The sequence below is a fragment of the Polynucleobacter finlandensis genome, assembly GCF_018881755.1.
Taxonomy (GTDB): domain Bacteria; phylum Pseudomonadota; class Gammaproteobacteria; order Burkholderiales; family Burkholderiaceae; genus Polynucleobacter; species Polynucleobacter finlandensis.
This window is the reverse complement of the sequence record NZ_JACVPS010000003.1, coordinates 172,423-228,397: the sequence shown is the minus strand read 5'-3', so window position 1 is coordinate 228,397 and position 55,975 is coordinate 172,423. Positions and strand designations below refer to the sequence as shown.

At 46.5% G+C, this 55,975-nt stretch carries 54 protein-coding genes and 1 tRNA gene; 18 read left to right on the top strand and 37 right to left on the bottom strand.

The genetic code is table 11. From position 1 onward, the window contains the following. On the top strand, positions 1-577 hold a 577-nt coding region (locus ICN49_RS03375; RefSeq protein WP_216165771.1), incomplete at its 5' end, for a YggT family protein. Positions 578-622: 45 nt separating this feature from the next. Here the strand turns inward: ICN49_RS03375 and ICN49_RS03370 are convergent. The 16 genes from ICN49_RS03370 to rpsB all read right to left on the bottom strand — a co-directional run bounded on the left by ICN49_RS03370 (position 623) and on the right by rpsB (position 15,602). Next, positions 623-1,447, bottom strand: coding sequence for a TrmH family RNA methyltransferase (locus ICN49_RS03370; protein ID WP_216165769.1), 825 nt, complete (start codon positions 1,445-1,447; stop codon positions 623-625). Then, on the bottom strand, positions 1,448-2,041 hold the full coding sequence (rnhB, locus tag ICN49_RS03365; RefSeq protein WP_216165767.1) for a ribonuclease HII: 594 nt from the start codon (positions 2,039-2,041) through the stop codon (positions 1,448-1,450). It lies immediately after the preceding gene. Next, a complete protein-coding gene (gene lpxB, locus ICN49_RS03360; RefSeq protein WP_255535378.1) occupies positions 2,038-3,240 on the bottom strand; it encodes a lipid-A-disaccharide synthase in 1,203 nt (400 codons plus the stop codon). The genes rnhB and lpxB overlap by 4 nt, the downstream gene beginning before the upstream one ends. 13 nt (positions 3,241-3,253) lie before the next feature. After that, entirely contained in the window at positions 3,254-4,051 is a 798-nt protein-coding gene (lpxA, locus tag ICN49_RS03355) for an acyl-ACP--UDP-N-acetylglucosamine O-acyltransferase (RefSeq protein ID WP_216165763.1), read from the bottom strand. Continuing rightward, positions 4,051-4,500: a 3-hydroxyacyl-ACP dehydratase FabZ gene (gene fabZ, locus ICN49_RS03350; RefSeq protein ID WP_216165761.1), complete on the bottom strand. Its 450-nt coding sequence runs from the start codon at positions 4,498-4,500 to the stop codon at positions 4,051-4,053. Before fabZ ends, lpxA begins: the two co-directional genes overlap by 1 nt. Before the next feature lie 49 nt (positions 4,501-4,549). Then, complete coding sequence (gene lpxD, locus ICN49_RS03345) at positions 4,550-5,617, bottom strand: UDP-3-O-(3-hydroxymyristoyl)glucosamine N-acyltransferase (protein ID WP_216165759.1); 1,068 nt, start codon at positions 5,615-5,617, stop codon at positions 4,550-4,552. A gap of 5 nt (positions 5,618-5,622) precedes the next feature. Then, positions 5,623-6,150, bottom strand: a complete 528-nt coding sequence (locus tag ICN49_RS03340; protein WP_216165757.1) for an OmpH/Skp family outer membrane protein — start codon at positions 6,148-6,150, stop codon at positions 5,623-5,625. A gap of 18 nt (positions 6,151-6,168) precedes the next feature. Beyond that, positions 6,169-8,463 carry an outer membrane protein assembly factor BamA gene (bamA, locus tag ICN49_RS03335; RefSeq protein ID WP_216165807.1) on the bottom strand — a complete coding sequence of 765 codons (2,295 nt, stop codon included), beginning with the start codon at positions 8,461-8,463 and terminating at the stop codon, positions 6,169-6,171. 50 nt (positions 8,464-8,513) lie between these two features. Continuing rightward, positions 8,514-9,647 carry a M50 family metallopeptidase gene (locus tag ICN49_RS03330; RefSeq protein ID WP_216165755.1) on the bottom strand — a complete coding sequence of 378 codons (1,134 nt, stop codon included), beginning with the start codon at positions 9,645-9,647 and terminating at the stop codon, positions 8,514-8,516. 13 nt (positions 9,648-9,660) lie between these two features. Continuing rightward, positions 9,661-10,851, bottom strand: coding sequence for a 1-deoxy-D-xylulose-5-phosphate reductoisomerase (gene ispC, locus ICN49_RS03325; protein WP_216165753.1), 1,191 nt, complete (start codon positions 10,849-10,851; stop codon positions 9,661-9,663). After that, positions 10,851-11,708, bottom strand: a complete 858-nt coding sequence (locus ICN49_RS03320; protein ID WP_255535377.1) for a phosphatidate cytidylyltransferase — start codon at positions 11,706-11,708, stop codon at positions 10,851-10,853. Before ICN49_RS03320 ends, ispC begins: the two co-directional genes overlap by 1 nt. After that, complete coding sequence (gene uppS / locus ICN49_RS03315; RefSeq protein ID WP_216165751.1) at positions 11,698-12,471, bottom strand: polyprenyl diphosphate synthase; 774 nt, start codon at positions 12,469-12,471, stop codon at positions 11,698-11,700. Before uppS ends, ICN49_RS03320 begins: the two co-directional genes overlap by 11 nt. A 34-nt stretch (positions 12,472-12,505) precedes the next feature. Continuing rightward, positions 12,506-13,066, bottom strand: a complete 561-nt coding sequence (gene frr / locus ICN49_RS03310; RefSeq protein WP_216165749.1) for a ribosome recycling factor — start codon at positions 13,064-13,066, stop codon at positions 12,506-12,508. An 11-nt stretch (positions 13,067-13,077) separates the two neighbouring features. Then, the gene (pyrH, locus tag ICN49_RS03305; RefSeq protein ID WP_216165747.1) at positions 13,078-13,788 is read right to left on the bottom strand and encodes a UMP kinase; all 711 of its coding nucleotides are present in this window, start codon (positions 13,786-13,788) and stop codon (positions 13,078-13,080) included. Positions 13,789-13,971: 183 nt separating this feature from the next. Next, the gene (tsf, locus tag ICN49_RS03300; RefSeq protein WP_216165745.1) at positions 13,972-14,853 is read right to left on the bottom strand and encodes a translation elongation factor Ts; all 882 of its coding nucleotides are present in this window, start codon (positions 14,851-14,853) and stop codon (positions 13,972-13,974) included. Continuing rightward, complete coding sequence (gene rpsB / locus ICN49_RS03295; RefSeq protein ID WP_216165743.1) at positions 14,853-15,602, bottom strand: 30S ribosomal protein S2; 750 nt, start codon at positions 15,600-15,602, stop codon at positions 14,853-14,855. The genes tsf and rpsB overlap by 1 nt, the downstream gene beginning before the upstream one ends. Positions 15,603-15,860: 258 nt before the next feature. Between rpsB and map the strand changes: the two genes are divergently transcribed. Together map and ICN49_RS03285 are read left to right on the top strand one after the other, a co-directional pair. Next, positions 15,861-16,697, top strand: a complete 837-nt coding sequence (map, locus tag ICN49_RS03290) for a type I methionyl aminopeptidase (protein WP_216165803.1) — start codon at positions 15,861-15,863, stop codon at positions 16,695-16,697. Between the two features lie 4 nt (positions 16,698-16,701). Then, positions 16,702-19,299 (top strand): [protein-PII] uridylyltransferase, encoded by a 2,598-nt coding sequence (locus tag ICN49_RS03285; RefSeq protein ID WP_216165741.1) that lies wholly within the window; start codon positions 16,702-16,704, stop codon positions 19,297-19,299. Here ICN49_RS03285 and ICN49_RS03280 read toward each other — a convergent pair. The 6 genes from ICN49_RS03280 to smc all read right to left on the bottom strand — a co-directional run bounded on the left by ICN49_RS03280 (position 19,296) and on the right by smc (position 28,561). After that, entirely contained in the window at positions 19,296-19,802 is a 507-nt protein-coding gene (locus ICN49_RS03280; protein WP_072583041.1) for an NUDIX hydrolase, read from the bottom strand. The two genes, ICN49_RS03285 and ICN49_RS03280, sit on opposite strands and share 4 nt — an antisense overlap. Then, on the bottom strand, positions 19,795-20,688 hold the full coding sequence (locus ICN49_RS03275) for a hypothetical protein (protein ID WP_216165739.1): 894 nt from the start codon (positions 20,686-20,688) through the stop codon (positions 19,795-19,797). Before ICN49_RS03275 ends, ICN49_RS03280 begins: the two co-directional genes overlap by 8 nt. 15 nt (positions 20,689-20,703) lie before the next feature. Continuing rightward, on the bottom strand, positions 20,704-21,831 hold the full coding sequence (locus ICN49_RS03270; RefSeq protein WP_072583043.1) for an NAD(P)-dependent oxidoreductase: 1,128 nt from the start codon (positions 21,829-21,831) through the stop codon (positions 20,704-20,706). 109 nt (positions 21,832-21,940) lie between these two features. Continuing rightward, complete coding sequence (gene ligA / locus ICN49_RS03265; RefSeq protein ID WP_216165737.1) at positions 21,941-23,956, bottom strand: NAD-dependent DNA ligase LigA; 2,016 nt, start codon at positions 23,954-23,956, stop codon at positions 21,941-21,943. Positions 23,957-23,965: 9 nt separating this feature from the next. Continuing rightward, the gene (locus ICN49_RS03260; RefSeq protein WP_216165735.1) at positions 23,966-25,021 is read right to left on the bottom strand and encodes a cell division protein ZipA C-terminal FtsZ-binding domain-containing protein; all 1,056 of its coding nucleotides are present in this window, start codon (positions 25,019-25,021) and stop codon (positions 23,966-23,968) included. An 18-nt stretch (positions 25,022-25,039) separates the two neighbouring features. Further along, complete coding sequence (smc, locus tag ICN49_RS03255; protein WP_216165734.1) at positions 25,040-28,561, bottom strand: chromosome segregation protein SMC; 3,522 nt, start codon at positions 28,559-28,561, stop codon at positions 25,040-25,042. Positions 28,562-28,736: 175 nt separating this feature from the next. On the opposite strand from smc, the gene dapD reads away from it, so the two are divergent. Genes dapD through prmB form a run of 3 tightly spaced genes read left to right on the top strand, consistent with a single transcriptional unit; the run spans position 28,737 to position 31,656 of the window. After that, on the top strand, positions 28,737-29,564 hold the full coding sequence (gene dapD, locus ICN49_RS03250) for a 2,3,4,5-tetrahydropyridine-2,6-dicarboxylate N-succinyltransferase (protein ID WP_216165733.1): 828 nt from the start codon (positions 28,737-28,739) through the stop codon (positions 29,562-29,564). 20 nt (positions 29,565-29,584) lie between these two features. Then, on the top strand, positions 29,585-30,736 hold the full coding sequence (gene dapE / locus ICN49_RS03245; RefSeq protein WP_216165732.1) for a succinyl-diaminopimelate desuccinylase: 1,152 nt from the start codon (positions 29,585-29,587) through the stop codon (positions 30,734-30,736). 23 nt (positions 30,737-30,759) lie between these two features. After that, a complete protein-coding gene (gene prmB / locus ICN49_RS03240) occupies positions 30,760-31,656 on the top strand; it encodes a 50S ribosomal protein L3 N(5)-glutamine methyltransferase (RefSeq protein ID WP_216165731.1) in 897 nt (298 codons plus the stop codon). A gap of 21 nt (positions 31,657-31,677) precedes the next feature. Here the strand turns inward: prmB and radA are convergent, their stop codons facing one another. From radA to ICN49_RS03225, 3 genes are read right to left on the bottom strand one after another with little or no spacing between them, the layout of a single operon-like run. Further along, entirely contained in the window at positions 31,678-33,042 is a 1,365-nt protein-coding gene (gene radA / locus ICN49_RS03235; protein ID WP_216165730.1) for a DNA repair protein RadA, read from the bottom strand. A 40-nt stretch (positions 33,043-33,082) separates the two neighbouring features. Then, positions 33,083-33,592 (bottom strand): hypothetical protein, encoded by a 510-nt coding sequence (locus ICN49_RS03230; protein WP_216165729.1) that lies wholly within the window; start codon positions 33,590-33,592, stop codon positions 33,083-33,085. After that, a complete protein-coding gene (locus ICN49_RS03225; RefSeq protein WP_255535383.1) occupies positions 33,589-35,430 on the bottom strand; it encodes a potassium transporter Kup in 1,842 nt (613 codons plus the stop codon). The genes ICN49_RS03230 and ICN49_RS03225 overlap by 4 nt, the downstream gene beginning before the upstream one ends. Before the next feature lie 258 nt (positions 35,431-35,688). Between ICN49_RS03225 and ICN49_RS03220 the strand changes: the two genes are divergently transcribed. Together ICN49_RS03220 and ICN49_RS03215 are read left to right on the top strand one after the other, a co-directional pair. Then, positions 35,689-35,765, top strand: a tRNA-Met gene (locus ICN49_RS03220). Between the two features lie 178 nt (positions 35,766-35,943). Next, on the top strand, positions 35,944-36,321 hold the full coding sequence (locus ICN49_RS03215; protein ID WP_216165725.1) for a hypothetical protein: 378 nt from the start codon (positions 35,944-35,946) through the stop codon (positions 36,319-36,321). Positions 36,322-36,393: 72 nt separating this feature from the next. On the opposite strand, the gene ICN49_RS03210 is transcribed toward ICN49_RS03215, so the two are convergent. From ICN49_RS03210 to ICN49_RS03180, 7 genes are read right to left on the bottom strand one after another with little or no spacing between them, the layout of a single operon-like run. Continuing rightward, on the bottom strand, positions 36,394-36,696 hold the full coding sequence (locus ICN49_RS03210) for a hypothetical protein (protein WP_255535376.1): 303 nt from the start codon (positions 36,694-36,696) through the stop codon (positions 36,394-36,396). A gap of 27 nt (positions 36,697-36,723) precedes the next feature. Next, positions 36,724-37,116 carry a type II toxin-antitoxin system HicB family antitoxin gene (locus tag ICN49_RS03205; RefSeq protein ID WP_216165723.1) on the bottom strand — a complete coding sequence of 131 codons (393 nt, stop codon included), beginning with the start codon at positions 37,114-37,116 and terminating at the stop codon, positions 36,724-36,726. After that, on the bottom strand, positions 37,113-37,307 hold the full coding sequence (locus ICN49_RS03200; protein WP_216165721.1) for a type II toxin-antitoxin system HicA family toxin: 195 nt from the start codon (positions 37,305-37,307) through the stop codon (positions 37,113-37,115). Before ICN49_RS03200 ends, ICN49_RS03205 begins: the two co-directional genes overlap by 4 nt. Before the next feature lie 37 nt (positions 37,308-37,344). Beyond that, positions 37,345-39,837: a DNA internalization-related competence protein ComEC/Rec2 gene (locus ICN49_RS03195; RefSeq protein ID WP_255535375.1), complete on the bottom strand. Its 2,493-nt coding sequence runs from the start codon at positions 39,835-39,837 to the stop codon at positions 37,345-37,347. A gap of 4 nt (positions 39,838-39,841) precedes the next feature. Next, positions 39,842-40,693, bottom strand: a complete 852-nt coding sequence (locus ICN49_RS03190; protein WP_216165720.1) for a TatD family hydrolase — start codon at positions 40,691-40,693, stop codon at positions 39,842-39,844. Continuing rightward, a complete protein-coding gene (locus ICN49_RS03185; protein WP_216165718.1) occupies positions 40,690-41,397 on the bottom strand; it encodes an ABC transporter ATP-binding protein in 708 nt (235 codons plus the stop codon). Before ICN49_RS03185 ends, ICN49_RS03190 begins: the two co-directional genes overlap by 4 nt. Continuing rightward, a complete protein-coding gene (locus ICN49_RS03180) occupies positions 41,390-42,652 on the bottom strand; it encodes a lipoprotein-releasing ABC transporter permease subunit (protein WP_216165716.1) in 1,263 nt (420 codons plus the stop codon). Before ICN49_RS03180 ends, ICN49_RS03185 begins: the two co-directional genes overlap by 8 nt. A 79-nt stretch (positions 42,653-42,731) precedes the next feature. Between ICN49_RS03180 and ICN49_RS03175 the strand changes: the two genes are divergently transcribed. The 4 genes from ICN49_RS03175 (at position 42,732) to lysS (ending at position 48,161) form a co-directional block, all read left to right on the top strand. Continuing rightward, entirely contained in the window at positions 42,732-43,682 is a 951-nt protein-coding gene (locus ICN49_RS03175) for a hypothetical protein (RefSeq protein WP_255535374.1), read from the top strand. Continuing rightward, entirely contained in the window at positions 43,679-45,424 is a 1,746-nt protein-coding gene (gene recJ / locus ICN49_RS03170) for a single-stranded-DNA-specific exonuclease RecJ (protein ID WP_216165712.1), read from the top strand. Before ICN49_RS03175 ends, recJ begins: the two co-directional genes overlap by 4 nt. A 50-nt stretch (positions 45,425-45,474) precedes the next feature. Continuing rightward, a protein-coding gene (gene prfB, locus ICN49_RS03165) for a peptide chain release factor 2 (RefSeq protein ID WP_216165710.1) occupies positions 45,475-46,579 on the top strand; the annotation gives its coding sequence in 2 pieces (ribosomal slippage) (positions 45,475-45,546 and positions 45,548-46,579; 1,104 coding nt in all). A 25-nt stretch (positions 46,580-46,604) separates the two neighbouring features. Next, positions 46,605-48,161, top strand: a complete 1,557-nt coding sequence (gene lysS, locus ICN49_RS03160) for a lysine--tRNA ligase (RefSeq protein ID WP_216165708.1) — start codon at positions 46,605-46,607, stop codon at positions 48,159-48,161. 94 nt (positions 48,162-48,255) lie between these two features. Here lysS and cysK read toward each other — a convergent pair whose 3' ends face one another. Further along, complete coding sequence (gene cysK / locus ICN49_RS03155; RefSeq protein WP_216165706.1) at positions 48,256-49,242, bottom strand: cysteine synthase A; 987 nt, start codon at positions 49,240-49,242, stop codon at positions 48,256-48,258. A 100-nt stretch (positions 49,243-49,342) separates the two neighbouring features. Beyond that, a complete protein-coding gene (locus ICN49_RS03150) occupies positions 49,343-49,822 on the bottom strand; it encodes a disulfide bond formation protein B (protein ID WP_216165703.1) in 480 nt (159 codons plus the stop codon). Between the two features lie 168 nt (positions 49,823-49,990). Here ICN49_RS03150 and ICN49_RS03145 point away from each other — a divergent pair, with 168 nt between their 5' ends. The 6 genes from ICN49_RS03145 to ICN49_RS03120 all read left to right on the top strand — a co-directional run bounded on the left by ICN49_RS03145 (position 49,991) and on the right by ICN49_RS03120 (position 54,880). Then, entirely contained in the window at positions 49,991-50,767 is a 777-nt protein-coding gene (locus ICN49_RS03145) for a ferredoxin--NADP reductase (protein WP_216165701.1), read from the top strand. Between the two features lie 109 nt (positions 50,768-50,876). Then, positions 50,877-51,041, top strand: coding sequence for a hypothetical protein (locus ICN49_RS03140; RefSeq protein WP_216165809.1), 165 nt, complete (start codon positions 50,877-50,879; stop codon positions 51,039-51,041). Between the two features lie 18 nt (positions 51,042-51,059). Further along, the gene (locus tag ICN49_RS03135) at positions 51,060-51,854 is read left to right on the top strand and encodes a sulfite exporter TauE/SafE family protein (protein ID WP_216165699.1); all 795 of its coding nucleotides are present in this window, start codon (positions 51,060-51,062) and stop codon (positions 51,852-51,854) included. Next, complete coding sequence (locus tag ICN49_RS03130) at positions 51,851-52,579, top strand: phosphoadenylyl-sulfate reductase (protein ID WP_216165697.1); 729 nt, start codon at positions 51,851-51,853, stop codon at positions 52,577-52,579. Before ICN49_RS03135 ends, ICN49_RS03130 begins: the two co-directional genes overlap by 4 nt. A gap of 28 nt (positions 52,580-52,607) precedes the next feature. Continuing rightward, complete coding sequence (gene cysD / locus ICN49_RS03125; RefSeq protein ID WP_216165695.1) at positions 52,608-53,531, top strand: sulfate adenylyltransferase subunit CysD; 924 nt, start codon at positions 52,608-52,610, stop codon at positions 53,529-53,531. Then, positions 53,531-54,880, top strand: a complete 1,350-nt coding sequence (locus ICN49_RS03120; RefSeq protein WP_216165694.1) for a sulfate adenylyltransferase subunit 1 — start codon at positions 53,531-53,533, stop codon at positions 54,878-54,880. Before cysD ends, ICN49_RS03120 begins: the two co-directional genes overlap by 1 nt. A 77-nt stretch (positions 54,881-54,957) precedes the next feature. Here the strand turns inward: ICN49_RS03120 and ICN49_RS03115 are convergent, their stop codons facing one another. The 3 genes from ICN49_RS03115 to ICN49_RS03105 are packed head-to-tail and all read right to left on the bottom strand — an operon-like array spanning position 54,958 to position 55,869. Next, positions 54,958-55,299, bottom strand: coding sequence for a carboxymuconolactone decarboxylase family protein (locus tag ICN49_RS03115; protein WP_216165692.1), 342 nt, complete (start codon positions 55,297-55,299; stop codon positions 54,958-54,960). Positions 55,300-55,324: 25 nt separating this feature from the next. Beyond that, positions 55,325-55,537: a YgaP family membrane protein gene (locus tag ICN49_RS03110; RefSeq protein WP_216165690.1), complete on the bottom strand. Its 213-nt coding sequence runs from the start codon at positions 55,535-55,537 to the stop codon at positions 55,325-55,327. Between the two features lie 14 nt (positions 55,538-55,551). Continuing rightward, on the bottom strand, positions 55,552-55,869 hold the full coding sequence (locus tag ICN49_RS03105; RefSeq protein ID WP_216165688.1) for an ArsR/SmtB family transcription factor: 318 nt from the start codon (positions 55,867-55,869) through the stop codon (positions 55,552-55,554). Between the last annotated feature and the right edge of the window lie 106 nt (positions 55,870-55,975).

Sequence of the window (55,975 nt, the reverse complement as noted above, 5' to 3'; positions counted from 1 at the left end):
ACCCACAAGAGACATTGCCTACAATGAGCGAATGTTAATACAAATTACAAACCTACTACTTCAAGTATTTGTCAGCATCGTTGCTGGAGCCTGTCTTTTACGCTGCTATATGCAGTGGCTGGCATTTAACCTTGGATCTGGTCAAAACAAAGCTATTGGCTCTTACCTGCTCCCCATTACCAACTGGATTGTTCTTCCGTTTCGTCGGGCCATCCCAAGCTTAGGTAGATTTGATACTGCTAGCTTTGTTGCCGCCTACCTACTTGTTTTAGGAAAAACAATTGTCCTGTCTTTGGTCGCCGGCTTCGCGCCCTCGCTTCTGTCTTGGCTGCTTTTTGCTCTCATCGACCTCTTGGACTTAATCCTTTCTGGTCTCGTTGGGCTAGTCTTCGCTAGCGTGATCCTCTCTTGGATCAGCGCAGGTTCTCAAATCCAATATCTTGTATCTCTTTTAGTTGATCCACTACTTACACCCATTCGACGGGTAATACCTCATCTGGGGGCGCTCGATATATCGCCACTCGTCTTATTGCTGGGTTTGCAAGTGCTACAGATAGTTTTGAACAATCTCAAGTAGACTCACAATTTCTTTTTCTAACTAATGAAATTTATCAGCGGGCTCTTAACCACGCCTTGCGCGCACGGTCTCAAATAAGCAAATAGCAGCTGCAGTCGACACATTGAGCGACTCAACGCGTGGATCAATCGGAATCGATATCCCTTTAGCTTGCGCTAAGAATTCTTCAGAGACGCCCTGCCCCTCGCTACCCATTAGCCAGGCAACTGGATGCTTTAATTCTTTTGTCAGGTCGTAGATATCACTTGCCCCATCGGCAGTGGCAGCCATCAACGGTGCAATAACAGCGCTCAGCACTTGTTGTGTTGACCAGCCCTCATAAAGATCGAGGAGACGGTGGGCACCCATACCAGCGCGCAATACCTTGTTTGACCATAGATGCGCACAACCAGACACTGCGATCACCTGGGTAAAGCCTGCAGCAGCAGCGGTACGCAAAATCGAGCCTACATTGCCCGCATCTTGAATCCGATCGAGAATCAATACATCGCCATCTAAGTTGGAAATCGATTGGGGCGGACTAATGCAAGACTTGGGAAGATTTAACAAGCCTGCGATATGGGGGGCATTGGCCAACTCACTCAATAAATCCCATAGAGCGACATCCAACTGATAAACACGAGTATCTGGACAAGTCTCTAAATGGGAATAGATCGCCTGACAAATCTCAGGGTTTTTAAAGCCCACCTCAGAGGTAAGCAAAGCTGTCAGAGTTGGATCGCCAACCCAGGTTTGCACCAAATGAACTCCCTCGAGCAAAGCCTGACCGCTAGCAATGCGCGCCTTCTGCCCCTTCGAGCCTGTGGCCTGCAAAAGGCGTAGCTCTTTAAACAGGGGGTTTTCTTTGGAGGAGATAATTTCGATTTTCATTTATCTACTCATCGCCTCTATAACATTTCGCACCGGAGAAAAACTGCGGCGATGTTCTTCACATACACCAAATTCTTTTAAGGCCGCAAAATGGGCGGCAGTTGGATAACCCATGTGTTGAGCAAAACCATATTGCGGAAAACGCTCATGCAAGATTACCATCTGACGATCACGCGTGACTTTTGCCAAAATCGATCCCGCCGAAATCGCTGGCTCTTTAGCATCACCCTTCACAATCGCCTCAGCAGGTATCGGCAATTCAGGGCAGCGGTTACCATCGATCAAGGCTTTGTCTGGCCATGAACCCAATCTGCTTGCAAGATCTTCAACCGCACGTCGCATCGCTAGCATCGTTGCCTGCAGAATATTGATTTGATCTATCTCTTCTGGACTCGCCTCGCCAATGCCCCAAGCTTTTGCCTTGAGCATAATTTGTTCATATAAATACTCTCTTTTTGCAGGCGTGAGTTTCTTGGAGTCCTTTAGTCCCGCGATTGGATTATTTGGATCAAGCACAACGGCGCCAGCGACAACCGAACCAACCAAAGGTCCTCGACCCGCTTCATCCACGCCACAAATCCAGATGGTACTCATGCGTTTTTACGAAGTTGATGATCGTGCATGGTTTGGACCACGGCCTGCGCTACTAATAAGCCGGTTGGGCGGCGCAAGGTTTCGTGCATTTGCGCGAAACGCGCTTTAAGCTCGCTCACCTTAACGGGATTATTAAGCCAATTCAACACTGCATTAGCGAGTTTTTCAGGGGTAGCATCGTCCTGTAATAACTCAGGCACAACGAACTCTCCACACAAAATATTCGGTAGGCCAACATAAGGCATATAGGCTTGGCGTTTCATAATCTGCGCTGTTAACCAAGGTACCTTATAAGAAATCACCATGGGTTTTTTCCAAAGGGCAGCTTGCAAAGTAGCTGTTCCGCTGGCAATCAACACTACGTCAGAGGCCTCAAGAATGGCATCGGCTTCGCCATCCATTAAATGAATCTGAATATGAGGATTAACTTCTTTTACTCGCAACAAGAGATTCTCAAGTGGCTCACGCAAACGCGGCGTAGCAACCGGAATTAAAAACTGTAGCTTTTCTCCATGCAATCGATCGGCTAGGAGTTTCATGGTGTCAAAAAAGATCGGGGCAATCTGCTCAATCTCTGAACCACGACTGCCAGGCAACACCGCAATCACCTTTCCACTCAAGTCAACTGGAGCAATCTTGAGAATCTGCGCAATCCGTTCTCTAGCAAGCGCTGTATTGGGTTCTGGTGGAATATCGCTTGCCAATGGATGTCCAACGTACGTAGCTGCTATCCCGGCTCGCTCATAAATTTCGGTTTCAAAGGGAAAGATACAAAGCATGCGTTCAACAGCTTGCGCAATTTTCGTAATGCGCCCGCCTCGCCATGCCCAAATGGAGGGTGAAACAAGGTGCAAGGTTGGAATGCCGGCTTTACGAAGTTGAAGCTCAACCCCCAGATTAAAGTCAGGCGCATCGATGCCAAGATAAACATCTGGGCGCCCTTCATTCAGTAGATTGGCAATGAGCTCACGACGTAGTTTCAGAATGGCTGGCAGTTGCCTGATGGCTTCAACATAACCACGAACACTTAAGGTTTCCATTGGCCAATCAGAACGCATCCCCTCTGCTTGCATACGAGGACCGCCAATGCCATAAACCTCTAGACCAGACATGTCTGGAATTTGATTTAAGGCACTTAGTACAGGAGCGGCCAGCAAGTCGCCAGAAGGTTCGCCGGCTACGCAGGCTAATTTAGGCAAAGCTGACCTAGTGCTATCGAATAATGCCGCGCGTGGAAGCGGCGATAAAGTCGTGGAACAATTTGAGCTTTTCTGCGGTGGCAGAATCAGCAGCATTAGCAACCACCATCTTCTGAATTTCTACTTTTGCATCTTCAAAACTCAAACCATCTTTGTAGAGCACTTTGTAGGCTTGACGCAAAGCCGTAATGGTTTCACTTGAAAAACCACGACGCTTTAGACCCTCAACATTAATCCCATGGGGAGATGCCTTATCACCGGCAGCGATGACAAATGGTGGGATATCTTGCACTAGCGCAGAAGCGCCGCCGAGCATGGCATGTTGGCCTACTCGTACAAATTGATGTACTCCGGACATGCCGCCCATGATCGCCCAGTCATCCACTTGCACGTGACCCGCAATCTGCGCATTACTCGCAAAAATGGTGTTGCTTCCAATTTGACAGTCATGGGCAATATGTACATAAGCCATGATCCAGTTATCGTTACCAACTCGGGTAATACCAACATCTTGGGTGGTACCCGTATGAATGGTTGTGAACTCCCGTACGGTATTGCGATCACCAATGATTAATTGCGTAGGCTCGCCACGGTATTTCATATCTTGGGGAGGTCCGCCAATCGAAGCGAAATGTGCAAAAGTATTCTCTTTGCCAATCGTGGTGTAACCCTCGATCACGGTATGAGAGCCTATCTTAGTGCCGGCTCCAATTTTAACGTTTGGGCCAATCACTGAGAATGGACCAACCACCACATCACTAGCGAGTTCTGCCTTGCTATCGACTACAGCGGATGCATGAATCAAAGTCATTACGCACCTTTCGTACGTACTGCACAGGTAATGTCAGCTTCGGCAGCCAATTCACCATCGACTGTTGCTGTCACATGAAATTTATAGATGCCCGCTTTTTCACGTTGATACGTAGCCACCATCAACAGTTGATCCCCGGGAACAACAGGCCTTTTAAAGCGAGCGGCATCAATCCCAGCGAAATAGTAAATGGCATCATCTTTTTTCTCTTCGGTAAAGGTGAGCAGAGCAGCCGTTTGTGCAAGCGCTTCAATAATTAAGACACCAGGCATCACCGGGAAATCTGGAAAGTGTCCCTGAAAGAATGGCTCGTTAATAGTGACATTCTTAATGGCCGTAATACTTTGGCGAGGGGTAAATTCCAGCACGCGATCCACCAGTAAAAATGGATAGCGATGCGGCAAGAGTTTCATGATCTTGTTGATATCGATTGCAGCAGCATTACTCATTTGATAGCCCACATAAAAAATTAAATTGATGCATCCGTAACGAAGAAGTCTATGACTCCGTGTTTTTATTTTTGTCCAACAAACGCAAACGTTGACGTATTTTATCTAGCCCACGCAAGATAGCTGCGTTTTTCTCCCAAGCGCTATGCAACATCGACGGGTAAACACCCGTAAAGTGCTGTCCTGGCTCTGTAATGGAGCGAATAATCGAGGTATTGCCTGAAACCGTCGTCCTATCTGCAATCGTGAGATGGCCAGCAAAATTAGCTGCCCCACCAATAATGCAGAAGTTTCCAATTTTGGTACTGCCGGAGATGGCGGCACAACCCGCCACAACGCAACATTGACCAATAACGACGTTATGCGCAATTTGGACCTGGTTATCAATCTTGGTTCCCGAGCCGACTATCGTGTCACTCAAAGCTCCACGATCAATCGTTGTTGATGCTCCAACTTCAACATCATCACCAATGACCACCTTGCCAGTTTGTGGAATCTTGACCCATTCACCACCGGTAGCAGAAAAATCAGGAGCGAAACCAAAACCATCAGCGCCAATGACTGCTCCGCTATGGATAATGCAGCGCTGACCGATTTCAGTGCCGTAATAAATAGAAGTTGATGGGTAAATCAAAGTGTCTGCGCCGATGATGCTATCTCTTGCAACGGACGTGTTGCCCAAGATAACAACCCGCTCACCCAATGTAACGCCAGCCCCTATTTGCACAAAAGGTCCAATATGGCAAGAAGCCGGAATCGTTGCTGTTGAATCTATAACAGCGCTAGAGTGTATTCCGGGCGGATACATTGGAGCGCTTGCCTTGGCAAAGTGCTGTGCCATCCTTGCAAAAGTAGCATATGGATTTTTAGAGACGAAGTAAACCCGCTGTGCAGAATGAGCACTCGGATTAGCCTGCAAGAACTCTAGATCAGCTTTACTAACTATGAGTGCGCCAGCATTGCTATCGCTAGCCTGTTGACGATACAGCGGATTGGAGAGAAAGGAAATCTGACTCGACTGAGCGCGCTCTAGGGGAGCGAGTCCCTCAAATGCGTGGGAGCCATCCCCCACCAAGCTTACTTGAAACTGTTCGGCCAGCTCGATGGCGGTGGGCATAAAACTTACTTGAGACTATTCAAAGCCTTGATGACATCATCGGTTACATCAGCCTTAGGGCTAACATAAGCTGCTTCTTGAACAATGACGTCAATTTTTCTTTGCTCAGCAATTTGCTTGAGCACGGCATTTGCTTTTTCAGCAATCTTGGCACGCTCTTCAAAGGTACGCTGATTCAAATCTTCTGTGAACTCGCGTTGTTTGCGTTGCAATTCACGATCTTGATCGGCCAACTCACGTTGACGACGTACACGATCAGCTTCATTCATGACTGCTGCATCGCGATCTAACTTTTCGGCTGCCGATTTAATCTTTTGAGCGCTATCACGCAGTTCATTTTGGCGCTTTGTGAACTCATTTTGCAAACGCGTTTGCATCGCTTTTGCTAAGTTGGATTCGTTAAAGACTTTTTCAGAATTCACGACGGCAACCCGTGTGCCAGCGTCTTGAGCGAACACCTGTGGTGCTGCGGCAAATGATGCACAAGCAATTAAGCCGAATTGAACCCATTTAGAAGAGAAACAAAGCTTCATAAAACTTTCCTTAAACAATTAAAACGCCGTACCTACTTGGAACTGCAAACGCTGGATATTATCCGTTGGTTGAGACTTGATCGGAATACCATAACTGAATTTTAGCGGTCCCAGTGGTGATATCCATGATAAACCCAAGCCGTAGGAATAGCGCAAAACTAGGTTGATATTGGTGCCAAATGCATTACCACCATCCACGAAAGTGAAGAGTCGCAAGGTTTTATCGACGCCAGACCCAGGCACTGGGAAGGTGTACTCAACGTTACTTACAATCTTAGATTGACCACCAGTGGGCTGATAAAGCCCTGTAGTTGTGTTGAAATACTGTGGCCCAAGGGATCCAGGGGCATAACCACGAACAGAGCCAATACCACCTACATAGTAGTTTTTAGTAATTGGGAAGGGATTGCTGCCATAGGCCTCACCATAACCCACTTCGCCATTAAAGGACAAAATATTGCCCTTAGAGAATGAGTGGTACTTTTGATATTGGCCGTAAACACGGTAGAAAGTCATATTACCCACCGGGGTTCCCACCTCCGCAGAAAGTTGCTGCAGGGAGCCCTCAGAAGGAATTAAGCTGCTATCACGACCATCACGCGCCCAACCCACCGTCAACGGTACGTTATATGTTGTTATGGTTGCAGGATAACCAGGCGCCGCAATTCCATAACTTTGAGCATAGTTCAAGTATGGCTGGGGGGTATTGACAGTTGTAGATATCTGAAATGCTTCGATTCCGGTACCAAAGAAAACCCTATCAACCTCGGTGTAAGGAACGCCAAATTTTAAGTTTGAGCCGACTGACTTGATTTGGTAATCAGGATCCCCAACATAGTACAAAGGCTTGGATGAACGGTAGTACAAATCACTATATCGACTGATGCCATCCTCAGTGAAATAAGGGTCGTACTGAGACAGGGTCAAGTTTTGATTAATCTTACCGACCGAGGCGTTTAAACCAATCGCAGTGCCCGTACCAAAAGCATTATCTTGATTAATACCAGCAGACAAAATCAGCTTCTCAGTTGAAGAGAAGCCAGCACCAACCGTAACTGCACCTGTAGGCTTCTCTGTCACCTTAACGTTGACGTCAACCTGATCTGGCGAGCCCGGCACATCCTGCGTAGAAATATCGGTTTCGGTAAAGTAACCAAGTCGACCTAAACGCTTCTTCGATAAATCGATCTTATCGCTATCAAACCAGGAGCTTTCAAACTGGCGCATCTCACGGCGAATCACCATATCGCGCGTTTTAGCATTACCGCTAATTGCCACTTGGCGCACATAAACACGTCGACCCGGATCAACCACCAAAGTGAGATCTACCTCACTTAATTCACGGCGAATATCAGGCTGAGGATTAATCGTGGCGAACGCGTATCCATAAGAACCCAGTATCTCCGCAATTGCTTTAGTGCTCTTAGTCAACTCTGCAGAGGAGAAGGTATCTCCAGGTTTTAAGGTAATCAACTGCATTAGCTCAGCCTCTTTACCAAGCAACTCTCCGGCAAGTCGTACATTTTTAACAGTAAACATCTGACCTTCACGAATACTAATGGTGAGATAGATGCCTTTTTTATCCGGAGTAATAGAAACTTGAGTCGAATCAATCACGAACTCGAGGTAACCGCGGTTCAAATAGTAAGAGCGAATCGTTTCAAGATCGGCAGTGAGTTTTTGCTTGGAGTACAAATTGTCTTTGCTGTACCAAGATAACCATCCACCTGTTTTGAGCTGCATCTGACTCAATAGTGTGCTTTCGCTAAATTCTTTATTACCAATAAAGTTAATTTCTTGGATTTTGGCAACGGGTCCCTCATCAATATTGAAGTAAATAGCGACTTGATTGCGCTCTATAGGGGTGACAGTAGCGACCACTTCAGCGGCGTACATACCTTTGCCGATATATTGGCGCTTTAATTCCTGCTCAGCCTTATCAATCAACGCTTTATCGTAGAAGCGCGCCTCGGCAACGCCTACCGTCTTCAGGGATTTACGCACAATCTCCTGGTCAAATTCTTTCATCCCTGTAAATTCAATTCGGGAAATCGTTGGCCGCTCATCAACAATAACAATTAAGACGCTGCCCTGTGCTTGGATCTGTACATCCCTAAAAAAGCCAGTGCTATATAGGGCCTTAATAGCTTCAGCACCTTTTTCTTCAGTAAATGTGTCACCCACTTGAACCGGCAAATAACTAAAAACTGTCCCAGGTTCTACGCGCTGCAACCCCTCGATACGAATATCTTTAATGACGAAAGATTCGGCGGCATGGGCATTGACAAATAATCCAGCGGCAGCAATGAGCATTACTTGCGCAAGAAATCGGACAAAAAAGCGAGGGAAAGAGGTCAAAAAATTCAAGGCGAAAGGTAGCGTTGTAAATCGTTAAACAAGGCCAGTAACGAGAGTGAAATCAGCAAGAAAAAGCCCACTTTTTGGAGCTGCTCCTGCATTGAAACCGAAATCCGCTTACCAGCAACCAACTCCCATGCATCATACAGGAGCTGACCCCCATCTAACATTGGTAGGGGTACTAGATTAAGTAGGCCAATGCTAATACTCAAAAGTGACAAAAAGGCTAAAAATGGCTGCCACCCGAACTGTGCAGACTTACCAGCCATATCCGCAATGCTTAAGGGGCCGCCTAGCTGTTTTATGGAGGTATTTCCCGTAAATAATCCCAACATCAGGCGTGTCGAGACCTTGGTAATTAACCAGACCCTGTCGGCGGCGTAAGCTAAGGCGTCCAATGGGCCCAATTTAAGCTTGAACCAGTCGGCTTGAGGGCTAATCTGAGGGCGAATGCCTATGGCGATGAAAGGATCGGTTTCAGGGCTCATTTGAGGTAAATCAAGACCCTTAAAAACCTTAAAAGATCTTCCCGCCGCAGTCCCACGCAACTCTAAGATAAAGCCTTCTTGCCCCATAACCGCATCCAGAAGTCTCCAACGTAGAACATTCCAGCTCAAAACGGGATCAAAATCCCCGGAAATAGTCGTATCTTCAGAGTCATCTGGCAGAGACTTCCAACCAATGACCTGATCACCAGCAATAACGCCAAGCTTAGCCGCCAATGAACTCTCTGGAGGTGCATCGAGGCGTGCGGGTAATTGAGCTACCCCACTCATGTAAATAATGGCAAATAATACGATCGCCAAAATAAAATTTGCTAAAGGTCCAGCAGCCACAATGAATGATCGTTGCCAGAGCGGCTTGGCATCAAACGCTTCGGACTTTTCTGATTCCGAAATAAGCTGACCAGCATCGCGACCATCCAATAACTTCACATATCCACCTAAAGGGATGGCGGCTACAACCCACTCGGTACGATTACGCGCCACATAAGTAAATAGCGGCTTGCCAAATCCAAGAGCAAAGCGAAGAACGCGAACTCCACATAAGCGCGCTGCTAGAAAATGGCCAAACTCATGAAAACCGACCAAAATACCGAGTGTTAGCAAAAAAGCTGCGAGGGCAATCAAGGTCTGCACTAGACAAGTTCCACTAAATATTCATCTCGCTCATCAGACTTGTGGCCACTTGCCTAGCCTGCGCATCCACTTCCAAAATGAGCTCAAGAGAACTCGCTGGAACGGATTGAATGTGATTGAGCGTTTTTTCAACTACTTCTGGAATTCGTAAATACGACAAGCCAGCATCCAAAAATGCCGCTACCGCAATTTCATTGGCAGCATTTAAGATCGTCGGAGCAGTGCCGCCTGTTTTTGCTGCTGAAAAAGCCAGCGCAAGACAAGGAAAACGTCCTAGGTCTGGTTCAGTAAAACTGAGTGCTGAGAACTGAGTCAAATTGAGAGGTGCAACACCAGCATCAATGCGTTCTGGCCATGCTAGCCCGTAAGCAATAGGTGTTCTCATATCAGGCTGACCCATTTGAGCAAGCACCGACCCATCACGATAGCGCACCATCGAGTGCACCACACTTTGGGGATGTATCAGCACCTTAATTTTTTCCAATGACAGGCCAAATAACCAAAAGGCCTCGATGACTTCCAGCCCTTTATTCATCATGGTTGCCGAATCTACTGAAATTTTTCTACCCATGACCCAATTGGGATGAGCACAAGCTTGTTCAGGAGTGACAACTGACAACTCGCTGATAGGAGTATCTCTAAATGGGCCTCCTGAAGCAGTTAACCAGAGCTCTTCAACACCCAAATAATCATGGGGCGCTTTAGTAAATTGCTGAGGAAGGCACTGAAAGATGGCGTTATGTTCACTATCGATAGGTAGTAACTCGCCCCCGCCCGATTGCATAGCCTGCATAAATAAATCACCAGACATTACCAGCGCTTCTTTATTTGCCAGTAGCACCCTCTTGCCAGCTTTAGCTGCTGCTAAGGCCGGCACCAAACCGGCAGCACCAACAATGGCAGCCATTACCGTATCGCAATTCGATTGTGTCACTGCAGTAACCATGGCTTCAGGGCCATACAGCACTTCTGTAGCAATCTTCTTGTCATGAAGAATTGCGCTGAGGCGCGCTGCACCATCGGCATCGGCAACCACTGCAATGGCCGGATTAAATTCTAGGCATTGCTCTGCCAAACGATCGACTTGTTTACCCGCAGTCAGTGCAACCACTTTGAAGCGCTCTGGGTGTGAGCGGATTACATCCAAAGTATTCACGCCGATAGATCCTGTAGAACCTAGAATCGCAACTCGTCTTAAAGGCATTAGACTAATCCTGCAAGCAATGCAGCGATCGGCATTACCGGTATCAATGCATCAACGCGATCCAAAACGCCACCGTGGCCTGGCAATAAATGGCTACTATCTTTCACGCCAGCGATCCGCTTTAATTGGGATTCAAATAAATCACCGAAGATGCTAAAGGCAGTTAAGACAGTTACCATTAACAGCATTGGTAGCCAGCCATAACGAATTGCCCAAGTGCCAAATAATGTGGAATCCAGCGGTAAGAAGAAAACACAGGAAACTGCATACCCATAACAAAGCAGGAGGCCACCTAAGGCCCCTTCAATAGATTTGCCGGGACTAATTTGCGCAGCTAAGCGATGCTTGCCGAAGGCCTTCCCCACAAAGTAGGCGCCAATATCAGCAATCCATACCAATACCATTGTCGATAACAGAAAAGTTAAACCAATCTCCCGCAAAAAGATCAGAGCGAACCAAGTGGCTGGGAGCAAAATCAATCCCAAAATGGAATAGAAGTAACGCCACTTATCTAGGGGGAGATTTAAGCCTCTTGCAAGAATAAAAGGGGCATTAAAGAACCAAAACAGCACAGCAAGAGCTAGCAAAGCAAATTGCCATATTGGATTATTAAGACCCAATAAACCTAAGATGATCATCAAGCAAAATATAGGGTAGATGATTTCTCCGCGACGAGATCCTGGAGTAATTAGGCGACTCCACTCCCATGCAGCAAGCAAAACGGTCAAGAGAAAAAAAGCGCTTAGGTAAATTCCTGGGAGTAAAAAAAGGATAGGCAAAAGGACTGCCAGCAGAATAGTGGCGGTAATAATTCGGGTCTTTAGCATTTTGTTTTCTGGAATTGGATCAAACTGCATCGCTCATCGCTTGCGGCACAAGCTGAGCACTTGTTCGACCGAAACGACGCTCTCGCTGACCAAACCATTCGAAAGCTTTATGTAATTCAGCTTCATTAAAATCAGGCCACAGAACATCGGTAAAGTACAGCTCGGTATAAGCGAGTTGCCATAATAAGAAGTTACTCACCCGCTGCTCTCCACCAGTCCGTATAAATAAGTCAGGCTCTGGCGCATAAGCCATCGATAAATGCGGCTGCAATAACTCTTCGGTGATTTGTTCAGAAGTTAAGTTTGGATTAGCATCAAGGCAGCGACGCATGGCTTGCAAAATATCCCACCGACCGCCGTAATTCGCTGCAATCGTAAAGGTCAAACTCTTGCAGCCCGCGGTCTTCTCTTCGGAAAACTGCACCATCTCTTGAATTGCAGAATCAAAGCGACTTAAATCCCCAATCAAGCGGAGAGAAATATCATTCTCAGCAAGACGCCCCACTTCACCTTTAAGGGATTTCAGAAACAGCTTCATGAGGAAACCCACTTCTTCTGGTGGGCGACGCCAATTCTCGGAGCTAAAGGCAAACACTGTTAGATACTCAACACCGATACGGCGACACTCTTCGACAATTTTTCTAACAGCGCTCAAGCCTTCAGCATGTCCTGCTACACGCGGCATGTGACGTTTACTTGCCCAGCGGCCATTGCCATCCATAATGATCGCCACATGACGAGGAATAGTACTCACCTCAGGAACGACCAAGGTAGAGCTAGCGTGTAGGGTCATAAAAACAGAATAAAGAATTCAATCAATCAGGTTACTAAACCGTCATGATCTCTTTTTCTTTTTCAGAAACGATCTTGTCAACGTCGATTACGGCCTTATCAGTCATCTTCTGGATTTCATCGGTAGCGCGACGCTCTTCATCTTCAGAGATTTCTTTATCCTTCGTTAAGCGCTTAAGGTGCTCATTGGCATCGCGACGTAAATTGCGCACGGCAATCTTGGTTTCTTCACCTTCGTTTTTAACTACCTTGGTTAAATCACGACGGCGCTCTTCCGTTAAAGCTGGCATTGGTACGCGAATTACTGTTCCCTGAGATGCCGGATTTAGCCCTAAATCAGAATCACGAATCGCTTTTTCAATCGCCGCAACCATGGTTTTTTCAAATGGTTGAACGTTGATAGTGCGAGCATCCGCTAAGCCCAAGCTAGCCACCTGACTTAATGGCGTTGGATTGCCGTAATAATCGACTTGAATGTGTTCCAGAATTCCAGGATTAGCACGTCCAGAACGAATCTTCGCTAAATTGGTTTTTAAAGCATCAAGAGACTTGTGCATCTTTTGATCGGTAGTGGATTTAATTTCTGCTGCGGACATCAAGCCTCCTATTAAACGTGTACTAGTGTGCCTTCAGGCTCACCCCGAACCACGCGCATCAAGGCGCCTGGCTTAAGAATTGAAAATACTTTGATTGGCAACTTGCGGTCTCTGCATAATGCAAACGCAGTTGCGTCCATAACCTGCAAGTTCTTAATGAGGGCTTCATCAAAGGTAATAGTCTTGTACAAAGTAGCGGTAGGATCCTTTACTGGATCGGCGCTATAAATGCCATCAACTTTAGTGGCCTTAAGCATGATCTCGACACCCATTTCAGCACCGCGCAAAGCGGCTGCAGTATCAGTGGTAAAAAATGGATTGCCAGTACCTGCTGCAAAAATAACAACTTTACCTTCGCTCATCGCACGAATCGCTCTTGGGCGAATATACGGCTCAACCACTTGATCCATACGCAAGGCAGACTGGACTCGCGCCTCAACGCCTTTTTGTCGCAAAGCATCTTGTAAGGCCAGTGAGTTCATCATGGTTGCCAACATTCCCATGTAATCAGCTGTGGCTCGATCCATGCCGGCTGCCCCACCCGCCACACCGCGGAAAATATTGCCGCCACCGATAACGATAGCCAACTCCACCCCGCTACCCACAACCTCTGCTATTTCAGCGACCATGGCGTCAATCGTGACTGGATTAATGCCAAAGGCATCATCCCCCATAAGGGCTTCACCAGATAGTTTAAGTAGGACGCGTTTGTAGGCTGGCATGGTTTCCTGTTTTCCGTAATTTGCCAAGTCATTTACAACTTAGCTTATTGATCTTTAAGTACTTTTTAATATCTCCAGCAAATTATAAAGGTCTTAAGCCGGATAAAACAAAAGGGCATAGAAACTGAGGTTCCTATGCCCTTTTGAGCATTACTAAGACTGGGATTGCCCCAGCCAAATCATTTAAGCAGTTGCTTTAGCGGCGGCAACCTGGGCGGCTACTTCAGCCGCAAAGTCATCCTGACGCTTCTCAATGCCCTCACCTACAACAAACATGGTGAAACCCTTGATTGTCGTATTAGCAGCCTTAAGCATTTGCTCAACAGTTTGCTTATCGTTTTTCACGAAAGTTTGGTTCAATAAAGACACCTCTTTGAGGAACTTCTGAATAGAACCTTCAACCATCTTTTCAACAATCTCAGGTGGCTTGCCAGATTCAGCAGCTTTTTGAACGGCAACACTACGTTCAATAGCAATTGCTTCAGCAGGAACATCGGCCATAGACAAAGCTACTGGCTTCATTGCAGCAATATGCATTGATACGTCTTTAGCAGCCGTCTCATCACCCTCAAACTCAACCGTCACGCCAATACGAGCACCGTGGAGATAAGAAACCAGCTTATTGCTGCCAGCAAAACGCTTGAAGCGACGTGGCATGATGTTTTCGCCAATCTTACCGATCAAGGCGCTGCGAACTTCATCCACAGTTGAACCGTTCATCGGTAAGGCCAATAAAGCAGCTACGTCAGATGGGTTCTGTTCAGCAATCATCTTTGCACACTCGTTTGCGAATGCCAAGAAGTCATCGTTCTTCGAAACGAAATCGGTTTCGCAGTTCACTTCAAGCAAAGCACCAGTAGTGCCGTTGATGAATGAAGCAACAATACCTTCAGCAGTAACGCGGGAAGCAGCTTTACCCGCCTTGCTACCCAGCTTTACACGCAGAATTTCTTCTGCTCTAGCCATATCACCATCAGCCTCGGTTAAAGCTTTTTTGCACTCCATCATCGGAGCATCAGTTTTGGCGCGTAATTCGCCAACCATTGCAGCGGTAATAGCGGCCATTATTCAGCCTTCCCTTCTTCAACAAACTCTTCTTCGCCTTCTTTAACGGCTGTCAAGATTTCTTGAACAGAGTTTGATTTACCTTCGAGGATCGCATCAGCAATACCGCGAGTGTAGAGAAGAACAGCTTTGCTTGAGTCATCATTACCAGGAATGATGTAATCAATGCCTTCTGGTGAGTGGTTGGTATCAACCACGGCGATTACTGGAATACCAAGCTTGTTAGCCTCAGTAATAGCAATCTTGTGATAGCCAACGTCCACTACGAAAATCGCATCAGGAACGCCATTCAGATCCTGAATACCACCAAGTGCTTTTTGCAATTTGTCGAGATCACGGTCGTTAGTCAAAGCTTCCTTCTTGGAAAGCTTTTCCCAGTCGCCAGCTTCTTTAGCAACTGCCATGTCTTTTAAACGCTTCAGTGAACCTTTAACAGTTTTGAAGTTGGTGAGCGTACCACCCAACCAACGACTGTCGATATAAGGCATACCAGCACGTGCAGCTTCTTCAGCAATGATTTCACGTGATTGACGCTTTGTACCAACAAATAAAATCGTGCCACGATTAGCAGCAATTTGTTTTGCAAATTTCAGGGCGTCCTGAAACATTGGCAATGTTTTTTCTAAATTGATGATGTGGATTTTGTTGCGATGGCCGAAAATATAAGGGGCCATTCTTGGGGACCAGAAACGGGTTTGGTGACCAAAATGGCAACCGGCTTCCAGCATTTGACGCATAGTTACTGACATAACTTCTCCTAAGGGTTGTGTTCTAAAGTTGGGTCCTAGCTGCACTAAAAAGTGCCACCCTGGAAGGCCCAACTCGCGATTTCAAGTCCAAAATAGACCTGAGAGCGAAATTATAGCTTAAATATCAAGGATCTAGCTAGTCCTACCCATCCTTAACCCCTCACCTTTCACTGCAAACCTGCACCAAAATAAGCAATATGCTTAAAAATTAGGCATTTGTCACAAACTGAAATCTGCCAAGTCGTTGATAATCAAGGCATGAATAGTGTATTTACCGCAGAAAAAGACATCCAAGGGATGCGCGAAGCCGGCCGCTTAGCCAGTGAAGTTCTGGATCACGTAACGCCACATGTGAAGCCTGGGGTGAGTACCGGTGAGCTGGATCGCATCTGCCATGAGTACATGCTGAATGTCCAAAAAACGATTCCTGCCCCGCTTAATTACCAGCCACCTGGCTACCCCCCTTTTCCAGCTTCTATTTGCACCTCCGTCAATGACGTGATTTGTCATGGCATTCCGGGGGAGAAGATTTTGAAGGTGGGTGACGTAGTCAACCTAGACATTACAGTCATTACACCGGACGGCTACTACGGCGATACCAGTCGCATGTTTATGGTTGGCGAAGTTTCCGTGATGGCAAAACGCCTGACCCAAATCACATATGAGTGCCTCTGGCTTGGCATTGCTCAAGTTAAACCTGGCGCGACATTAGGTGATATCGGTCACGTAATCCAAACGCATGCTGAAAAAGCAGGCTATTCCATTGTGCGTGAATACTGTGGCCACGGCATCGGCAAAATGTTTCATCAAGATCCTCAAATTCTGCATTACGGACGCCCTGGTACCGGTGAAAAACTAGAAGTCGGCATGACCTTTACGATCGAACCCATGATCAACGCGGGCAAACGCGATATTCGCACTATGCCCGATCAATGGACCGTGAAGACAAAAGACCGCAGCTTGTCAGCCCAATGGGAACATACGTTGTTGGTTACCCCAACGGGCGTTGAGGTACTTACTTGGTCAGAAGGTAGCAATCCACCTCCTGATTGCGTTAAAGGCCTTTCATTTAGACCGACAGCAGTAAGCGCTTAATAGAATGAGTCAGTCGCAAGCGGTTAGCAATGTTATGGATGCATCCAGCCTGCGTGCCGCTCGCGAAATTGCTTACGACGAGTTTAGAAAAACACAGTCTGTTGGTAAATTAACTAAGCAACTTGCTAAGTTAAGCGATCAACTCCTCTCCCATCTCTGGAATAGCTGCGGCTTAAATAATGAAGCTACCTTAGTCGCAGTTGGCGGATTCGGTAGAGGCGCACTATTTCCTTACTCCGATATTGATATTCTGATTCTGCTGCCTGCTGATGAAGAACAGGCTAGAGCTCTTTCAAAGCAAGTTGAGCAATTTGTTGCAAGCTGCTGGGATACCGGATTGGAAATTGGCTCCTCAGTCAGAAATGTTGCTGAATGCATCTCTGAGTCAGAGCAAGACATTACTGTGCGGACCTCCCTCTTAGAGGCGCGACTCATTTGTGGCAAGAAGCAACTCTTTAAAGACTTCGCAAAAGCTTTTGAAGCGGCGATGGATCCAAAAGCTTTTTTTCAGGCCAAACAAGCCGAACAAATTCAGCGTCATTACAAATATCAGAACACCCCTTACTCCCTAGAGCCTAATTGCAAAGAGAGCCCTGGGGGCTTACGTGACTTACAGGTCATCACCTGGGTTAGTAAGGCTGCATTATTGGGCGATACCTTCAAGGACCTCAATGAAGCTGGTCTGGTGACGCAGCGCGAACTCACTGAGCTCAAACGCAATCAACGCTTCTTGGAAACCCTGCGCGCCAACCTCCATTTGTTAGCCGGACGCAGGCAAGACGTTCTTGCATTTGATTTGCAAGCAGCATTAGCAGCATCGATGGGAATCAAACAAGAATCCTCACGTCAAGCCAGCGAAGCCATTATGCGTCGCTATTACTGGGCAGCTAAAGCAGTTACACAGCTTAATGACGTTCTCTTGCAAAACATTGAAGCCCTACTCTTTCCGCAAGAGTCTAAGACAATCCTCTCTATTCCGGGCGAAGGTAATGAGCACTTTATTGAGCGTCAGGGGGTATTGGATATTACCGACCCGCAGCTCTTTCAGAAGCATCCTGAACAAATTCTAAGAACCTTCTTGGTATTTGCTCAAACCTCAAATGTAAAGAGCCTGTCTGCAACTATTTTTAGAGCTCTATATAACGCTCGCACCAAGATGGATGGCAAGTGGCGAGCCGACCCTGTCAATAGAGCGCTCTTCATGGAGTTGCTAAAGCAACCTGAAGGCGTCAGTCGCGCCTTTCACCTCATGAATCGCAGCAGCGTTCTTGGTCGCTACCTTCCAGCCTTCCGCAAGATTGTTGGGCAGATGCAGCATGACTTATTTCATGTGTATACCGTTGATCAACACATCTTGATGGTGCTGCGGAATGTACGCCGCTTCATGGTTGTGGAACATACCCATGAATTCCCCTTCTGCAGCAGCCTCATTGCTCACTTTGAGAAACCTTGGTTACTGGTCATTGCTGCACTCTTCCATGACATTGCTAAAGGACGTGGTGGTGATCACTCGCAATTAGGCAGAGCTGACATGCGCAAGTTCGCCAAGGATCATGGCTTAGATAAAAAAGATACCGAGCTCTTGGTATGGTTGGTTGCCGAGCACCTCAACATGAGTCAAACCGCTCAGAAACAAGACATCACCGACCCAGATGTCGTGAAGGCATTTGCCAGAAAAGTAGGTGATGAGCGTCACCTTACTGCGCTCTATTTGTTAACCGTGGCTGACGTGCGCGGAACCAGTCCTAAGGTTTGGAATGCCTGGAAAGGCAAGCTACTAGAGGATCTGTATCGCGCGACCTTAAGAGTGCTCGGCGGAGCCAAGACAGATGCCTCATCAGAATTAGCACAACACCAAGAAGAGTCCAAAGCCAAATTACGTCTGTACGGCATTAATGACGAATCTTATGAAGATTTATGGAAGCAACTAGATGTAGCCTTCTTCTTAAGACAGGACTCATCTGACATTGCTTGGCTCACACGTCATCTATACAACAAGGTGAATAGTGAACAACCGATTGTGAGGGCAAGACTCTCTCCGATTGGCGAAGGCTTGCAAGTTGCCGTCTATGTTAAAGACCAAGAAGATTTGTTTGCTCGTATCTGCGCCTACTTTGAAAGGCATGGTTTCTCCATTTGGGATGCGCGTATTCATACGACACGACATGGCTATGCTCTAGACACCTTTCAAATCTCCGGCAGCAACTTAGTGGATGAGGGTGGCAGCTATCGCGACATTATTCAGTTGGTAGAGTTCGAGTTAACTGAGGCTTTAACCAATGCGGAGCCACTCCCCAGCCCAAGTATGGGTCGCCTCTCTAGACAATCACGCACATTCCCAATTCAGCCCCGCGTTCACATGGTTCCAGATGATCGCGGCAGGTATTACACACTTGCCCTTTCAGCGAGTGACCGCACTGGTTTGCTTTACACCATCTCCAGAGTATTAGCGAAACATCAGGTCTCTATTCATACCGCCAGAATTAATACACTGGGAGAAAGAGTGGAAGACGTTCTATTACTGGATGCAGCAAACCTCGGTAAGAATCCCAAGCTACAGATACAGCTTGAGACAGAATTACTTGAGGCCTTAGGGGCTTAAAGCAATTTAGCTAAAGCACGTTGGATGCGAATGCTTTCAATATCGCTAAAAGCAAACCACTTACATTTAATATCTTCTGCAGATTGCTCTTGCCGTAGGGCTCGCAACCTATAAAGTAGATCTATGTGCAAATGAGCACTCTCACCCTTTTTGGGATTCTCAGGAATCTCGTGAATATCAATGTCAATGGGCTCTTGACTGTTGGCATCTAGCTCGCAGATATAACCAGTTTCCTCATATACCTCCCTAATGGCAGCTTCAACTGGTGAATCCCCTTCATCAATATGACCTCCAGGCTGAAGCCAATGCTTGATATATGGATGAAAGATTAACAGAACCTTGTCAGCTTTAATGACTAAACCACTTGCGGTGATATGCCCAATTCGATTGGTTCTTCTAAAAGAAGATTCATAATTTAAAATCGCATTCACCCGATCTTTAAACGGAGAGATTGATTTAATACCTTCAAGTTTTTGGATGATATTTAAATTAAAATTATTCATTATTAAAGATGATAACTATCAGAACGCTAATTAAAAAAGAAAAAGAAATAAACAAAAAATCTTTTGGTCTTAATTTTTCCCCAAGAAATAAATAAGCAAAAACTGCTCCTAAAAAACCAGTTGCATTTAGTATTGGCCAAACAATCATCAAATTCTTTGCTGTAATTGCAAGAACAAACGTAACCTGCGTCACTAAAGTTAGAGAACCTCGAAAATAAAATCCACCGTGCGAGAGAAACTCTTTTGGAAAGAAGTAAACCCAAGAAAGGCCTCGCCCATAAATCAGAAAAACACCAGAAAAAATAAACCTCCAAAATAAAACAGAGAAGGCTGCCGATAATAAGCTCCAAAACTCCCTGTCATGCGTTGTGTTCAACCCAAAAAAGTATGCGCAAACTCCTTGAGTAGTAAGCATTAAAACTAAGACGACTGCAGATTTATAGGTCTTTCTAAAAACATCAAACCCAGTCGAGAAAATAAATAAAACCAATATTGTCGACAAAAATAAAAAGGATATATAGGAGATTGAATAAAAACCTAAAAATGCCAATGCTATTGGAACCGTAACATCAGCAGCTTTTGATAAAACAGCCACATCTGTCACTCTCAGGCGCTTAAACGCAAAAGAAAAAGAATAGGCTACACACTGGATCAAGATCGACATAAATACCAGATCTACAGTCAGCAGATCCTTAAGGCAATTATCAAATGCTGGAGTAAAAAGAATGATTGGAAGCATTAAAAATACTGGCAAAAGATTGTTCCAGTAGCCAATTACTAAAGGGCATGCTTTTTCTTTTTGAAATTGCCTACGGTCAACTACATTAAGTCCAGCGCGACTAAATGTGGAGATAATCGAGGCCAAAACTGGCAAAGAGTCAACCATCAATTAACTGACTCACTAGGCGTACTGATGATGTGATATCCAATTCTCGGCTATAAATCTTTTATCTGGTTCTGGCAGATGTGAAATTGTGTTTCGAGGTGCGTCACAGAGACTTCCAATTGAGTAAATAATTTCTCCTTGTACCAACTCAATAAAGCTGTCCACAACAGCACCATGAACGAAATTTACCGAGTTACCTTTATTGTGGATATACACATACTTATCCTTTAGATCGATCTTGCAGGAATACGTCCTCAATGATGCGGAAGCTGCATCAATCTTGTATCGAAGACATGTTGAGAGCTCATCATCGGACGATGTTGCGCAAAATATGTGAAGGCCACTCTTAAATAAATCCTCATCGGCTACTGATAATGATTTATTCCCAGTAGCGCAGAAGAGAACATCTGCTGATCTTAGAAATTCTGATCTAGGCGACGTATGGAAACCAAGAGATAGGGCTGAAGCAAGCAGAATTGGGTTTGTATCAAAGACATCAACCCTGGCCCCTCTTGATAAGAGTGAAAATGCAATGGATCTTCCAATCTTTCCAAATCCAATGACGCCAACGCGCTTCCCAAGGAGAATTAATCCCTGGGTGCGCATAATCGCTTCGGCAGAAAAAACAATTGCCTGCCCAACCAATGAATCTTCAGGCTCTTTAAGGGGGCTACGAGCTACAGATATTACGGGAACCAGATTTTCATTAGAACGCCTCTGCTTAATCAGAGCATCATATTTCTGATGACCATTCTCAGTGTCTTCAACAATACCAACAATTTGCTTATCGAATATTTTTGTAAGGTCTAAGGCGACATGAGAAAAATAACCGCCCATATCTATTATGGCGAATCGCTCATTCTTGATTAAACGATCAATTGCATTAATAAATTGATCGGGGCTAGCCAGTATCTCACTTCGATCAACATCAAAGACGGGATATTGTTTTTTCAAGGCATCTAAGTTAGCAAATTTTTTGGAACTTGCCTTAGGTATAACTCCAGCTATCCTAGCAACTCCAGCTAATGCGGTTAAGAAATTCAGAAATTCAACATTTGCGTGCATCACTACAAGCACGCTATCTACATTTCTGTATCTATTTGGACTAATAATTGAACTAAAAAATCCAGGATATTTCTGCATGGAAGACTTTCAAACAGAAAATCTTAATGAGGGCTGCTAAAAACTGCCACCTGATTTTTGAGTAAGAAACTACTGACATACGCACAATAATTTGTGCGTTAAATTTCTTTTACTTCAATAAATTCAGCATTGTAGATTCATCAATCACTGGCACACCCAGTTCTTCGGCCTTAGTTAGCTTGCTACCGGCATCTGAACCAGCAACAACATAGTCAGTTTTCTTGGAGACTGATCCAGCCACTTTTGCACCTGCTTTTTCAAGCAGATCCTTGGCCTCATCTCTAGTCATTGTCGGGAATGTACCCGTCAGGACAAAGGTCTTACCTGCAACGGCTACGCTAATGACTTTTTCTTCTACGGCAAGCTGCATCCCCGAAGCTAGGAGCTGCTCAATCACTTCTCGGTTATGCGCCTCTTGCATAAAACTGGTGATGGAGTCCGCTACTACCGGACCAACATCCTTAACTGTTAAGAGGTCTTCTAAGGTGGCGTCCATTACGGCATGCATCGATTGATAGTGATTTGCTAAATCCTTGGCAGTAGTCTCACCCACATGACGGATGCCCAATGCAAAGATAAATCTCGCTAAGGTGGTGTTTCTAGATTGATTGATTGCCTGAATGAGATTGTCTGCAGACTTCTCACCCATACGCTCTAGGTTAGCTAGCGCAGTAAAACCAAGTCTGTAGAGATCAGCCGGAGTTCTAACAAGATTGTGATCAACCAACTGATCGACGATTTTCTCACCTAGGCCTTCAATATCGAGCGCTCTTCTGTGGGCAAAATGAATTAAAGCCTGCTTGCGCTGCGCGCCACAGAATAATCCGCCACTACACCGCGCAACTGCTTCATCTGCTAAGCGCTCAATATGAGAGTCGCATACTGGACAGCGAATTGGCATTGTGAACTCTGCTGCATCTGCTGGCCTACGTTCTTTAATCACGGATACGACCTCGGGAATCACATCGCCCGCTCTTCTGATTGAGACTGTATCGCCAACGCGCACATCTTTGCGCTTGACCTCATCTTCATTGTGTAAGGTTGCATTGGTAACAGTTACACCGCCAACCTCTACAGGAGCAAGTCGTGCCACTGGAGTAATTGCTCCTGTACGCCCTACTTGCACATCGATACCTAAAACGGTTGTAAGGGCTTCTTGTGCTGGGTACTTATGAGCCAAAGCGAATCTGGGGGCTCTCGAAACAAAACCTAACTTAGCCTGCTCAGCAAATGAGTTCACCTTATAGACCACACCATCAATGTCATACGGCAATGAATCTCTCTTGGCTCCTACTTCGTTATAGAACGCCATGATCTCTTCTACCGAATGCAAAACCTTGCGCTCCGAGCACACTGGTAAGCCTAGTTCAGCGTAAGTATTGAGCAATTCTTCATGGGTTTTGGGCAGCCAGGATTGAGGCTCTAGGGCGCCTAGGCCATAAGCAAAGAAAGATAATGGCCGCTTAGCGGTAATCTTCGAATCCAATTGACGCAAGCTACCTGCCGCGGCATTCCGCGGATTAGCGAATTCTTTTTCACCAAGAGTTGCAGCTTGTTGATTCATTTTCTGAAAGTCTTTGAGATACATAAAGACTTCGCCACGAACTTCTAACACTGCAGGTATATTTTTTCCCAATAGCTTTAGAGGAATTGCCCGAATGGTTTTGATATTGGTAGTGACATCTTCACCACTAGCACCATCACCTCGGGTAGCAGCCCTGACTAGGGAACCATTTTCATAACGCAGTGAAATGGCTAGGCCGTCAAACTTGAGTTCACCTGCATAGTCGACGTGCTCGGTATGCAAGCCCTCCCTGCAGCGACGATCAAAGGCAATGAGTTCTACATCTTCGAAAGCATTGTTGAGAGACAGCATTGGCACAGCATGCTGAACAGAATCAAATTCTTTGAGGGCAGTGCCACCTACACGCTGTGAAAGAGATTCGGAGCTAACCCATTCTGGATGAATAACCTCAATCTCAAGCATTTCTCGATATAAGCGGTCATATTCAATATCGGGGAGTATGGGCGCATCAAGCACATAGTAAGCGTGCTCTAGACGGGCAAGTTCTTCTTGCAAGAAAGCGTAACGATCCGCTAAATGTGTCGGACTAGAGGACTGCAAAGCGCTTCCTTAGCTGAATAATCGACTTGCGGTGGAAGAGCCAGCAGCAACGCCACTCTTCTCAAGATTGGCGTACAAGGCATCCAAATGCTGACGAATACTGACTACTGCAGCTTCCGTGAGATTAATACCATTGTCATCAACCAAGCGTCCATGAACTGATTGAGCAATCTCAATACCTTCGCCCAACATTCTCTCGAAGGGGCGTTGCTCATGGTCAACCAAAGGAACTTCTAAGAGTAATGTCAGTTGGCTTACTGGAGCACTAGGATCTACATCGGCGCTATTAAAAAGTAATTGATCATTTCCAAAGAAATCAAACTGTCTGCCATTGGAGGCTAGCCGAAATCCTCTCTGCAGCATCAGAGCCTGCAGAGCCGACCACGAAAGTTTCTCATCGAACAGCACATTAATACTTAATTGGATATCACTCTCTGCGGCCATAGCGTCCAACTCTTTTGCACCCTCAAGCATCGTATTAACACTTGGCATATCAATCTGTGAGCCCAAAGTTTCGGCAAGTGCTTGTGCGCGTGAGCAAAAGTCGGATAGCTCTAAGACACCTATGGGTCCGATACGACTTGCTAATTGAATAGCTAATTGCAATTCGGCATAAGAAGCTTCTTCACGCAACTCTTCCCAGTCTTCCGCGGCGTCTATATCTGCATTCAAGCCTTCGCACATCCACTTTGCAGTGGATTGTCCGTCCAGATCAGACCACGCATTGATTTCATCTAAGATTTCAGCACCACTAATTGGCTCATCGAAACGCAAGGTAATCACGCAGTCAATCCGAGGATCAATGGCATGCTTTTGCGCTGGCGCAATCGTTGGCATCAAAGATTCCGAGAAACCGGGCTCTGTTCGCGCTTGAGTATCTGAGGAAGAGGCCCCACCAAAACTTGGCTCTCGAACAAAATGCTCATCTAGAGAGAAATTGCTTTGCTCTCTTCCTTTGCGACGAGCGCGTGCATATTTAAAATTCAGAATAGCAACTGCTATTAAAATCAGTAAACCAATCACAGCAAGCGCAAATTGCAACTCAGACAAACCTAGGATTGTCATGATTTGCTCTAGTGACACTTAAGCAGCCTCCACCATCGATACAGCAGAAGAAATATCCACCGCCACAATTCGGGAAACACCCTGCTCTTGCATCGTGACACCAATTAACTGATGGGCTATTTCCATAGTGATCTTGTTATGAGAGATAAACAAAAACTGCGTCTTATCTGACATTTTGGCGACTAGCTGGGCATAGCGCAAGGTATTTGCATCATCCAATGGTGCGTCGACCTCGTCCAAGAGGCAGAACGGTGCAGGATTGAGGAGGAATAGAGAGAACACTAAGGCAATCGCAGTCAACGCCTTCTCACCACCAGAAAGCAGGTAAATAGAGCTATTTTTCTTACCTGGAGGTTGTGCCATCACTTGAACGCCAGCATCCAAAATCTCTTCGCCAGTCATTACCAATTCAGCATGGCCACCGCCAAATAACTCAGGGAACAATTTACCGAAATGCATATTCACTTGGTCAAAGGTACCCTGTAACAAGTCACGAGTCTCGGCATCAATCTTGGCAATCGCATCCGTCAGAGTCTGCATTGCTTCATTCAAGTCAGCAGACTGAGCATCTAAGAATTGCTTACGTTCACGTGAGCTTGACAACTCATCCAGCGCAGCCATATTGACGGGACCAAGCGACTGAATCTCTGCACTCAGACGATTCACTTCAGTTTGCAAGGCGCCTACTTTGAGATCAACACTAAAGTTCGCTTCAAGCGCTATTAAGTCAGCTTCAGCATCAGATAGCAAAGTTGCAAACTGCTCGAAGTTCAAACGAGCAGCCTGCTCACGCAGTTGGAGGTCAACTACTTTGTCACGCATCGGCTGCAAGCTACGCTCAATTTGCATGCGTGCCTCATCGGCCTCGCGCAGTTGATGCAATAAGGCATCCTGCTCGGTACGCGCATTGGCTAAAGCAGCCTCACGTGCACTACGAGCAAGCAATAGGCCCTGTAATTTATCTTGCGCCTCTTCATCACTGAGAGTTTCAAGTTCTTGCTCAGCGAGAGCATGTTTATCTTGAATCTCCATGATCTGGGTGCGCGCGGTGCTTTGATCACGTTGTAAATCAGCAATACGTTGCTGCAAAGAACGGGTTGCAAACGCAGCTTCTTGCGCTGACATTTCAGCAACACGTAAGGACTCACGTAAACGATCTCTCTCTTGTGTTGCAAGTTCGAGCTTCTCTTGAGCAACTGCCAGACCTTCTTGTAGCCCTTGTTTTGATTCCTCAGATTGAAGTAGTTCAGATGAGGATTGCTCGTGAGTAATGGCCAACTGCTCCATTTGCCCACTTAACTCAGTTAATTCACCTTGAATTTGCGCAGCTCGCTGACTATATTGCTCTTCGGCCTGAGTCAGCTGCATTCTTTCAACTTCAAAACCATGTGCTTCTTGCACGGCATGCTCTGCATTGATGCGAGTCTGCTCGGCAGTTTGGTGAGCAGCCTGGTAATTGGCAATGCATTGATCTAGTTCACCTTGCAACTCACTCTGAATTAACCGCTGTGCCCGCAATTGCTTTTCGAGACCTTCCATCTCTTGAGCGCGCGCCAACATTCCTGCTTGTTCAGAATCGGCGGCATATAACTGCACGCCAACACGACTAACCAAATGGCCCTGCTGTGTAACAAGTGCACCACCTGCTGGTAACTTTTCACGACGATGCAAAGCATCCTCAAGGCTATCAGCTATATAAATGTTATCGAGCCATTCTTGTAAAACCGCGGAGACTCTTGGTGCCCCTGCACTCTGCACTCTACTTAATAGTGGAGTGAAATCCGCCGGCACGGCAGTATGCGCAGGAGAAATCTCTTCAGTCAATAAGATTGCCAAACGACTTGGCGGTGCGTCATTCGCTAAAGCTAAAGTTTCTTGAACATTCTTTGCGGTAACTGCTGCAAGACGTTCGCGTAAAACAGATTCCAAAGCAGCTTCCCAGCCACTCTCAACCTTTAATTCTTGCCAGAGACGCTTGCTCTCTTTGAGGCCCTTACTTTCAAGCCACGGGCCAATTTTTCCTTGAGCCTGCACACTAGCTTGCAAGGCAGTCAATGCAGTTAACTTCGCTTCTGTTTGTGCTAAATCCTGGTTAGCCACTTGAATTTTTTGTTGAGCTGTATTCCGCGCTTCATCTGCAGCCGGTACGCGTTGCTGAGCTTCACCAGCGCGCTGTCTAGATTCTTCTACTTTGCGTTGCGCCATCGAATGCCGATCCAAGGCCATCTGTAATGCCTCTGCATCTGGCTTGCGCATTCCAGCCAACTCACCATTAAGACGCGCTTCGCGCCCTTTTAATTCTTCTAACTGTGCAACGATAGCTCTGGTGCGCTCACCTAAACTGGCTAAACGTTGCTCGATAGTGGCCAAGCTTTCGCGCGCCTCATTTAACGTTCTTGCGCTAACTTGATAAGCCTCTTCATGGCCAGGCATTTGATCTTTTATGCCATTGAGGTCTACCAATAAAGACTGCTCTTTTTCAGAAGCAATGCTGAGCTCATGCTCTGCAGTGCGTTGAGCTTGTGCAGCATCCGTTTCTTGTACTGTCCAGCGCTGCAACTGTGCGTGTAAATCTTGGGTTTGTTGTTGCAGGCGTTGACGCGCTTCTTGCACATAATGAATCTGGGACTCAACCTGACTCACATCAGAGTTGGTTTGGTACAAATCACCTTGCGCCTCTGAAACTTTATCTTGTAATGCGTACTGCTGTGTCCGCATCGTCTCGAGCTCAGTTTCGGCATGACGCAATTTTGCTGTCTGCTCTTCCAGGTTTACTTGGGTCTCACGGATACCATTGGCATGACGCTCTTGCTCTTTACCAGACTCGGTTTGACGCACAAACCAGAGTAACTGCTGTTGAGACTTCATTTCAGTAGAAAGCTCTGCATGACGCTCAGCAACCGTTGCCTGCTTTTCTAGGCGTGTTAGTTGTTGATCGAGCTCGCGAAGAATATCTTCAACGCGTACTAAGTTCTCTCGCGTATCCTCGAGGCGTGATGCAGTCTCCTTGCGACGCTCTTTATATTTAGAAACGCCGGCCGCCTCTTCCAAAAACACACGTAGTTCTTCTGGCTTGGCTTCCAAGATGCGATTGATCGTACCTTGACCAATAATGGCGTAGCCTCTTGGACCCATACCGGTACCCAAGAAAATATCTTGAATATCTTTACGGCGCACTACTTGGTTGTTGACGTAATAGCTAGAGTTACCGTCGCGAGTTAAAACACGCTTTACTGCCAATTCGGTAAATGCGCTCCACTGACCCTGTGCACGACCATCCGCATTATCAAAAATTAGCTCAACACTAGCGCGACCTGATGGCTTGCGCAAACCCGAGCCATTAAAAATCACGTCTTGCATGGATTCGCCGCGTAATTCGCTGGCGCGAGACTCACCCAAAACCCAACGGACGGCGTCAATGATGTTCGACTTTCCGCAACCATTAGGGCCCACAACACCGATCAATTGACCTGGCATTTCAAAATGGGTTGGATCGACGAAAGACTTAAAGCCGGAAAGTTTGATGGATTTCAGTTGCACGGCGTACTTTATAGGGTAAAAAAGGGGTTCAAATAAGGGGGTAAAAATTAAGACTAAAGTGGGAAGATGATAGCAAGCTTAAAGCTTCTCGCACGGCTTTTTGCCCCATCGATATAATGATAAATCTACCTTCAGGGTCAAAACCCCTTAACAATCTGATAGTTAACTGAAAAGCATGAGCAAATCACCACAAAGCATCATCGAACAAGCCTGGGAAAACCGCGCAAACCTCTCACCTGAGTCTGCTCCTACTGAGATCCGTAACGCGGTTGCCGCCGTCCTAGAGGGCCTTAATGCGGGGAATATCCGCGTTGCCGAGCGCCTTAGCGTTGGCAAGTGGGAAGTAAATCAATGGGTTAAGAAGGCCGTCCTGCTTTCTTTCCGCCTTGAAGACAATAAACCAATGGGTGCTGGTGGCTATACCCAGTTCTACGACAAGGTTCCAAGCAAGTTCGAAAACTACACTGCTGAAGACTTTGCCAAGGGTGGCTTCCGCGTTGTACCACCAGCAATGGCTCGCCGCGGCTCATTTATTGGCAAAAACGCTGTTTTAATGCCCTCTTACGTCAATATTGGTGCTTATGTAGGTGAAGGCACCATGGTTGATACCTGGGCCACAGTAGGCTCTTGTGCCCAAATCGGCAAAAACGTGCACCTATCTGGCGGAGTTGGTATTGGTGGTGTTTTGGAGCCGATTCAGGCTGGCCCAGTCATTATTGAAGATAACTGCTTCATCGGCGCACGCTCCGAAGTGGTTGAGGGCGTAATCATCGAAGAGAACGCCGTGCTGTCCATGGGTGTCTATATTGGTCAAAGCACCAAGATTTATGACCGTGAAACTGGTGAAGTGCACTATGGCCGCGTTCCTGCTGGCTCAGTTGTGGTTCCTGGTTCAATACCTTCCGCTTGTGGCAAGTACAGCTTATATGCGGCAATCATCGTAAAAAAGGTTGATGCTCAAACCAGAGCCAAAACCGCCATCAACGAATTACTCCGCGATTAAGTCGAGCATCAGATAACAATATGAGTGCCACTCTTGATCTAACAGAAGCCCTTATCGCCTGCCGTTCAGTGACGCCTGCCGATGGTGGGTGCCAGGATTTAATTGCTAAGCGACTTCAAGAGATTGGCTTTCATACTGAAAGTATCGTTAGTGGTCCGGAGAGTTTCCAGGTCACCAATCTTTGGGCAATCAAACAAGGTGCAGCTGGCGATCAGGGCAAAGTCTTAATGTTTGCCGGCCATACCGATGTGGTGCCAACCGGTCCACTCGACAAGTGGGACAGTGATCCATTTACACCCACCATTCGTGATGGCTTGTTATATGGTCGCGGCGCTGCTGATATGAAAACCTCTCTCGCTGGTTTTGTTGTGGCTACCGAAGAGTTTGTTATTACCCACCCTAATCACGCTGGCTCTATTGCCTTCCTGATCACTAGTGATGAAGAGGGGCCAGCAAATGATGGCACCGTCATCATGTGTGAGCGCTTGCAAAAGCATGGGCAACGCCTGGACTATTGCGTGATTGGCGAACCCACTTCGGTAGATAACATCGGCGACATGATTAAGAATGGTCGTCGCGGATCACTCTCAGGCAAGTTGAGGGTCAAAGGTATTCAGGCGCATATCGCCTACCCCCATCTTGGTAAAAATCCAATTCATATCACTGCTCCTGCGATCCAGCAATTGGTTGAAACCGAATGGGATCAAGGCAATGAATACTTCCAGCCCACCAGTTTCCAAATCTCCAATATTCATTCTGGCACAGGCGCGAACAATGTGATTCCTAATGAGTTGGTAGTGGATTTCAATTTCCGCTTCTCCACTGAGAGTAAACCTGAGCAATTACGCGAGCGCCTTGAACACATCCTCAAGTCCAACAATCTCGATTTTGAAATCGATTGGGTTTTGGGTGGTAGTCCATTTATCACTGGCAATGGTGAGCTAGCAAATGCCTTGCGCAATGCGATCAAAGCAGAAACCCAAATTGATACAGAGCTCTCTACTACTGGTGGCACAAGCGATGGCCGCTTTATTGCTAAGATTTGCAAAGAGGTTGTAGAGTTCGGCCCTCTCAATGCCACAAGTCATAAGATTAATGAGTGTGTCATTGTTGACGATATAGAGCCTCTTAAAAATATTTACCGCAAGACCCTTGAGCAGCTGATCGCTTAATTCAATAATCCAAACAAGTCATCATGGACCCTGAGCCTTCTCAAGCAGTCACCTTAAATCAGTGCATCGATCAAGTTGCACAAAGACTAGAGACGGCAGACTTGCATTATGGCCATGGCGCCATTGATGCCCAAAGCGAAGCGCTGTGGATTGCCAGCAAACAACTAGAGATCAGCCCAGCGGATGCGCTTGATCAGCTAGATCAAACCATTACACCCGATCAATATCAAAATGCCTTACAAGTTGCGCAGACTCGCATCGAGAGTCGAAAACCCTTAGCCTACATATTGGGCGAAGCCTGGCTAATGGGTGTGCCTTTTTTCTGTAGCGAACAAAGTATTGTGCCCCGCTCCTGGATTGCAGAACTCATTGTTAATGGCTCACTAGAAACTTGGTTGCCAGCCGATGGCAATGCATTGGATCTCTGTACAGGCAACGGCTCATTAGCAATCCTATTGGCACTATCTTGTCCTGATATCCATGTAACAGCATGTGACATTAGTATGCCGGCGCTTTCAGTAGCCTCACGTAATCTCGATCGCCACGGCTTGAGCAATCAAGTGGAATTGCTAAGCGGCGATCTATGGGATGCGCTAGAAGAGCCTAATGACGACAATCGTTTTGATTTAATTGTCTGCAACCCGCCTTACGTCAACTCAAGCTCTATGAATTCTCTGCCCGCTGAATATCATGCAGAGCCTGCCCTTGCTTTAGCTGGTGGTAATGACGGGATGGATTTAATCAGACGCATTATTGCAGCAGCGCCAGACTACCTCACAGACAGAGGTGCTATTCTGATTGAAATCGGCAATGAATATGAGCACTTCAAAAAAGCTTTTCCTCAAATACCAGCAATTTGGATGGAAGTATCAGCTGGCGAAGAGCAAGTGCTTTTAATTCAGGCGGAAGATCTGCGCTAGGTACTGAAGCAATAAGCTGAATTAGCTCAGCTCCGCAGCAGCAGCGATTGCCTGATCAATTCTCTCGACCGGTATCACTCGCAACCCAGGAATCTTCGCCTTAGGCATATTCGCCTTTGGAATAATGGCGACAGTAAAGCCAAGCTTTGCAGCCTCTTTAAGTCGCTCTTGACCGCGTGGGCATGGACGAATTTCTCCAGCCAATCCAACCTCACCAAACACAATCAACTCTTTTGGCAAAGCGCGATTGCGAATTGATGACTGAATTGCTAGGAGTACAGCCAAGTCTGCAGCTGGCTCAGAAATCTTGACGCCACCCACTGCATTTAAAAAGACATCCTGATCAAAACAAGCCACTCCAGCATGACGATGCAATACCGCTAGGAGCATAGCAAGCCTGGCCTGCTCTAAGCCGACAGCCAACCTTCTAGGGTTAGGAATATGCGCTGTATCTACTAGCGCCTGAATCTCCACCAACAAGGGGCGACTACCCTCTTGGGTTACTAAGACACAAGCGCCAGGCACCATCTCAGCATGTTGCGAGAGGAAGATCGCCGAAGGATTAGCAACGCCTCGTAAACCTTTTTCTGTCATGGCAAAAACGCCAAGTTCATTTACTGCACCAAAGCGATTCTTAATCGAACGCACTAAACGGAATGAAGAATGGGTGTCACCTTCAAAGTAAAGAACAGTATCAACAATATGCTCGAGAACTCGTGGTCCAGCGAGGTGGCCATCCTTGGTGACATGGCCCACCATCAATACGCAAATGCCGCTAGACTTAGCAGCCCTCGTTAATTGAGCAGCACATTCCCTTACCTGTGCAACCGAACCAGGCGCAGAACTGAGCACCTCTGAATATAAAGTCTGAATAGAATCGACTACCAAGACCTGAGGCTTGACCGTATCCATGATGGATAGCAATTTTTCTAACTGGATTTCTGCAAGAACTTCAAGTTGGGGAGCATCAAGCGCAATTCGTTTAGCTCGAAGCGCAATCTGCGCAGCAGACTCTTCGCCGCTGCTATAGAGCACGTCCATGCCAGCAGCACTCATCTCGGCACAGGCCTGCAATAACAAGGTTGACTTACCAATCCCGGGATCGCCGCCTAATAAAACAACGCCACCAGGAACCAAGCCACCACCCAGCACTCGATCAAACTCTTCAACGCCAGTACTAAATCTTGGCAAGTCTTCTGCAGTAATCGCGGAAAGCTTTTGTCTTGGCAGGGATTGCGCTAAGCCCTGAAAACGAGAATTGGAACTGACCTCAGGCAAACCCTCTTCCAAGGTATTCCATGCCTGACATGACGGGCATTGGCCCTGCCACTTGGCAGATGTACCGCCGCATGACTGACAGATATAAACCGTTTTAACCTTAGCCAAAGTATTGCCCTTTTGTATTGCCTCTTGATATCAGCCGAGATTAATCGAGCTGTGTGCCTGCTTTGTTTTCTTGTGCGCGCTTAGGCGCATCCTGACGGCGCTGCTCTCTATCGGCTGCACGAGTTGCTGCATCCTTTTGCTTTTCGTCATATTCACGTTGATTAGCAGTGCGCTCAGCAGCCTTTTCTGGAGCTGCACGCTCAGCAGCTCGCTTAGCGTCGCGCTGATCCTTCAGGCTCTCACGCAATTTACGCTGAACCTCATGCAACTCCACTTCTTGCGCCCTAATAGGATCAATCTCTTTACGGTAATCAGCCCTAGCACTACCTAAGCAGTAATTAACCCAATAGTTTTGATAGCAGTCTGATGAAGCCTTTTCCCAGCGATATTTTGCCCAGTCACGCTGAACCTCGAGCTCATTCTCAATCTTATCGAGTTGCTCTAATTGATCTTCTTCAGCAGGAGTGGCTAAAGCCACGCCACTCAAGGAACAGACGAACAACAATATCCCAATGAATATTTTTGAGCGGAGAGAGCTAATGACTCTCAAATCTCTACTTTCGCACCTAACTCAACCAAGCGGTTGGCCGGAATCTTAAAGAAGTCTGATTGACGACCCGCATTTTGGTACATCCAACAGAACAGGCGCTCACGCCACAAAGCCATCCCTGGAATCTCAGTGGAAACAATCGTGTCACGTGACAAGAAGAATGAAGTATTCATTAAGTCGAACTGAAGACCTGAGGATTTTTCAATCAACTCAATAATCTTACCCATATCTGGCGTTTCATTAAAGCCATAAACAGCCCGAACAACGTAAATATTGTTACCAAGATCTCGTAGCGTAATACGCTCTTCGTCTTTTACATAAGGCACATCCCAAATGCTGACCTTTAAGAAAAATACTCGCTCATGAAGAACATGGTTGTGCTTTAAGTTATGCAAGAAAGAAACTGGTAAGTAATCAACGTGCGCAGTCAAGAAAATAGCGGTGCCCTCTACACGGTGAGGAGGATTCATCATCAAGACATCGATGAAACCTTTGAGCTCAATACCCTCTTCAACTGCACGCCGGCGCAATAGTTGGCGACCTTGATACCAAGTCATCAGCAGTAAGAAACAAGCGGCACCAAGTAATAATGGGAACCAGCCACCCTCCATAATTTTGAGTAAGTTGGCAGTTAAAAATGCTAAGTCAACAATCAAGAATGCACTGATAACCAATGTCACCAATAAAGTACTCCAACGCCACACTACTCGCATCACAATTGCTGCCAAGAAAGTGGTCACAATCATCGTAGTTGTCACAGCAATGCCATAGGCAGCAGCCAAATTTTCTGATTTCTTAAACGCTAGAACGACAGCAACAACCAAAATTAATAAAGTCCAATTGACCAAAGGCATGTAGATCTGACCAATCTCACGATCAGATGTGTGACGTACTTTCATGCGCGGAACAAAGCCAAGAAGGATGGCCTGACTCGTCATTGAGAAAGCGCCTGAGATGACTGCCTGAGATGCAATTACCGTAGCAAGGGTGGCAAGAATCACTAAAGGAAATACAAAACCTTCAGGAACCATCAAGAAGAATGGGTTGGTAATGGCCTCAGGATGACTGAGGAACATCGCGCCTTGACCAAAATAATTGAGGATTAAACAAGGCATAACAATGAAGAACCAGCCCATTCGGATTGGTCTGGCACCGAAATGACCCATATCAGCATATAAAGCCTCAGCACCCGTCAAAACAAGGAATACAGCGCCAAGCACAATAAAACCTTGGAGCGCATGCTCATCCATAAAATGAATGGCGTACATTGGATTGATAGCTTCAAATATTGCAGGGTTCTGAACCACCTGGTGCAAGCCCATCAGGCCAATCACTGCAAACCAAACCAGCATGACTGGTCCGAATAATTTTCCAACAACATCAGTGCCTGTTTTTTGAATAACAAACAAGATCACCAAAATAAAAATGGTTACGGGTATGACGTAGCGAGTGAAGTCTGGCGAAATCACTTCCATACCTTCTACAGCCGATAGCACTGATATAGCTGGCGTAATAATGGCATCACCATAAAACATACAGGCCCCAAAAACTCCTGCCATGATGATTAACAATGATCGCTTAGAGCCTGCTGGAGCAGTACGAAGAGCCAAAGCCATCAGAGCCAAAATGCCGCCCTCACCATGGTTATTGGCGCGCATCACAAACAAAACATACTTCAAAGAAACTACGATTGCGAAAGCCCAGAAAACCATGGAGATAACGCCGTAGACAGCATCTGTAGAGAACGGAATGCCATGCTCCGGACTGAAGCACTCTTTCAATGCATATAAGGGACTCGTCCCAATATCGCCAAACACAACCCCAATAGCAGCGAGCATCAAAGTGAAAGATGCGCCTTTTCGATGACCTGGATCTTGTCGAGAAATCTCTACAGGTCTTAGTAGTGAAGAATCTGAAAATTCTGGGTTACTAACTGACATCAATAAGCCTTGTATACATGTTGCGTGGCAATATGTTACTCCTTATGCAGGCTGTCTGAAGCCTCTAATTATTGCTAAAAAACGCTCTATTTATGCACCAATTAAAGGTAAACCTCGACAGAGGGGTCCTAAAAATGGTAGAATCTCAGCTTCAGACGCGGGGTGGAGCAGTCTGGCAGCTCGTCGGGCTCATAACCCGAAGGTCGTAGGTTCAAATCCTGCCCCCGCAACCAGTATTACAGCTCTAAGCCCTTATTTAATAAGGGCTTTTTGCTTATTAGGCGCATCATTCTAGCGTGCGCCCAATCGACCCCCATCATTAGATGACCATTTTCCACAAAAGGATAGTGCTCAGAGCGGAAATCAAAAAAAACAGTAAGATAACTTATAAAATTTATAAGTGAATGTCATATGAAATATTTACTCAGTCTAGTGATTTTGCTGGGATTGGCCGCATGTTCGAAGAATCCAAATAACTTCAGCCTTCAATGCTATGGCCAGCAATCACTTGCTGTTGATAACCAATTAACCGAATCAAAAGATACGGTACGTAAATATCAATTTCAAAATCAATCCATACCCGATCACTTGTGTACCACCGCTGAAAAGGTAATCCAATGTTCACGAATCAAGGATGAAGGTGATTCCAGCATCAATCACTACATGATTCTTAATCGTAGCTTGGGCGCCCTCTACGAGACAACGATCACTACGCAAAAAATTAAGGGTGGTGAGAAGAAAACCAAGGAGATCTTCCAAGGGAAGTGTGAATCGCCGATCTTTAGCTAAAACCGTAACTCCATTTAATCAACTAGGGCCGGCCTTTTATTTCACTTATCGGCTACGCCTTAACGTTTTCCTTTAAAAAGTAAGTGCAGGCTGTAGTGGGGTGTACGGATCAGCCGACTGGGTCTCAAGGGCTTCAGCCTCTTCTTCCCCTTGAGGTTGTCGATAGAATTTTGAGCCTCTGAAATCTTGCGGTCCCCGTGTTTGTCCGTCAATCTCATTCACAGAAATTGCCGGTGAAATCGGCTGAGAATTAAATTGCTGCAATTGCTCCTTGGTGTACGGAGAGTAGGTAGTAGCTTGAGCAAAGACATTGAGGGAACTTAAATACAGGCAACCCGCAATCAAGAAAATGCTAAATCGTTTTAGTTTAATCATGAGCTCGGTTCCATTAATTGATATAGACTAAGCCATAAGAGCTAAGTGGGCAATAAATGCAGATCTATTCTCCCCAGCTTTTTTAGCTTTGGCATCCAATCTTGCCAAGACTCTTTTTGGAAGGGTGATATTGATTCTCTCGATGTCATCAGATAAAAGTGCGGGATCAATCTCCACGATTGCCCAAGTCCAGCCTTTAAATTCTTTTCGTTTTTGTAACTCTCTTAAAGAACTAGGTTTTGGTATTTGCTGATTCTCATCTAGTGCGACTTCTATCCATAGTTCTATAGCCTCCTTAGCGTTATCGATGGCTTCATCCATTCCACGATCAGCTGCTGAGAAGCAGCCTGGCAAATCTGGAACGATGACGCCCCAGGCATCTTTTTGACTTCCCGGCTCAATTGCGATTGGATATTTCATTTCCATCCTTCCTTTATCCCTGCTTGTTTAAATATCGCTCGTAACAATCCTATAGGCATATCTTTTCTAGGATGAGTCACAACAATATGTCCTAGCTTTATTGGGTGCACATAAACATGGTGCGACCCACGTATCCCCCGCAAATCCCATCCGTCCGCAATTAACTTTTCAACGACTTTTCGGCTATGCATTCATCTCCTAATTAATTATACACACCATACACACTTATTAGCGAATCAATGCTTCTGCTGGCCTATGCCAGATGCGCCTAGTGCCCTCCCTCCAGAAGATTGGTTTCCTGAGTACCTCACCTTTATGGGTAAAAGTCCAAATCTGCGCACCCGTATTCGGTGACTGGTAAAACGGAATACCCAGAGTTCCATAGCGCGCGCTCACTGTTGGATGAGGATGTCCATAGCGGTTTCGATATCCATTTTGTGCAAATGCCTGATCTGGACTCAAGCGCTTCAATAATTCTTCTGAAGAAGAAGTTTTACTACCGTGATGAGGCGCCATAAAGACCAACTCCTTATCTTTTAGGTTTTGCAACGCTGCTGCATCTAGGCGCTCTACTATTTCAGCTTCACCCTGCTTCTCAACATCTCCCGTTAACCAAAACGAAGTACTCTTATTGCGAACTTCAAGAACGCAACTCATTTCATTTGGTTTGCCTGGGTACTGGGATTCAAAATGAGTTTCCTCATGTGGATGCCAAATATGAAATTCCACCTCATCCCATACCCAGTGTTGACCGAAGCGACAAGGGAGAGTCGGAATCTGTTTAGATTGCAAGTTTTTCAACAGGGGGTTTGTACTTGGTAGAGAGCCCATCATGAAATCGAACAGCACTTCTTTTAATAAGGTTGCAGCCCCACCCACATGATCACTATCACTATGGCTTATTACCATGCGATCGATATGATCAATACCCCGCCCCCTGAGATAAGGAAGGATCACTCTATTGCCAGCATCATCCTTCTTTCCTTGGATGGGCCCGGCGTCATACAGCAATCGCTTTGTTGCTGTCTCAACTAGAACAGAAGTGCCTTGGCCAATATCGAGAACTGTTGCTCGAAACTCGCCCTCTTGCAAATTTAGATCTGTAATAGGCGAAAGAAATAAAAGAGTGGTTAAGCAAATTCCCAGAATCCTTGACTGCCAGCTCGCTTTTATAGCACCAGGTCGAATAGCAAGAATGATTCCCACCCCAGAGATCAGAAGCGCCCACCAAGCAGGCTGACTGGACCACACGACTGCCCATTTCCAGCTCGCCATCCATCTCAACATGACTGCCAGATACTCCATCGATGCATGCGCTGGAAGCAGTAGCCATTTACCGATGAAATCTGGCAAAAGTGCACCGCCAATTGCTAGCGGCGTGACGATATAACTCACTAGGGGAATCGCAAATGAATTTGCCAGGGGCGAAACTACTGATACTTGATAGAACCAATACAAAGTAAATGGCAGCAAGGCAATGGTAACTACCGCTTGAACACGACAGGCCTCACGTAAAGCCTGCAAAACTCTTTTTATCCAATGCACTTCCAACTCTTTACCCGTTGGGATACCAAGCAAACCTGCAGAATCTCCCATGGCATACAGGATGGCTGCTACAGCTCCAAAAGATAACCAAAAGCCTGGGGTATAAGGTGCCATAGGATCTACTAACAATACAAAGGCAAGCGCCCACCACCAAATATCAAAGGAGCGAGGGTTACGGCCAGACCATAAAGCAACAGCAACCACACCAACCATATACATGGTTCTTTGTGCTGGTATTTGAAAGCCTGCTAGCCATGCATAAATAAAAGCTGTCAAGAATCCAGATACTGCCGCCACCTTGCTAACCGGAAATATCAGTGGCAAGGACTTGCGACGCCAAAGTCTTGTGGCAATTCCTGCGCCAAGTCCTGCAAGCATGGTGACATGGAGTCCGGATATGGAGATGAGGTGACCGATGCCGGTAGCATTAAATACTCGCCAATCCTCTTGATCAATCGCATTTTGATCACCCATCACCAACGCCACAATCACGCCTGCATATGCTGCGTCCTGTGGGAGTAGGCGCTGAATCTTTTTGCGTAACTTCCAGCGCTGATATTCCATTGCCAATTCAAAATCGGTGAGGCCAATATCTTTTTCAAGTAGTAGTTCACCAGATCGAACCGACCCACTGGCACCAAAGTTTTGGTGAAAGGACCAGCGTTCGAAGTCAAATGTATAGGGATTTAGCGAGCCGTAAGGACGCTTCAGTTTGACCTTGAACTTCCAGCGCTGACCTGGAATCACTTCTGGAATCTCTTGTGCATTTCTCCAGGCGGGCTGCCAACTGAGATAGATTCGTTCAGGAAATTCCTCAACCTTATCTCCACTTAATAAGGCTTGCCGAACTTCAAAGGCAAACTTAGCTCCAGCCGAGCTACTTTGAGGTAATGCCGCCACGCGACCTTCAATGCTCAACTCCTGTCCCTCCAACTCTTGCGAGAGAATATTTTTCAACCTGCCGTCTGCATACTTTGCATTCCAAGCAAAGCCAAGCGCCGCACAAATCAAGATGATGAATATATGCTGGGAGCTGGTTGCCTTTGAAAAGAAGCGCAGTCCGAGTAGAACAATGGCCACTGTAAAAATAGCTGCTGACAACCAATAATCAGGCACTTTGGGCAAAAATAGGAGAAGCGAGCCCCCGGCGATAAACGCCGCAATAGCTAAACGCAAGATCTTAAGAGGCTAAGTTGAGATTTGAATTGGTAGCCAGCAACGCTGACCAGCGAGGCAATACTTGCATGGCGTTGCGCCACACAGCAATGGCAAACTCATCGCTACTGATGCCGCGAACCTGCGCTAATACATTAGTAATTCGGGGTAGGAATGCAGGCTCGTTAAACGCAATACCCTCTTCGCGCAACCATGCTGGCGGTATATCTGGTGCATCCGTCTCGGTAACAATGCTATCTAGCGATAACTCTTTTAACAATCGACGAATCTGCAATGCGCGTTCAAAAGTTGCGGCGCCACCAAAACCCAATTTAAATCCAAGCGCGATAAATTGTTCTGCCTGCTGAAAGCTGCCATTGAATGCATGGGCTATTCCACTGGGAATGCTTCTACAGCGTAGTGCTTTCAGGATCGCATCTTGTGAACGACGCACATGCAAGACCACCGGCAATTGAAATTGCTCAGCCAGATCAAGTTGTGCGTGAAAGAACCATTCTTGTCGTTTCAGATCTAGGCCTTCAACAAAATAATCTAAACCAATCTCACCAATGCCAACAAAGCGAGGATCAGACAAAGATTGCTCTATCTGGTCTTTCAGAATGGTGATATCAGACTCTTGCGCCTGATTAATGTACAGCGGATGGATTCCCAGTGTATAGACCAGTCCTGGGATTTTCTCAGCGTATTGAGAGGCAAGCGCTCGGACATGGTCACAGTCAGAGGCTTTAACCGCTGGAAGAAGGATTGCCTTAACGCCATTCTGAGCTGCGGCTTCGATGACTTGAGGAAAATTTCTCTCAAACTCGGGCGCGTCCAGATGGCAATGGGTGTCAACCCACGATTGGGGCTGACTCATGCAGCGAGGTTCTTTAATACTCCACGCTCTAAATGCAAAATACGATCACAACGTTTGGCGCGAATGGGGTCATGGGTCACGATCACGAAGGCTGTGCCCTGCTCACGCGCTATATCCAACATCAAATCAAACACACTATCAGCCGTCTCTGTATCAAGATTACCTGTGGGCTCATCTGCTAAGACACAAGCGGGATTACCCACCAAAGCACGCGCAACCGCAACCCGCTGACGCTCTCCACCAGATAACTCTCCTGGGGTATGAAGCTCTCTCGAGCCCAAACCAACGGCTTTTAGAATCTTGCTGGCTCTATCCATGGACTCTTCATTACTCAATCCACGAATGCGCAACGGCAAAGCTACATTCTCCTGAGCGCTGAATTCATCTAAGAGGTGATGGAATTGATAAATGAAACCAAGACTGTGATTGCGCAATTGGTCTAATTTGGCAACCGATAACTTGCTTAGATTGGATCCAGCTAGAACAACAGAACCTGCACTTGGGGTATCTAAACCGCCCAAAAGGTGTAACAAAGTACTTTTACCTGAGCCAGATGAGCCAACGATCGCCACCTTCTCTGACGGGGACACATCCAAATGGATGCCCTTGAGAACCTCAACTGCTGAGGGACCTTGGCCATAGGTTTTAGCCAAATCTCTAGCGCTCAGCACCAAGCTGTTTGAGTTATTGATAGCCTCACTCATAACGTAGGGCCTCCGCTGGTTGCACCTTAGCAGCGCGACGGCTTGGATATAAGGTTGCTAAAACGGAAAGCCCAAATGCCATGAGGCCGACGGTGAGTACATCTGAAAATCTCACGTCTGATGGAAGTTCGCTGATGAAGTAGACATCCCGCGGCAAGAAGCGCACGCGGAAAATAGCTTCGATCGCCGGAACAATGACATCAATATTCAGTGCAATCAGCAGACCCAAACCAACGCCAGCCAGAGACCCGAGCAATCCAATTGCCAAACCTTGCACTAAGAAAATTCGCTGAATCAGTCCGGGGCTTGCGCCCATTGTTCTTAAGATGGCGATGTCTGCCTGCTTTTCATTCACAGTCATGACTAAAGTGGAGACCAAGTTAAAGGCAGCAACGGCAATAATCAAAGTCAGAATAATGAACATCATTTTCTTTTCAGTCTGAACTGCGGCAAACCAATTGCGATTTGATCTTGACCAGTCTGTAACCCATAAAGCTTGGGGCACGACTTGAGCTAACTCAGCAGCCACCTCTGGAGCGCGCTGCATGTCATCCACTTTCACACGTAAGCCTGTAGGCTCATGCAAGCGCAATAAGGCAGCGGCATCCTTCCAATGCATGATGGCTAAAGAGCTGTCATATTCATAGTGACCACTATCGACAATGCCAACCACCTGAAGCGTGCGCATTCTGGGCATGGCACCTGCTGGCGTCAGATCACTCTCGGGAACGATCATGTTGATGCGATCGCCCACTCGTGCACCCACCATTGAGGCAAGTTGGGCACCCAAGGCAACACCAAATTTGCCCGGCTGAAGATCCTTGATACTGCCAGCAACAAATTGTTTTGGTAAGTCTGAAACCTTACCTTCTTCTTCGGGCAAGACGCCCCGAATAGCAACGCCACGCATCACACTTTCGCGGCTCAATAAACCTTGAGAGCTAACCATCGGCGCAACACCAATGACGTGAGGCTGAGCAGCTACTTTTAGGGCAAGTGGCTCCCAATTAGCAAGCCCATCAGGTGCGGTAATTTCCACATGGGATAAAACGGAGAGCATCCGATCGCGAACTTCTTTTTGAAAACCATTCATCACAGAAAGCACCACAATCAGCGAAGCAACGCCAAGAGCTATCCCTGCGGTAGAGATCCCTGAGATAAAAGATAGAAAACCATCACGCTTTCCGACCGTCTTACGACGCTTGGATCGGGTGTAGCGCAGGCCAATTTCTAGCTCAATAGGAAGTCTCAACATAGCCACAGTTTAGTGAATCTGGCGGGCATACTGATGGAATACTCAATTGCCACCTAAAATCAGGGGAATGACTGCCAATATGACCCACGAAAAGCGCTTTACCCTGATGCTCTCGGGGGAGGATGCATTGGAGCTTGATGACCACCCGATCAGGAGCGCGCCACTCAATGGCTTACCCCATGAGCGCTTCCTCTTGGGTGAAAAGGTGCCTGCAGCACCCATCCTACTTTTGGGTCAATCTCAACTGACAGTCAACCCCGACGAAATGGTTGCTTGTTTACAGCCAGTCCACCTCCATGCCACCCGCGATCATCTAGTTCTGATGAGTCAAGGCCAAGTTGATCTCAACCATGAGGAATCAGCAAAATTACTTAAAGTGGCACTCCCTTTTATCGAGGAAGATTTTCAGGGTCCAGTACTTTTGCAAGGTCAGCATTATTGGTTCATTGCTGCCGGCCCATTTGCTAGTCTAGCAAGCCACAGCATTGATCAAGCTCATGGTCGCAATATTGATTGGTGGATGCCCCGCGATACGCATGAAGATGGCGTAGCCAAAACATGGCGCAAACTCCAGAATGAAATTCAGATGCTTTGGCATATTGACCCCGTCAATGAGATTCGTGAGCAACGCGGCGCCCCTATGATCAATTCGATTTGGATTAGTGGTATTGGAAAACTGAATGATGTACAAGCGCCAGAGCTATTAAAGCAAGCTCAGAATATTTATGGGGAGCACCCTCTCCTAGCAGGGCTCTCAAAATTGCTCAACATTGCCCATCAAAAAAAACTTCCTTTAGCCAACTCTTCTGATTTAGCCAATGGCTTTGGCTGGTTTAGTCATCCCGAATCGATTTGGCCAACACTGAAGCAAGCATTGGTTGATAAGGTGCTTGATGAAGTGACGATCATTGATTTTCCCAAGGGAGAAAAGCGTGACCGTACTTTCACAACACGAGATCTTCAGAAAAAATCTCTACTGTTTTGGCGCAAAGCTGAGGAGCTCAACTGGAAAGAGATTGCCAAGCAATGAGTCAATTTTCTCAACGCCCCGTTTCGGAAAGAACCAGCGCCTGGCTAGAACAAAGTGGTTTACACCCACTGCTAGCGAGGCTCTTTGCGGCACGCGGTGTGCAATCGCCCGATGAGTTGTCGCTTGATCTCAAAAAATTGCTTTCCCCAACGGAGCTCAAAAACTGTTTAAGCACAGCAAGTCTGTTAGCGGACATTCTTGAGAAAAAAGAACCCATGCTGGTGGTTGCTGACTATGACTGCGATGGCGCAACCGCCTGTGCGGTAGCAGTTCGTGGCTTAAAGATGCTGGGTGGTCCAGAAACCCTCATTCAGTTTTTAGTACCCAATCGTTTCACCATGGGTTATGGCCTCACGCCTGAGGTTGTGGAATTGGCTGCGCAACAAAATCCTAAGCCCAAATATCTCATTACCGTTGATAACGGTATTGCCAGCGAAGCCGGTGTAGATCGCGCCCGCGAACTCAGTATGGAGGTGATTGTTACCGATCATCACCTACCAGGCGATCAACTTCCTAAAGCCACTGCGATTGTGAACCCCAATCAACCGGGATGCAGTTTTCCTAGCAAGGCTTTAGCCGGAGTTGGTGTGATGTTTTATTTATTGGTTGCCTTGCGTGCAGAGTTGCGCAATCGCGGAAAATTTACGAATGAGAATCAACCTAAGATTGAAAATCTTTTAGATCTCGTTGCATTAGGCACTGTTGCTGACGTTGCGCAACTTGATCGCAACAATCGCATTCTGGTTTCCAATGGCTTGAAGCGCATTCGTGCAGGTATTTGCCAGGCAGGTATAGGTGCTTTATTTCAGGCGGCGGGGCGAGATCCGCGCAGTGCAAATACGTTTGATCTCGGTTTCGCTATCGGTCCTCGTCTGAATGCAGCTGGTCGACTTGCTGATATGACACTGGGCATTCGTTTGCTTCTGAGTGATAACGCTGAGCAAGCGCTAGAACTTGCTCAAGAACTTGATCGCATTAATCGCGAACGCCGCGTCATTGAAACTGGGATGCAAGAAGCCGCTCTAGCCCATCTCGCCGAAGATCAATTGGCGGGGACTATGGCAGAGCGCACTAGCATTTGCCTTTGGAATCCAGAATGGCACCAAGGTGTCGTTGGCATTGTTGCCTCGAGATTAAAAGAGCGCTTCAATCGCCCCGCGATTGTTTTTGCCCCCGCAGAAGGCGCTACCGGTGAAGAGCTTAGAGGCTCAGGTAGGTCGTTGACGGGCTTTCATTTGCGGGATGCATTGGATTTGGTTTCCAAACGCGAGCCTGGTCTGATCCTAAAGTTTGGTGGCCATGCCATGGCGGCTGGCCTCACGATTCGCAAAGCCGACTTTGAAAAGTTTTCTGCTGTGTTTCAGAAGGTCGCTAGTGAGCTCTTAAACGATGAGCTATTAGAGCGTCGGCACATCCACGATGGCGCTCTAGCCTTATCTGAATTCACTCCAGAAACTGGGGACCTCCTCGCCGAAGAAATCTGGGGGCAAGGCTTTCCTCAGCCCATCTTTTATGGCGAATTTGAGATCAGCCAACAAAGCCTGATGAAAGACAAGCACCTACGCCTGCAATTGCGCCCTCTCGGAGAGGGCTCGCTTGCTAGCAAACCATTTACTGGGGTTTGGTTTAACCGCACCCAGACCCTGCCAGAAAAAGCCAATCTGGCCTACCGCCTCGTAACCGACCGCTACCAAGGGCGAGCTAGGGTTCAGCTCATGATCGAAGCGCACGACGAGAGCTAAAGAGTCCAGACTTAGGGGCTATGGAGTAATAACCCCCCTATAATTAGGGCATGGAAGCTGAACAACTAAACACTATTTCGAATACCCTATCTGACCTGCTCACCCGTGAGCAAGCACTTCGGGGGTATCTTTGACTTCGAAGTAAAGTCACGACGTCTTACTGAAGTTAACTCTATTCTTGAAGATCCCACCATCTGGGACGATCAAAAGAAGGCTCAAGCACTCGGCAAAGAGAAAAAATTGCTCGATGGCGTGGTCTCTACCCTCACTGATTTAAATACCAATATCACTAGTGCCCTCGAACTCTTCGATATGGCCAAAGAAGAAAGTGATTTTGAGACCATCGGCGCGATCAAAACAGATGTTGAAGGCTATAGCAAGGTCATTGGAGATTTAGAATTCCGTCGCATGTTCCATAACGAAATGGATCCATGCAACTGCTTTATTGATATTCAAGCAGGTGCAGGTGGTACTGAAGCTTGCGACTGGGCAAGCATGCTCTATCGCCAGTATCTGAAATACTGTGAACGCAAAGGCTATAAAACAGAAATTCTTGAAGAATCTGATGGCGACGTTGCCGGCATCAAGAGCGCCACCATTAAGGTTGATGGTGAGTACGCTTACGGACACCTTCGCTCCGAAACTGGTGTGCATCGCTTGGTCCGTAAATCACCTTTTGATTCTTCAAATGGTCGTCATACCTCTTTCGCCAGTATTTATGTCTATCCAGAAATTGATGACTCGATTGAGATTGACGTCAATCCAGCGGATATTCGCACTGATACCTATCGCGCCTCTGGTGCTGGTGGTCAGCACATTAATAAAACCGACTCAGCCGTACGTTTAACCCATCTACCAACCGGTATCGTGGTGCAGTGTCAGAACGATCGTAGCCAACACCGTAACCGCGCTGAAGCCATGACGATGTTGAAGTCCCGCTTATACGAACACGAAATGCAAAAGCGTCGGGTTGAGCAGGATAAGCTTGAGGCTACCAAAACGGATGTGGGTTGGGGTCATCAGATCCGCTCCTATGTCTTGGATCAAAGCCGTATTAAAGACTTACGCACCAACGTTGAGATCTCCAATACCCAGAAAGTATTGGATGGCGACCTCGATGCCTTCATTGAAGCCAGCTTAAAGCAAGGCGTTTAACCTTAACTGCAACCATCAAAAAAATATGAACGATAAAACGAATTTAGGCACTACGCCCTCCCCCGCTACTGAAGTAGTTGATGAGAATCACATCATTGCGGAGCGTCGTGAAAAGTTAGCCAAGTTACGCGAAGCAGGTGTCGCCTTCCCTAACGACTTTGTCCCCACCCATCTAGCGGCAGATCTACATACTCACTACGACAGCCTCACTAAAGAAGAATTGGCTGCTAAGAAGATTCATGTGAAGGTCGCAGGCCGTATGGTCCTCAAGCGCGTCATGGGTAAAGCAAGTTTTGCGACCATCCAAGACCGTAGCGGACAGATTCAGTTCTATATTAGTGATGAGTTGAGCGGTGCGGATACCCATGGTGCGTTTAAGCACTGGGATATGGGTGACTTCATTTCTGCTGAAGGCAATCTCTTCAAAACAAACAAGGGTGAGCTCTCAGTTGAATGTAGCAACCTGCGCTTACTCAGCAAATCACTGCGCCCTCTGCCTGACAAATTCCACGGCCTCTCCGATTTAGAGACTAAGTATCGCCAGCGTTATGTGGATTTGATTGTCAATCCAGAAAGTCGCAATGTCTTTAAAGCGCGTAGTAATGCCATCGCTTCATTGCGTCGCCATATGCTTGATGCTGACTTCATGGAAGTTGAAACACCAATGCTTCACCCGATTCCTGGTGGAGCAACTGCTAAGCCCTTTATCACCCACCACAATGCTTTAGATATGCAGATGTTCTTGCGTATCGCCCCTGAGCTTTACCTCAAGCGCTTAGTAGTAGGTGGCTTTGAGCGTGTCTTTGAAATTAACCGCAACTTCCGCAATGAAGGTGTGAGTCCACGTCACAATCCAGAGTTCACAATGATGGAATTCTATGCAGCCTATACAGACTACAACTGGCTGATGGATTTCACTGAGAATATGATCCGTGCAGCAGCAATGGACTCTCAAGGTACTGCAGTCTTAACTCACCAAGGTCGTGAACTAGATCTCAGCAAGCCATTTCACCGTTTAACGATTACTGAAGCCATTCTGAAGTACGGACCCCAATCCAATAAGGCCTATGAGCCAGCGCAATTAGAAGATGCTGATTTCATTCGTTCTGAATTGAAAAAAGGTGGCGAAAACCCAGACAGCCCGACACTAAAGAACGCCGGCATTGGCGCTTTGCAATTGGCCTTGTTTGAATTAGTCGCAGAAGAACATCTCTGGGAACCAACTTACATCATTGATTACCCAATTGAAGTCAGCCCCTTAGCCCGTGAATCCGATACACGCCCAGGTATTACTGAGCGTTTTGAACTCTTCATTACCGGACGTGAAATTGCTAACGGCTTCTCAGAATTAAATGATGCTGAAGACCAGGCTAATCGTTTCCGTAAACAAGTAGAGCAAAAAGAAGCTGGTGACGAAGAAGCAATGTACTTCGATCATGACTTCATCCGCGCCCTTGAATACGGCATGCCTCCAACCGGTGGATGCGGTATTGGTATTGACCGTTTGGTCATGCTCCTCACCGATGTGCCGAATATCCGTGACGTGATTCTCTTCCCTCACCTGCGTCGCGAAGAAGAGTAAGTTCTATCGAATTAATTTTCAAATGAAAGTTTGAATGCAAAATAAAAGCCACCCTAGGGTGGCTTTTTCATTACGGCACTACTTATTCTCTTACTTAAGTAGCTACTTGGGTAGGTAAACCTTTTTCATCAAAGACGCCTTCAAATAAAGCGGAGCTTAAATAACGCTCAGCCGTATCCGGCAGAATCACCACAATGGTTTTACCTTCGTACTCTGGTCTCTTAGCCAGGCGCACTGCTACAGCAGCTGCAGCACCACAGGAGATGCCAACCAAGATACCCTCTTCTTTGGCAATGCGGCGGGCAAACTCGATGGCTTCCTCATTGGTAACTTGCTCAACCTTATCCACCAGCGACAGATCGAGGTTCTCTGGCACAAAGCCTGCACCAATTCCTTGAATCTTATGTGGGGCCGGCTTGATTTCTTCACCATTGAGTTTTTGCGTAATCACTGGACTTGCGGTTGGCTCCACTGCCACGACTTCAATGGCTTTCTTTTTGGTGTGTTTGATGTAACGACCAACACCAGAAATTGTGCCGCCAGTACCAACACCGGCTACAAACACATCAATCTTGCCTTCAGTGTCATCCCAGATTTCTGGGCCGGTGGTTTTTTCATGAATCGCTGGATTAGATGGATTGCTAAATTGCTGTAGCAAAACATATTTACCAGGATCAGACTCAGCAATCTCTTTTGCTTTGGCAATGGCGCCATTCATTCCCTTGGGACCTTCAGTCAAAACAATCTTCGCACCCAAAGCAGTTAATAACTTGCGACGCTCTAAGCTCATAGTCTCAGGCATTGTTAGGGTCAGCGGAATGCCGCGCGCAGCAGCCACGAACGCCAAAGCAATGCCTGTATTGCCACTAGTAGGCTCAACTAACTCTTTTCCAGGCCCGAGCAAACCTTTTTCTTGTGCGTCATTAATCATTGCTACACCGATTCGACACTTGACTGAGTAAGCAGGGTTGCGCCCTTCAATCTTTGCTAGAACAGTTGCCTTGGCGCCATCGGTGACGCGGTTCAATCGCACTAAAGGTGTGTGACCAATCGTTTGTGAATTATCGGTAAAGTAAGTCATGCGGCTTCCTTAAATCAAAGAAAAGAATAATGAATAGATCTTATGGGAATGTCTTCATTTAGCCAAAGAAGTTCTCGTCATAAGGTCAGTACTTTAAGTTCTAACGAGACTTTTTGAAGAATGTCACTACTAGAACAATCAGCAGAACACTAAACCACAATAAAGACCACTCTGGTACTTGTAGACCCAGTATGGCGGGTAATTGAGCAGAGCAAAGGCCGTCCGCCTTAAATAACCAAGGCAAGCCCTGCACTACTTGAAATTGATTAATCCAGAGCTCTAGAGGATCAATTCCACAAGAAGCGCCCGGATGAGATAAGAGCCACACATGATGTCCTGCAACTGCTGCCCCATATCCAGCGGCCAAAATTGCCAAGGCATGGAATAGCTTTCTCAGAGGATTAAAACTGGCAGCCATAACGCAGGCGACCGCAATGCCTAAGTAGCCCACTCTTTGCAAAATACATAAAGGGCATGGCAGAAAACTCACGCCCTGATAGCCCACCTGCTGGAGGATGACTGCGAAAGCAACCAAACCTAGGCTAATGAGAGACAGGAATAGGTATTGGCTTCTTTTCATATAGAGATGATAGCTAAAGGGCTGGGAATACCATCTAAATCACCTCCTTATTACCAAAAGTCTGATCTATATCACGAGTGAGTCCTACTTTTTGCGTGATTCCCATCAAATTCCCCCCTCAAGAATGGGATAATCATCGTTTTGCAATCCTCAAACGAATCCGTATTTATGGCCGCATATCAGACTGAAACCGTTCTCACCGTTCACCACTGGAACGACACCCTATTTAGCTTCACCACCACCAGAAATAAAGGCTTACGCTTTCGTAGCGGCCATTTCTTGATGATTGGCTTAGAGGTTGAAGGTAAGCCTCTCGTCAGAGCTTATAGCGTTGCGAGCCCCAACTATGAAGAGCATCTCGAGTTCTTGAGCATTAAAGTTCAAAATGGTCCACTCACCTCACGCTTACAAAAAATCCAAGTTGGCGATCCCATCTTGGTGAGCGAGAAGTCTGTTGGCACATTGGTAATCGATGACTTGAACCCAGGCAAACATCTTTACCTGTTTAGCACCGGCACAGGCCTTGCGCCATTCATGAGCATCATTCGTGATCCAGAAACTTACGACAAGTTTGAAAAAGTCGTACTCATTCATGGTGTCCGTTTGGTAAGCGAGCTTGCTTATGCTGACTACCTTAAAAATGAACTTACGCAAGATGAGTTCTTAGGTGAAATCATTCGTGAGAAATTAATCTACTACCCAACCGTGACTCGTGAAGCTTTCACACACACGGGTCGCCTAACTACTGCGATTGAGTCTGGTCAACTCTTTCAAGATATCGGTCTGCCGCCTTTAGATCCAGCAGTAGATCGTGCGATGATTTGCGGCAGCCCATCAATGCTTAAAGAAACTTCTGAGATGCTAGATGCCAAAGGCTTTAAGGTCTCTCCAAGCCTTGGTCAACTAGGTGACTACGTCTACGAACGTGCTTTCGTAGAGAAGTAATAGATAGTCTATATACCTAAAAGTAATTTAGATATCGCTATATATTCCTTGTAGATATATAGACCCCTTGGTACATTGTCTCTAACGAGATATTTACCAAGGAATTGAAGTGTCCCCAGTCAGAGAGCATTACAACCCCGTTATAACCAACTTATTACGTGAGCACGATCGTCTGCCACACGATAAGGTTGACGAGCGCAAAAGATTTCAGCGTCAAATCCTATTTCTCATGAATGCCATCAAACTCGAAGAGTTTGAACAGTCATTCGCATAAGCAGGATAAATACTCAAAATGATCCAATTTTTTCTAGACTCTACTCAATTCATTATTTCTGGCGCACTAGTTGGTCTCCTAGTGGGAATGACCGGTGTTGGTGGCGGCTCCTTAATGACGCCTTTGTTGACAATCATTTTTGGGGTTGCTCCCACGACTGCAGTTGGGACCGACTTAGCATTTGCAGCAATCACCAAAGGATTTGGCACTGCTGCACATAGGTTGCATGGGAATGTTCGATGGGACATCGTGAGACTGCTTTGCATTGGAAGTCTGACTACAGCGATTCTATCGATCCTCGCACTTAAATATGTAGGACCAGTTTCAAAAAACTTTAATCACCTGATTAGCATATCAATCGGCATTTCAGTTCTTCTCACAGCTGGATCACTTTTATTCAGAGCTAAGATTTTAAAGTGGGTGCAAGATAATCCTGATTTTTTACCAAGCGGATCCAATTTAAAAATAGCGACCATTTCAGTTGGTGCTGTCATCGGAGTGTTGGTAACCGTTTCATCCATTGGTGCAGGCGCCATTGGTGCAACATTGATATTAGTCCTCTACCCTTATCTAAAACCCGCACAAGTAGCAGGCACAGATATCGCCTACGCAGTTCCTCTAACTGCCTTAGCTGGCTTGGGTCACTGGTGGCTTGGTAACGTCCATTTTGATTTACTGTTTGGCCTTTTACTTGGATCTGTTCCAGCTATCTGGCTCGGGGCTAAGTTGTCCAGCACGCTATCCGAACGAGCTACGAGAACCACACTTGCGGCAACTTTATTTTTAGTTGGAATTAAACTCGTTTCCTCATGATGACTCCTGAATTTTGGTCAATACCAGATAGCACCCTAACAACCGCTGAACTTGCAGAAAAGACTTCTACCCTAAGGCATAGATTACTGAGCATTACTGAGAAGTTCTCAGACGTGCGTTTTGCTACTAGCTTGGCTGCTGAAGATATGGTGATGACTGATGCGATTGCACAGTCCAAGGCAAAGATTGCTTTATTCACACTAGAAACTGGTCGCTTGCATCAAGAGACGGTCGACATGACCAAGACTACTGAAGATTGCTATGGCATTTCTATTGCCAGGGCTTACCCTGAAGAGTCTGATGTTCAAGCCTTTATTGATCAATATGGCATGAATGGCTTTTATGATGGTGAAGAGGCTAAGAAAGCGTGCTGCGGCGCCCGTAAGATCAAGCCATTAAACGCTGCACTGATTGGTGCAGATGCCTGGCTGACCGGTCAAAGACGTGAACAATCCACTACTCGCGTTGAGCTCAATTTTGAAGAGCATGATGATGCAAGAGGTATTACTAAGTTCAATCCTTTATTTGATTGGACTGAAGAAGATATCTGGGCTTATATCAAACAAGAAAATGTACCGATTCACCCGCTACATTTAAAGGGCTACCCCAGCATTGGCTGCGAGCCCTGCACGCGCCAAGTCAAAAAAGGTGAAGACATTCGAGCCGGTCGCTGGTGGTGGTTACAAAGCGATAGTAAAGAATGTGGTCTACACGTTAACAAATAATTAATACCAAAGAAGAATGAAGTACAGAATGCAAGAAAACCAATTATTAGATGATCATTTGGATTGGCTTGAAGCTGAATCCATTTATATCATTCGCGAAGTAGTAGCGCAGTGCTCCAATCCAGCTATGCTGTTCTCTGGTGGCAAAGACTCAATCGTCATGTTTCATTTAGCTCGTAAGGCTTTTCAGTTTGGCAATCGCCCTGTAAAACTACCATTCCCAATTCTGCACATTGATACTGGCCATAACTATCCAGAAGTCATTGCCTATCGTGATTCTGTGGTTGAAAAGACTGGTGTAAAGCTGATTGTTGGTCACGTGGAAGACTCCATTGCAAAGGGCACAGTGCGCCTACGCAAAGAAACCGACTCACGCAATGCTGCTCAAGCTGTTACCTTGCTTGAAGCGATTGCCGAATATGAATTCGACGCCCTCATGGGTGGCGCCCGTCGCGACGAAGAAAAAGCCCGTGCTAAGGAGCGCATTTTCTCCTTCCGCGATGATTTTGGCCAATGGGATCCGAAAGCTCAGCGCCCAGAACTCTGGAACCTCTATAACGCTCGCATTGCTAAGGGTGAGAATATGCGCGTGTTCCCGATCTCGAACTGGACTGAGCTTGATATCTGGCAATACATTGCTCGTGAGAAATTAGAACTTCCAAGTATTTACTACACCCACAAACGTGAAGTGGTTAGAAAAAATAGTCTGTTACTCCCAGTAACCGATGTCACACCAAAAGCTCCTGACGACGTTAGTGAAATATTGGACGTACGCTTCCGCACTGTTGGCGATATCAGCTGCACCTGCCCAGTACTGAGCACTGCAGCGAATCCTATCGACATCATTGCCGAAACCGCCATTACCGAGATTACTGAGCGTGGCGCTACTCGCATGGACGATCAAACCAATGAGGCCTCGATGGAGCGCCGTAAGAAAGAAGGTTACTTCTGATGACTCAAACAACACATCCACATCAAAACGTCGTACGCTTTATCACCGCTGGTAGCGTTGATGATGGCAAAAGCACCCTCATAGGTCGCTTACTCTATGACACTAAATCTATTTTGGTTGATCAGTTGGAGTCACTCTCCAAAACCAAGCATGCCCGCGTCACTTCTTCAGATGCTGGCGTAGATTTAGCGCTCTTAACCGATGGCCTTGAGGCTGAGCGTGAGCAAGGCATCACCATTGATGTCGCCTACCGCTACTTCTCTACACCAAAACGTAAGTTCATCGTGGCTGATGCCCCTGGGCATGTGCAGTACACGCGTAACCTTGTTACTGGTGCATCCCAATCGGATGTAGCTGTGATTCTGGTTGATGCGAGTCGCGTGGATTTAACTACCTCACCAGCTACTCTTTTAGCGCAAACCAAACGTCATGCTGCCATTGTTCATTTACTCGGCCTGCGTCATGTGGTCTTTGCGGTTAATAAGATGGATCTATTGAACTTTGATGAGAAGATTTTTAATGCCATCTCAGTTGCTATTGAAGATTTATCCCAAAAGATTGGTTTACCAAAACCAATCTTGATGCCAATTTCTGCTTTACTGGGTGCGAACGTGGTTACTGCCAGCAAAGATATGCCTTGGTATAAAGGCCCCACCCTCTTGGAATGGTTAGAAGGTTTAGATACCAGTCCTCAGTCTGAAAAAACAGAATTGCGTTTCCCTGTTCAGTATGTCGCCCGTCAAGACGGGAGCGCTTCTGATGACTTCCGTGGCTACCTTGGTCAAATTGAATCTGGCAGCATTCGCAAAGGACAAAAGATCAGAGTACTTCCTGGAAATACTGAAGCTACGGTTGCAGAGATCTATTTGGGCAATCGCTCAAACCGCGATCAAGCCAATGCTAATAACGAAGTAGAGTCCGCGCAAACCGGAGAAGCTGTTGCCATTCGCTTGGCTGAAGATATTGATGTGTCGAGAGGCTGCCTCTTCGTGGGTGCTGATGATGCGACGCCACCCACTCTCAGCAAGCAAATTTCTGCAGATCTTTGCTGGCTTGATAGTGAACCGCTTTCACTCAGCCGTAAATATGCTTTGCGTCATACCACTAATACCGTTGGCGCAAAAGTGAAAGAGATTAAACAAGTACTGGATGTGGAAACTCTATCCCATGCTAGCGATACCCACCCCTTAACCGCCAACGAGATTGGTCGCATTGACTTGGTGTTGCAAAAGCCAATCGTTTCCGATTTATTTGATCAGTCTCAGCGTACTGGTGCTTTCATTTTGATTGATGAAGCCACCAACCACACCGTTGCTGCTGGCATGATTCGTGAGGCTGTTGCGCAATAAGTTAGGCTTAACTTTATTAATAAGGGAATAAAAAGCCTCGCTTCTGCGAGGCTTTTTCTTTTCTATGGCCACTGTAATTACGCCTGAGCTTGCTCAAAAGCAGTGAGTGCATCAGCCGCATACATTAAAGAAGGTCCGCCGCCCATATAAGTAGCCATACCTAAGGTTTCAACTATCTCTTGCTTTGTGGCTCCTAGTCTCACTAAGGCTTGAGTATGAAAGCCTAGGCAGCCATCGCATCGTGCCGCTACACCTAAAGCCAAAGCGATCAATTCTTTAGTTTTCTTATCCAAGGCGCCACCTTTAGTGGCAGCTGCCGCTAAATCGCTAAAGCCCTTCATCATTTCAGGAGCCTCGGCTCTCAACTTGGCAAGCGATCCAGAAATATCTTTGGTAATTTGCTTGTAATCTTTTGGCATTTCAATTTCCTTTATTTATGCGCGTTTACTTACAGCAACCGCTGCCACCACAACCTGTTCCACATGAATTAATGCCAAGCATTGGATATAGCGGGCAGAACTTGAATAGGCCCGTAGCCAACGGAATAATCCCAATCCATCCCCATACGCCAACTTCATTACTTGCAGCTAGGCCAACCAGCACCAAACCAACAACGATGCGTAATACGCGATCGATACCGCCAACGTTACATTTCATTTGATTCCCCTTTTTTATTTCTTACAGAACTGCTGATACAAAACCTCGATGACTGCCATCGCTGAATCACTCCCCAGCGAGTAATAAATCTGCTTACCCTCCCTGCGAGTCTTCACTAGCTTTGCTGTTCTCAAGCTAGTTAAATGCTGAGACAACATTGGCTGATGAATATCCAAAATCTCTTCCAATTCTCCAACGCACTTCTCTCCTTGACTTATTTCACACAAGAGCATCAAACGATCTCGGTGAGTTAATGCCTTCATCAACTTACAGGCGGAGTCTGCAGAGTTGCGCATCTTCTTCAAGTCTAGTTTTTGAGCCGCTGATGTCATTTATCTATTTACTATTTATTATGTGTATTTACATTATGTAATTTAACATACTATTTAGGAAATAAGCAAGAAAAAAGCCACCCCGGAGGATGGCTTAAAGAAAATC

Excerpts from the sequence above, each read along its gene's own strand:
- recJ (WP_216165712.1), top strand. The coding sequence starts at position 43,679 with ATGAGTCAATTTTCTCAACGCCCCGTTTCGGAAAGAACCAGCGCCTGG.
- ICN49_RS03280 (WP_072583041.1), bottom strand. The coding sequence starts at position 19,802 with ATGAATAATTTTAATTTAAATATCATCCAAAAACTTGAAGGTATTAAA.
- bamA (WP_216165807.1), bottom strand. The coding sequence starts at position 8,463 with ATGCTCATTGCTGCCGCTGGATTATTTGTCAATGCCCATGCCGCCGAA.
- ICN49_RS03370 (WP_216165769.1), bottom strand. The coding sequence starts at position 1,447 with ATGAAAATCGAAATTATCTCCTCCAAAGAAAACCCCCTGTTTAAAGAG.
- tsf (WP_216165745.1), bottom strand. The coding sequence starts at position 14,853 with ATGGCCGCTATTACCGCTGCAATGGTTGGCGAATTACGCGCCAAAACT.
- ispC (WP_216165753.1), bottom strand. The coding sequence starts at position 10,851 with ATGCCTTTAAGACGAGTTGCGATTCTAGGTTCTACAGGATCTATCGGC.
- ICN49_RS03145 (WP_216165701.1), top strand. The coding sequence starts at position 49,991 with ATGGCCGCATATCAGACTGAAACCGTTCTCACCGTTCACCACTGGAAC.
- prmB (WP_216165731.1), top strand. The coding sequence starts at position 30,760 with ATGGACCCTGAGCCTTCTCAAGCAGTCACCTTAAATCAGTGCATCGAT.
- lysS (WP_216165708.1), top strand. The coding sequence starts at position 46,605 with ATGAACGATAAAACGAATTTAGGCACTACGCCCTCCCCCGCTACTGAA.
- ICN49_RS03340 (WP_216165757.1), bottom strand. The coding sequence starts at position 6,150 with ATGAAGCTTTGTTTCTCTTCTAAATGGGTTCAATTCGGCTTAATTGCT.
- ICN49_RS03215 (WP_216165725.1), top strand. The coding sequence starts at position 35,944 with ATGAAATATTTACTCAGTCTAGTGATTTTGCTGGGATTGGCCGCATGT.
- ICN49_RS03120 (WP_216165694.1), top strand. The coding sequence starts at position 53,531 with ATGACTCAAACAACACATCCACATCAAAACGTCGTACGCTTTATCACC.
- rnhB (WP_216165767.1), bottom strand. The coding sequence starts at position 2,041 with ATGAGTACCATCTGGATTTGTGGCGTGGATGAAGCGGGTCGAGGACCT.
- ICN49_RS03180 (WP_216165716.1), bottom strand. The coding sequence starts at position 42,652 with ATGTTGAGACTTCCTATTGAGCTAGAAATTGGCCTGCGCTACACCCGA.
- ICN49_RS03150 (WP_216165703.1), bottom strand. The coding sequence starts at position 49,822 with ATGAAAAGAAGCCAATACCTATTCCTGTCTCTCATTAGCCTAGGTTTG.
- ICN49_RS03185 (WP_216165718.1), bottom strand. The coding sequence starts at position 41,397 with ATGAGTGAGGCTATCAATAACTCAAACAGCTTGGTGCTGAGCGCTAGA.
- ICN49_RS03260 (WP_216165735.1), bottom strand. The coding sequence starts at position 25,021 with ATGACAATCCTAGGTTTGTCTGAGTTGCAATTTGCGCTTGCTGTGATT.
- ICN49_RS03105 (WP_216165688.1), bottom strand. The coding sequence starts at position 55,869 with ATGACATCAGCGGCTCAAAAACTAGACTTGAAGAAGATGCGCAACTCT.
- dapD (WP_216165733.1), top strand. The coding sequence starts at position 28,737 with ATGAGCAAATCACCACAAAGCATCATCGAACAAGCCTGGGAAAACCGC.
- ICN49_RS03225 (WP_255535383.1), bottom strand. The coding sequence starts at position 35,430 with ATGCTCGCTGCTATTGGGGTTGTGTTTGGCGATATTGGGACGAGTCCC.
- ICN49_RS03135 (WP_216165699.1), top strand. The coding sequence starts at position 51,060 with ATGATCCAATTTTTTCTAGACTCTACTCAATTCATTATTTCTGGCGCA.
- ICN49_RS03115 (WP_216165692.1), bottom strand. The coding sequence starts at position 55,299 with ATGCCAAAAGATTACAAGCAAATTACCAAAGATATTTCTGGATCGCTT.
- pyrH (WP_216165747.1), bottom strand. The coding sequence starts at position 13,788 with ATGCCAGCCTACAAACGCGTCCTACTTAAACTATCTGGTGAAGCCCTT.
- ICN49_RS03205 (WP_216165723.1), bottom strand. The coding sequence starts at position 37,116 with ATGAAATATCCAATCGCAATTGAGCCGGGAAGTCAAAAAGATGCCTGG.
- ICN49_RS03130 (WP_216165697.1), top strand. The coding sequence starts at position 51,851 with ATGATGACTCCTGAATTTTGGTCAATACCAGATAGCACCCTAACAACC.
- ICN49_RS03175 (WP_255535374.1), top strand. The coding sequence starts at position 42,732 with ATGACCCACGAAAAGCGCTTTACCCTGATGCTCTCGGGGGAGGATGCA.
- fabZ (WP_216165761.1), bottom strand. The coding sequence starts at position 4,500 with ATGAGTAATGCTGCTGCAATCGATATCAACAAGATCATGAAACTCTTG.
- ICN49_RS03210 (WP_255535376.1), bottom strand. The coding sequence starts at position 36,696 with ATGATTAAACTAAAACGATTTAGCATTTTCTTGATTGCGGGTTGCCTG.
- ICN49_RS03190 (WP_216165720.1), bottom strand. The coding sequence starts at position 40,693 with ATGAGTCAGCCCCAATCGTGGGTTGACACCCATTGCCATCTGGACGCG.
- uppS (WP_216165751.1), bottom strand. The coding sequence starts at position 12,471 with ATGACCCTACACGCTAGCTCTACCTTGGTCGTTCCTGAGGTGAGTACT.
- map (WP_216165803.1), top strand. The coding sequence starts at position 15,861 with ATGAATAGTGTATTTACCGCAGAAAAAGACATCCAAGGGATGCGCGAA.
- lpxD (WP_216165759.1), bottom strand. The coding sequence starts at position 5,617 with ATGCCCACCGCCATCGAGCTGGCCGAACAGTTTCAAGTAAGCTTGGTG.
- dapE (WP_216165732.1), top strand. The coding sequence starts at position 29,585 with ATGAGTGCCACTCTTGATCTAACAGAAGCCCTTATCGCCTGCCGTTCA.
- ICN49_RS03320 (WP_255535377.1), bottom strand. The coding sequence starts at position 11,708 with ATGCAGTTTGATCCAATTCCAGAAAACAAAATGCTAAAGACCCGAATT.
- lpxA (WP_216165763.1), bottom strand. The coding sequence starts at position 4,051 with ATGACTTTGATTCATGCATCCGCTGTAGTCGATAGCAAGGCAGAACTC.
- ICN49_RS03110 (WP_216165690.1), bottom strand. The coding sequence starts at position 55,537 with ATGAAATGTAACGTTGGCGGTATCGATCGCGTATTACGCATCGTTGTT.
- ICN49_RS03270 (WP_072583043.1), bottom strand. The coding sequence starts at position 21,831 with ATGCAGAAATATCCTGGATTTTTTAGTTCAATTATTAGTCCAAATAGA.
- ICN49_RS03200 (WP_216165721.1), bottom strand. The coding sequence starts at position 37,307 with ATGCATAGCCGAAAAGTCGTTGAAAAGTTAATTGCGGACGGATGGGAT.
- frr (WP_216165749.1), bottom strand. The coding sequence starts at position 13,066 with ATGTCCGCAGCAGAAATTAAATCCACTACCGATCAAAAGATGCACAAG.
- cysD (WP_216165695.1), top strand. The coding sequence starts at position 52,608 with ATGCAAGAAAACCAATTATTAGATGATCATTTGGATTGGCTTGAAGCT.
- cysK (WP_216165706.1), bottom strand. The coding sequence starts at position 49,242 with ATGACTTACTTTACCGATAATTCACAAACGATTGGTCACACACCTTTA.
- ICN49_RS03285 (WP_216165741.1), top strand. The coding sequence starts at position 16,702 with ATGAGTCAGTCGCAAGCGGTTAGCAATGTTATGGATGCATCCAGCCTG.
- rpsB (WP_216165743.1), bottom strand. The coding sequence starts at position 15,602 with ATGTCAGTAACTATGCGTCAAATGCTGGAAGCCGGTTGCCATTTTGGT.
- ICN49_RS03275 (WP_216165739.1), bottom strand. The coding sequence starts at position 20,688 with ATGGTTGACTCTTTGCCAGTTTTGGCCTCGATTATCTCCACATTTAGT.